The following is a 51,136-nucleotide window of genomic DNA, read 5'->3' on the forward strand; positions in this document are numbered from 1 at the left end:
ATCGGCTTCAACCAACGCTATTCGTTTTGTAGCTTTGGCTGAAGATGAAGAGGTTGAATTGCGTGTGGCCAATGGAAATCCAGGTACCTATTTCTTTGGAACCTCCAATACAGGAATCAAAGCAACGTATCAATCTTCGTTCAACGACATCGAATTGGCGTATGAAACAAAAATTATCAACGGCCCTGTAGCCAATATCGCTTCAGGGATCGTAGCAGGAGGGTCGGGGTACACCGCCAATTGTACAACTGTAGCAGGTGTAGTTACGTGTAGTGGATCCTATCCCACTACCGGAGGAAGTGGTAGCGGACTCACGGTTTCGATATCCACAAATGCGGCAGGAGCAATCACAGCAGCTCGCGTAGCCTCCCCCGGAAACGGATACAAAGCCGGTGATGTAATTACTGTGGTAGGCGGTAATGGACTTGGACGTGTTCGCGTCCTTAATGTAGAAGGAAGTAATGGTGAAATAAAAATTACGCAAAATAACGGAACCATCATTTCGGGAGAATTTAAATTTAATGCAGTACAAACTACTACCAACCCTTTAGGCGGTGACTTGGTGAATTTCCAATACGGGACCTTCTATCAAATCCCTATTTTCCCCGAACCGTAAGGGTCAAAATTTCATAAAATATAGAAAGCTGTCTTTAACGAGACAGCTTTTTTTGTTGATAACTATTCCTTGAATCTTCTCAGGCGAAAGTGTATTTTTGAAACGAAAGGCAAGGTGTTTTTAAGCCTTAAAAATCGACTATGTATTTAATTTTTGATACCGAAACTACAGGATTACCCCGCAATTGGGCCGCTCCAATTACCGATACCGATAACTGGCCAAGAGCAGTACAAATTGCTTGGCAGTTGCATGACGAATGGGGTAATCTTATAGACAACCAAGATTATTTAGTGATTCCCGAAGGCTATGATATTCCGTATGATGCCGAACGGGTTCATGGCATTTCAACTGAGTTGGCCCATAAGTACGGGGTAGATTTACGTGAAATGCTACTAAAATTCAATGCCGCACTAGCCCAAACAAAATTTATAGTAGGGCAAAATGTCGGTTTTGATGTCAATATCATGGGGTGTGAGTTTCATCGCGCGGGAATTCCTACTGCATTATCACAACTTCCCGTTTTAGACACGTGTACCGAGGTTACAGCCGGTTTATTGCAACTTCCGGGTGGTCGCGGGGGACGTTACAAACTGCCCACGCTAACCGAATTACATGAATACCTGTTTGGGGAACCTTTTGGGGAGGCGCACAATGCCACTGCCGACGTGGAGGCAACAACTCGCTGTTTCTTGGAGTTGATTCGACGAGAAATTTTCACCAAAACCGAACTCGGTGTTACGTCCGACTATTTCCAGCAATTTAAAGCGCGAAATCCTCAGCCTATACCTCCCGTTGGGTTGACCCATTTGAACTTGAAAAAGGAATCAGAGGAGCTTCGCAAAAAAGCCAATCCCACCCCAGCCACTCCGATTTCGCATCAAGATATCGCACAAGGACAGGCTGAAATGGCGACGGTTGATTTCGTGCATTTGCACAACCATACGCAATTCTCTGTACTACAGTCGACGATATCCGTAAAAGATTTGGTGCAAGCGGCCGTGCAACACAAAATGCCTGCCGTAGCCATGACCGATATCGGCAATATGATGGGGGCTTTTCACTTTGTGCGAGACGTTATGGCGCACAATAAAACGGCCAAACAAAAAAATGAACAAGCCCTTGAAGCAGGGGAAACACCCACAGAAACCATACTCAAACCTATAGTAGGGTGCGAATTTAATGTGTGTGATAACCACAAAGATCGAACCCGAAAGGACAACGGGTATCAAGTGGTTTTTTTGGCCAAAAATAAACGCGGGTATCACCATCTTGCCAAAATGGCTTCCATTGCTTACACGGCCGGTTTTTATTATGTGCCGCGTATTGACAAAGAAATTATCCAGCAGTATAAAGAAGATCTTATCGTGCTCACCGGAAGTTTGTATGGTGAAGTGCCGAGCAAAATTCTTAATGTCGGCTTGCACCAAGCAGAAGAAGCGCTGTTGTGGTGGAAAGCCCAGTTTGGAGATGATTTGTATATCGAACTCATGCGGCACCAACAAGAGGATGAAAATCGCGTAAACAGTGCATTAATTGATCTCTCTCGCAAGCATCATATTAAAACCGTGGCAACCAATAATGTTTTCTATGTAAAAAAAGAAGACGCCAATGCCCACGACATTCTCTTGTGTGTGCGGGACGGGGAAAAACAATCTACACCCATTGGACGCGGCCGTGGCTACCGATTTGGTTTACCCAATCAGGAGTACTATTTCAAATCGGGCGCCGAAATGAAGCAACTGTTTGCCGATTTTCCTGAAGCCATCACCAATATTGCAGAGGTCGTCGATAAAATTGAAATTTACGATCTAGCCCGTGAAGTGCTTTTGCCCAAATTTGAAATCCCTTCGGAGTTTGAAGACCCTTTAGACACAGACGATGGCGGGAAACGCGGAGAAAATAATTATTTACGTTTTCTAACCTACAAAGGGGCCGAAAAACGCTACCCTGAACTCACGGAAGAAATTCGCGAACGCCTCGATTTTGAGTTGGCTACTATTGAGCGAACCGGGTATCCGGGGTACTTTTTGATTGTGCAAGATTTTATCGCAGAAGCCCGTAGAATGGGAGTTTCTGTGGGGCCAGGGCGTGGTTCAGCCGCGGGAAGTGCTGTGGCCTATTGCTTGGGAATTACCAACATCGACCCGATTGCCTACGACCTACTTTTTGAGCGTTTCTTGAATCCTGATCGGGTGTCCATGCCTGATATTGATATTGATTTTGATGACGAAGGACGCAGTAAAGTTATGGATTATGTTATCCAAAAATACGGCTCCAATCAGGTAGCACAAATCATTACCTACGGGACCATGGCCGCCAAATCCTCAGTGCGCGATACCGCTCGGGTATTGGATTTGCCCTTGTTTGAAGCCGATAAAATAGCCAAACTGATTCCGAATAACCTGAATTTGGCCAAAATTTTCTCCTTGGAAAATGACAAACTCAAGGCCGCGTTACGGGCAGATGAATTTGATAAAGTCAAAGAGCTCATTGAATTGGCGAATGGGGGCGATTTAAGTTCCGAAACCATTCAACAGGCGAAAGTGTTAGAAGGAAATTTAAGAAATACGGGAATTCATGCCTGTGGAGTGATTATCACCCCGAGCGACATTACCGATTATGTTCCTGTGGCAACGGCCAAGGATTCTGAACTGTTTGTGACTCAATTTGACAACTCGGTCGTAGAAAGTGCAGGGTTATTGAAAATGGACTTTTTGGGGTTGAAAACGTTGACCCTTATCAAAGACACCTGTAAACTGGTGAAATACCGCACCGGAATCGAGTTAGATCCCGATGCTTTCCCCATTGATGATGTCAAAACTTATGAGTTGTTCCAGCGTGGGGAAACGGTAGGGATTTTCCAATATGAATCGCCGGGAATGCAAAAGTATATGAAGGAGTTGAAGCCTACGGTTTTTGGGGATTTGATTGCGATGAATGCCTTGTATCGTCCGGGACCCTTGGAGTATATTCCCTCGTTTATTCGTCGTAAAAACGGAGAAGAGCCCATCACCTACGACTTGGATGCTTGTGAAGAATATTTGAAAGAGACTTACGGAATTACGGTCTACCAAGAGCAGGTAATGTTGTTGTCGCAAAAGTTGGCCAATTTCTCCAAAGGGGATGCCGACGTTTTGCGGAAAGCAATGGGTAAAAAACAAAAAGATGTTTTGGATAAAATGAAATCCAAGTTCATCGACCAAGCGGTGGCCAACGGACATAATGCAGAAAAGCTGGATAAAATTTGGAAAGACTGGGAAGCTTTCGCGAGTTACGCTTTCAACAAATCCCACTCCACTTGTTATGCTTGGGTCGCCTATCAAACGGCCTATCTCAAAGCCCATTATCCTGCAGAGTATATGGCGGCCGTACTTTCCAATAATATGAATGACATTAAACAAGTTTCGTTCTTTATGGAAGAGTGTAAACGCATGGGATTGAAAGTGTTGGGTCCCGATGTAAACGAGTCGTTCTATAAATTTACCGTAAACGAAGACTATGCCGTTCGTTTTGGAATGGGAGCCATAAAAGGCGTGGGGCAAGGTGCAGTTGATACGATAGTAGCGCAACGAAAAGAAGGAAAATACCGCTCTATTTTTGATTTGGCGAAGCGAATTGACTTGCGTGCAGCCAATAAAAAAGCCTTTGAAAATCTAGCTTTGGCAGGCGGATTCGATGGCTTTGAAGCTACCCACCGTGCCCAATATTTTCACCATGATGGCGATGGAATTACTTTCTTGGAAAAAGCCATTCGGTATGGTGCCAAGTTTCAAGAAAACGAAAATTCGGCTCAAGTCAGTCTTTTTGGCGAAGCCAGTGAAATTCAAATTGCCGAACCCCAAATTCCCCCCTGTGAAGAGTGGACCACTATGGCCAAGTTAGCCCGGGAGAAAGAGGTGGTTGGGATTTATATTTCGGGACATCCCCTGGATGATTATCGTTTTGAAATGAAATATTTCTGTAATGTACGTTTGGAACATTTGAAGCAACTAGAGCCGTTGGTTAATAAAACACTAACTTTTGGCGGGATTGTGACCAATGTACAGTTCAAAACCGGGAAAAATGGAAAAGATTGGGCCATGTTCACCTTGGAAGGCTACGACGAAAACCATGAGTTCCGCATTTTTGATGAAGAATATTTAAAATTCCGTCATTTTTTGGTCAACAATCAATTTGTGTTTTTTAAAGTATTGGTGCGTGAAGGATGGGTAAATCGGGAAACGGGTAAAAAATCAGATCCTCGAATTACCTTTCAAGACGCCAAATTATTGGCCGATGTACTGCCTACGTTTGCCAAGAAGCTGGTCATACAAATGAATATCCAAGAGTTGCATCAAGCGATGATTGAACAATTGGCAGCCTTATTTCAAGCGCATAAAGGTGAACATCCGATTAGTTTTGAGGTGATGGAACTCGAACGGGTGAAAAAGAAAGCAGAAGCGGTCATTAAAGCGGTTGAAGTGCCTGCTGTAGAGGGCGATGAAACGTTGGAGGACAGTGAGGCCTTTGTAGACGAATTGCCCGCCGATACCGAAGAACTTCGCGTTGTTACACATTTGGCCATGCCTAGCCGTAAAGTGAAAATTAAAATTTCAAGGGATTTGTTGAGTGAATTAGAAAAAATGCAACTCAACTTTAAATTGAATTAGTATTGTTTTCACCAATTAAAAAATAACTAAAAGTAATCTTAATGTCGATGGCGGGCCCATAGATTTGGTTATCTTTGTGCTTTAAATAGGAAAACATAACTTAAATAAGAATAGCATGGCATTAGCAATTACCGATGCTACTTTTGAAGAAGTAGTATTGCAATCTGATAAACCAGTTTTGGTTGATTTTTGGGCAGCTTGGTGCGGTCCGTGTCGTATGGTAGGTCCAGTAATCGATGAAATTTCATCAGAATATGAGGGCAAAGCAGTGGTTGGAAAAGTCGATGTAGACGCCAATCAAGAGTTTGCCGCTAAATACGGAGTGCGTAACATTCCCACCGTTTTGGTGTTCCAAAATGGAGAGGTAGTAGGAAGACAAGTAGGAGTAGCTCCGAAAAAAACCTACACCGATGCAATCGATGCGTTATTATAACGGATATACGAAAGTGAATGAAAAAGCCCGATTTTTAAGTCGGGCTTTTTTTTATTTCCAACGTAAGGATATTGTTGTTCCTTTTCCTGGATTGGATTGAACTTCTATCGTGCATTGAATCAATTGTGCTAAGTCTCGAATAAGGTGCAATCCTAAACCCGACTTGGTTCCTACTGGAGCTGCGGCATCAAAAAGCGCTCGAAATTGTTCTTCGGTTGCCCCCGGGCCATTATCTTCTATACATAAACAAACGCCATGTTCATCTTGCCAAGCCGACCACGTAATTTGAGCATCTTCTGCTTGAACAAAGGCATTGATGGCATTACTGGTAAGGTTTCGAACGATTGTTTTTAAACAATTTTCATCCGTAAGCAGATGTAATTGCTCTGGGATAGTGTACTTAAATTGAATGTGTGAGTAGCCCGAAAAAACCTTACGCGTATCAGCGAAGAGTTCGGCAAGATTTACTTGTGAGGCTTGTGGTTTAAATTGCTCCATTTGTCCTTTACTCCACAACAAAATGTCTTCCATCGAGTGCAGGAGGTCTTCGGCACCCGTGATGGTTTTATTTTCCAAGCGTGTTTTGGTCGCTTCATCCATGAGTTCGGGATGTTCTTTTTGCAAATGCAAGAAATGAATGAGATTGGAAACGGGTGCCCGTAAATCGTGATTTAAGATGTTGAAAAATCGCGTTTTTACTTTGTTGGCTTGATCCAATTCCTGATTGAGCTGACGTAGTTTTTGATTAGTTTTTTTTCGTTGGTAATTTTGAAAAACCAGAAAGAATCCACCAAGGAACAAGACAATGATACCGCCATACAACAGTTGTTGCTCCTTTTTTTTATTTTCTAATTCCAACGCTTTTAGACGTAGCTCACGGGATTTTTGGGCAATGATATAGCGGTCTTCAAGATTTTTTAAAGTGGCTTTAGTTTTGGCATTAAAAATAGCATCATTAAACTGACTCCGCAATTGCGCATAGTCGTAGGCTTTTTGAAAATTGCCCAACTTTTCATAAACACGCGCGATTTTGGCACAGGTATCGACTGCGTCTATATTTCGCTTTTGATTTTTCATTTTTTCAAAAGCCTTTAGGTAAAATGACAGCGCCGTTTGTAGTGTTTTTGAAGAAGCATCTTGGGTATATTTTTGGAAATAGGCATCGCCTAAATGCTTTTCAATTAATGCCACAGTCGGGAGGTTGGGCGAAGTTTTTACCAAGGATAACGCTTCTTGTAACCGTTTCAGTGCCGCTGTGGTATTCTTTTGTTCTAAGTAAATTCTTCCTTGTTTTAAAAGGGCATCCGCTTTTTCGGGGTCATTTTTTGCAAGAGTAGCTTCTTTGATTTTTTGCGCATAAAAAAGAGTATCCCATTCTTTTTTTACTTTTTTGGATTCGTGTGCAATGACAGGTCCAGCGGTGAGGGGTATCAAGGTTTTGGGTACCTCTTTTTGCTGCGATTCCATCTGTGTTTTTACTTCTAAAGCTTTGTCTTTATAAGTTTTGTAGCGGGTGGCATCGCCCATTTGCAAATAGGTATTGGCTACGTTGTATAAGGTGATGTATTGCAATTGTAAATCGCCGATGGTTTCAAAGGCTTCTAAAGCTTTAAATTGATACTCCAGGCACTTGTCAAATGCTGAACTTTCCGAGTAGGTTCTTCCGATACTGCCGTAAATTTGACCTTGGATTTTTAGATTTTTGGTATAGGACAATGCTTTTTTAAAGTACGCATGAGCAGTTTCAAATTGGGATTGATTGGTAGCCACGATGCCTAAATTTCGATACGCAATTGCTTTTCCGTCGGGATATTTTTCTTTTTCAGCCCATACAATGGCTTTGTTTGAAAGCGATTCCGCGGTAGCAAAGTCTTTGGTTTTGTATTGTAACGCCACGGTATTGCATTCATCCACTTTTTGCGTGCCTGAAAACTTTTTTTCAATTGCCAAGGCGAGCGAGTCCGCCAGGGTTTGTTGTGCCGAAAGCCAAAATGGGAATACAATTCCAAACCATAAAACCAATCTAATTTTCATAACAATTGCATGGCGATTTCTTTATAACTTCTTCCAATCGGAATCGTGACTCCGTTTTCCAATTCAATTTCTTGCGGTTTTTTGTGTTTGACAACCGAACGCTGTACCGCATAACTTCGATGAATTCGAACAAACGATTGAAAATGGGATTCCTTCAACAAATTACCGATGGATGCCAGTACACAATGGCGTTTGTGGGGCGTGATGATGAGGGTGTAATCTTTCAATGCTTCCAAATAAAGGATTTCGTTGAGCTGTATTTTTGATTCGGTGTGGCCTTCTTTGATCACAATTTGATCGGTTCCCAAGGTTTTGTCTAAATAACTTGCTTTTTCACGAAGCGTTAAATACTGTTCAATGCGCACCATGGTTTGTTGAAACCGTTCAGCTTTCAAAGGTTTTACGATAAAATCTAAGGTCTCCAAGGCAAATGTTTCTGCCGCATATTCAGGGTGTGCGGAAATAAAAACACATACCGGAATTTCTTGCAGAAATTGGCGCAAATGCAAGCCACTCATTCCAGGCATATCAATATCTAAAAAAGCAATATCTAGCGTTGAAAAATCGATACCCTGGGATAAAATTTCTTGGGCGCTGCTATACATACCCACGATTTCAAGTGACTCCTGTTTTTGGGCATAGGACCAAACCGTTAATCGATCGATTTCATCATCGTCTACAATAATACATCGGTAACGTGGCATGGGTTAGGGTTTTACCCAAAATTACAAAAAAAACACCACCGATAAAGTAAAGGCTGCTGTCCTTGGTCTATTTAAAAAGTCGTTCGTCTATTTGTGTTTTTTTTTAGATCGTTTGCCCCTGAAATTTGACCAAAATTCAAGGGTTATGCGACTGTATTTTTTCATTTTATGTGTGATTTGCTTTGGAATGGGACATGCTCAAGTTGGCATAAACACGACCAATCCTCAGGCGCAGTTGGAAATTAGCTCTTCCAATCAAGCCGCACCTTCCCCAACCGATGGCGTGCTGATTCCCAAGATAGATGCCTTTCCAGCGACCAATCCCTCGGCCGCTCAACAAGGGATGCTCGTGTATTTAACGATCCCTTCAGGAAGTAATTCTCCAGGATTTTACTATTGGGATAACCCAACAACCACTTGGTTGCCTATCGGGAATGGCAGTAAAGACAGTTGGAAGTTGACAGGTAATGCAGGCACAAATCCTGCTGTAAATTTTATAGGAACGACAGATAATCAGCCACTTCGATTTCGATTAAATAATACTTGGGCTGGGCAGTGGAATCGAGTTGCAAGCAATTATTTCATTGGTGAAGATGCAGGGTTAGTCACCACGCCTTCTGGTTTATTTGCAGGTAGAAATAATATCGGCTTTGGAAATAGAGCGTTACAAAGTAATACTATAGGTTTTAGTAATATTGCGCTAGGTACGGAGTCACTATTAACCAATACAACTGGAAATTCTAATGTGGCCATTGGTAGTTTTTCATTAAACGCAAACACGACTGGCACTAGTAATATTGGAATCGGTCCACTCGCTTTAGGTGCTAATACAACGGGTAGTAATAACATTGCCCTAGGAAATTTAGCCCTAGTAAATAATACAACTGGATATGAAAATATTGGTATGGGTAACGCGGTTTTAAATGCAAATACCCAAGGAATTTATAATATTGGTATAGGAAACGAGGTGTTAAGAAATAACACTCTTGGAGGTACTAATTTAGGGTTGGGTTATCACGCATTGTTTTCGAACAACTCTGGTAATTCAAATATCGCTATTGGTGTAGAATCATTGGCATTCAACACTTCAGGAAATAGAAATATAGCTATTGGCGATTATACTCAAGTTCATTCAACAACCAATAGTGAGTCGATAGCTATTGGGCATAACGCACTAGAGTCAAATACTTTAGGCCTGTTCAATACAGCTCTTGGGAGTTATGCTTTAAATTTAAATACAACTGGTAGCTACAACACATCAATTGGAAATGATGTATTAAGAAATAATACAACGGCAAGTAATAACGTTGGAATTGGTTATAGAACTTTAAGTTCAAATACCACAGGTTCGCCTAATACAGCAGTAGGAACGGAAGCTTTATTTTATAATACTACTGGTGATAGTAATAATGCGTTTGGTTATAGAGCGCTGTATTCTAATACTTTAGGCGAATCAAATATTGCTATTGGTAATAGTGCTTTGATTTCTAACATAACCGGTGATTTTAATGTAGCTATTGGTGATGATGCTTTATGGAATAGCCGCCACTCTAGCAATAATATCGCTGTTGGGTGGCAAGCATTATTTAGTAATAATAATGGTTCAGAAAATATTGCTATTGGCCTTCGAAGCCTTCGTAGTAATAATGGTTCGGATAATATTGGTATTGGTTCTCGAAGTCTTGAAGCAAATAGCTCAGGACAAAGAAATATAGCATTTGGAAATCTTAGTTTGAACAGTAACACGACAGGCAGTAGGAATCTTGCTATTGGTCATCAGGCGCTTTCGTCAAGCAATGCAAGTTCAGACAATGTCGCTATCGGTGATAGCTCATTGATGGCTAATACTACTGGGAATTTTAATACAGCAGTTGGTGTTGAGTCTGCCAAAGCTAACACAACTGGCGCTGAAAATACTAGCCTTGGCTATCAAAGTTTATTTAAAAACGTGCATGGAAGTTTTAACACCGCTATTGGAAATTTTTCTTTATGGTCTAACTTATTAGGTGATAATAATACGGCAACAGGAAACCGATCACTTTATTCTAATAGTCACGGTGATTTCAATACTGCTTTTGGTGCATCTTCATTACGATTAAATACAATTGGAAACAATAATACTGCTTTAGGGTGTTTTAGTTTACAAAATAATACATGGGGTTCAAACAACACATCCATTGGCTATGAAGCTATACTAAATAATACAACAGGAAATGATAATACAGCCATAGGCGCAATAGCGTTAAGAAATAATACTACAGGAAATAAAAATAATGCTTTTGGACGTGAGGCACTATTTAAGAATATCAATGGATACGAAAATGTTGCAATTGGTAATTCCGCGCTTTACGAAAATACCAGTGGATATCGAAATGTTGCTATTGGCATATATTCTTTATATAAAAATACAACAGGTAACGCAAATGTAGCCGTTGGGACAGCGGTTCTTTCTGATAATGAAACTGGAAGAGCTAATACGGCAATTGGATACGAATCTTTACTAAGCAATACATCAGGAGAAGAAAATACAGCTACAGGTTTTCGGGCATTAGCAGGGAATACAACGGGGAGTCAAAATACTGCTGTAGGTGATTCTGCATTATTTTTGAATACTACTGCAAGTAACAACACGGCTGTGGGCCATCAAGCACTTAATAGAAATAGTATTGGGAATCAAAATACTGCATTAGGTGTAGGAACTCTTTATTTTAGTATTAGCTCAAATAATACGGCTTCAGGTTATAGAGCTGCTTATAATACTACAACTGGATTTAGAAATGTTGCTTTTGGAAGCAATGCGATGCTGAATGTTACCACTGGAAACTACAACACAGCCGTTGGAAGTTTTGCCTACAATATTAATTCATTTACCAACGCCACCGCTATTGGCGATGCTGCAGCTATTACGGCTTCCAATCAAATTCGATTAGGCGATGGTGGCGTGACTTCTATCGGTGGATTTGCCAATTGGACCAATGTGTCGGATGCTCGGTTTAAGGTCAATGTGCAACAAAATGTCCCGGGACTTTCGTTTGTTACCAAATTACGACCTGTTACCTATCAACTGGATTTAGAGGGGATTCATACCTATTTAAAAACACCTTCAGAAGTTAGAAAACCAGAAACAGAGACCGAGAAAAAACAAGAAATTCAAACGGGCTTTATCGCTCAAGAGGTAGAACAAGCCGCTCAAGAACTTGGATTTACCTTTTCGGGTATAGATAAACCAAAAAATGAAAAAGATTTTTATGGTCTGCGATATGCCGAATTTGTGGTGCCTCTAGTCAAAGCCGTTCAAGAGCAACAAGCTATCATCGAAAACCTTCAAGCGAAAGTTCGAGCGCTAGAGGAACAACTTCAGCGTCAAAACAAAAAGTAAGAACCCACACAATAAACACTATACCGATATGAAACCAATCCATTATTTTGCAGTGCTCTCTTTTTTATTCTTTTCAAAAGGGGTGGCACAATCCTATCCCGCGACAAAAGTGGGAAATGATGTCGATGTTCTTCACGGCGTTACGTATCCCGACCCTTTACGATGGTTGGAAGACATGAAGAATCCCGAAGTTGAGCAATGGTTCAAAAGCCAAGCCGATTACACTACGGCTGTTTTCAAGAATGTCAAAGGAATTCAGTCCTTGGCCCAAGAATGGTATCATTTAAGTACGATTCAAAATGAAAAATTTGCCGATATCTATTGCCGTGGCGGTATTTATTTTTATAAAAAAACCTTACCCAACGAGGTGGTAGGGAAGATTTATATGCGAAAAAGCCGCAATGCTCCCGAGGAACTCTTATTTGACCCGTACACATTTATCCCCGGAAAAATGCTTTCGGTCACGGCGATAAAACCCAGTTTTGATGGCAAATATATCGGCATTGCCTATTCAGAAATGGGAGCAGAAATTGGAAGTCTTATCATTATTGAGGTCGCTAATAAAAAGGTATTGCCTCAAAAGTTCGAACCCAATTACAACGGCATTAGCGAATGGTTGCCCGATAATTCTGGCTTTTTATGGCCCAAATTGGCTACCTCCGACAGCACCAGCCCCGAGTTGTTTATGAACCTCAAAACCATGTTTCAATCCGTTGATTGGACCACGCCAAGTGTAGATTTTTTCTCAAAAGCCAAAAATCCTGAACTTCCTATTGCGTCTTCCGATTTCCCCATTGCTTTTACTATAGAGGATATGCCCAATTACGTATTTGCAGGTTTATTCTCGGTACAAAATGAGTTACGCACCTTTTTTGCCCCTTATCAAAAAAATTCCAAGAAACCGTTGCAATGGAAAGTGCTTTCTCAGGTAAACGATAGCCTCGTGGGCACCATCGAAGTGCATCAAGGAAAAGTCTTCGCCTGCACTACAAAAAATGCACCCAACATGAAAGTAGTTTGTACCTCGCTTGATAACCCCAATTGGGATACGGCTGAGGTCATCATTCCTGAGAAAAAGGAAATCCTCCAAGAGTTTATCAAATGCAACGATTATCTCGTGGTCGTTTATAGTGACGGCATTAATTGTTCGTTATACAAATACGGATTTGCGTCCAAAAAATTGGAAAAAATTGAAGCCCCCTTGTCGGGTACGTTTACGCTGACCGTCATCGATACTAAAAAGAATGAAGTGTTGGTGAAAATAACGAGTTGGAATAAAGCGGCGACGGCCTATGATTTGGACTTGGATAAAAACACCTTTACCCAAAGTACTTTTTCTAAACCCGCCAATTACCCCAAAGCCTTTGATGAATTAGTGGTAGAAGAAGTAGAAGTGAAAGGACACGATGGCGTGATGATCCCTTTGTCGCTTATCTATAAAAAAGGACTCCAAAAAGACGGTAAAAATGTATGTGTAATGGAAGCCTACGGGGCCTATGGAATGAGTTCAAAACCTCTTTTTGATATTATGTACAATACGCTAGCGACCAAAGGCGTGATTCTTGCGATTCCGCATGTTCGTGGCGGTGGAGAAAAAGGATATGATTGGTATATGGCCGGGTATAAGACGACCAAACCCAATACGTGGAAAGACTTTATCAGTTGTGGTGAATGGTTGGTACAAAACGGCTATACTTCGCCTTCTAAGCTAGGAGGGATGGGAACTTCAGCCGGAGGAATACTCATCACGCGCGCTATTACCGAACGCCCCGATTTATTTGCGGCAGCGGTTTGTAATGTAGGGATTTCCAATGCCCTTCGCTTTGAATTTACACCCAATGGTAGTAATAATGTGAAAGAATTTGGGTCTGTAAGCAACCCCATCGAATGTAAAGCACTGTATGAAATGGATGGTTTGGCTCATATCCAAAAAGGAGGGAACTATCCGGCTGTTTTGTGTGTGGCGGGTTGGAACGATCCTCGTGTCATTCCGTGGCAACCGGGCAAATTTGCGGCCCTCATGCAATTGTATTCTTCCTCTGATAAGCCAGCGCTGTTGAAAGTAAACTACGATAACGGTCATTTTACAGAGGACAAAAAAGTGACCCAACTTGATTTTGCCCACCAATTTGGGTTTCTCTTATGGCAATGTGGCCATCCTGATTTTAATTAAAAGAAAAGGCGCTGTGAAGGCGTCTTTTTTTGTGCGATGGATTTTTTCAATTCCCAAGGAATACTAGTATCTTTGAACGTATGAAGATCGAACAAGAAAAAGAACTCATCTCGGGATTTAAGCACCTGGAACTATTGGCCAACCAAGTGGTGGAGGGTTTTATTTCGGGAATGCATAAATCGCCTTTCCATGGATTTTCTGCGGAGTTTGCCGAGCATAAGGTCTACAATAAAGGCGAAAGCACCAAACACATCGATTGGAAGTTGTATGCCAAAACCGATCGGTTGTATACCAAGCGATTTGAAGAGGAAACCAATTTGCGCTGTCATTTGATTTTGGATAATTCGTCGTCGATGCATTATCCGAAACTGACTTCGGGGCAGCCTTTTTATCAGCAAAAAATTGGATTTTCGGTTTTAGCTGCCGCCGTTTTGATGAACTTGTTAAAAAAACAACGCGATGCTGTGGGGTTAAGTGTGTTTTCGGATACCTACGAGTACTACGCTCCTGAAAAAGGGTCCGACCGACACCATCGGATGCTTTTGGCACAATTGGAAGGAATGTTAGAGGATCCTAAAGGGGCTAAACCGACGGACACTATTACGTTTTTGCATCAAATTGCCGAAAAGTTACACCGGCGCTCCATGGTGATTTTGTTTACCGATATGTTTCAAAACGAAGCCCAAGAAAAGTTGTTCAATGCGTTGCAACATTTGAAGCACAACAAGCACAAGGTGGTGGTGTTTCATGTGGTCGATGAAGCGACTGAATTGCACTTTGATTTTGACAATCATCCCCGAAAGTTTGTCGATGTTGAAACGGGTGAAGTCATCAATGTGTTTGCCGATTCGCTACAAAATGCTTACCAAAATCAGGCAGAAACCTACTTTAAGTCGTTGTCATTGGCCTGCGCACAGAATAAAATCAAGTACGTTCCAATCAATGTAGGTGCGGATTTTGAGAAAATTTTGACCACTTACTTGGTTGAAAAACAAATGTTTGGTTAGGCCTGTAGAAAATATTTTTAAATTTTAAAGCAAAACGTTTGCAAAACTCAAATTTGGACGTATATTTGCATCCGCAATAAAGCAAGGTTTGGTAGTTCAGTTGGTTAGAATACATGCCTGTCACGCATGGGGTCGCGGGTTCGAGTCCCGTCCAGACCGCTAAATTGGGAAAAGCGTTCCGTTACACGGAGCGCTTTTTTGCCCAAAAAAGCTTTGGAATGATGCTTCTTTTTGCAGGAAGCACATTTAAAATAGTTGTGTTGTTTCGTCTCGTGTAACAGCGAGACAGGTTTAGTAGTTAGACCAATGAAAAGCTTTTCCGATTCATTTCGGAATAGCTTTTTTGCTTTTAGAAAGGTTTATTTTTTCTAAATTCGTTTTTTACTCTATTAAATTTATTTATTCACCATGTACACCGTTTATATTTTATTCTCTCCAACATTAGATGTCTATTATAAAGGTTTTACTTCAAATATTGAATTAAGAATTGATTATCATTTAAATTCAAAAAGTCCTTACACTTCAAAAACTAATGATTGGATTTTAGTTTATGAAAGAAAATTTGAGATTAAACGAGAAGCATTGATTGAAGAAAAAAGGTTGAAAAAATTAAATCGAAAATCAATTTTAGATTTAATAGATAAATACAAGGTTTAGTAGTCTCGTCTTTGGGACGAGATGAAAAGCTTTTCCGATTCATTTCGGAATAGCTTTTTTGCTTTATAGCACCTGCTAAGATGAGGAGTGCAAGCGTTTTTTCCTTTGCCACGAAGGCATTAAGACACTAAGGTTATGGTTTTTAAGTTTGCGGCCTGTGGCCTGGGTTTTTAACCGCAAAGGGGCTAAGGTTACGCAGAGCACGCAATGGATTAAGTTTCCAAAGAATTGCGGCCGTTGGCCGGCTAAATGCTCTTAATCTATTCGGTTTAGTGGGTATACTTAATTCCTTAATGTTTAAATTTAGGAGCACAAGGTTACACGATGTTTGCACCAAGTTTCACCGTTTCTTTCTTCTATTTAACTGCCAAGGATACGCAGAGCACGCAGTGATTTAAGTTTGCAAAGAATCGCGGCCGTTGACCGGCTAAATGCTCTTAATCTATTCGGTTTGGTGGGTATACTTAATTCCTTAATGTTTAAATTTTGGAGCACAAGGTTACACGATGTTTGCACCAAGTTTCACCATTTTTTCTTGTTTTTTTTCGCCACGAAGGCATGAAGGTTATTAAGTTTGCGGCCTGTGGCCTGGGTTTTTAACCGCAAAGGCGCTAAGGTTACGCAGAGCACGCAATGGATTAAGTTTCCAAAGAATTGCGGCCGTTGGCCAGCTTAAGGCTCTTAATCTATACGGTTTGGTGGGTATACTTAATTCCTTAATGTTTAAATTTTGGAGCACAAGGTTGCACGATGTTTGCACCAAGTTTCACTGTTTCTTTCTTCTTTCTTCTTTTCTCTTTCTTCTATTTAACTGCCAAGGATACGCAGAGCACGCAGTGATTTAAGTTTGCAAAGAATCGCGGCCTTTGCTCAGCTACCTACTTGTGATTGCGTTTATTTTACTACTTTTGATTTCTTTGAAGCGGTGAACTATGCGTAAATGGATTTGGTTTTTTGTACTGTGGATTGGCTCAGGGGTAGTGGCGCCTTCTTTGTTGGCACAAGAGGCTTCCGATCCGGATTTAGCCCTCAAAAACACCTTGTATGCCCAATACCGAAAAGAAGTTTTGGCCTATGACAAGAAAACGTATGATGCGTTGTTTTTTTCGTTTTTTGAGAAACAAAACGACCCCAATATTACCTTGACCAAAGAAGAATATTATACGTACACTATAAAAATCGCAATCTATTCGGAGAAGTTGGGAATGCTCTACAAAGCGCAAAAAGAGGCAGCGGAACAAACCAAAAAAGAATGGTTTGACAAACGGTATGAAGCGTATTTACAATCGAAAAATTAAGGAAGTGAAAAAAGTGCTTTTCCTTTTGGCGTTGGCCCTAACCTCATGCAGTTATTTTGAAAAACAAGTTCCCAACGAACAGGAATTGTTGGAAAAAGAACTTCAAGCCATCAATTGGGATCAAGTCGATGAGTATCCTTCTATAGCTGAATGTGAAAAATTGACCGATGCCAACCAACGAAAACAATGCTTTTTTGAATTCCTTTCGGCCACCATTCAAGAAAAATTAACTTCCGATTCGTTGGCTGTACTTCCTCCAGCGGTCGACACTATTGAAGTGAAAGTAACGGTTAATCCCGATGCAACATTGGTGTTGGAACCCCAATTTCCGCAAGATTCAACCGCTTACGACAAGAAAAAGATAGATAGTATTTTGCGTACCCGCTTGACCGATTTGCCCAAAATTAATCCGGCCCTCAAACGCGGTATTCCTGTAAAGTCACAGTTTATTTTGCCGGTCATCCTTCGCAGTGAAAATTAACGCCGATACGCACGTCCTTTCCACCGAAATCCCCCGAACAATGCCCCAATTCCAGTTACACTACTAAACAACGGATACACCACACTACTCGCGACGGGTAAGAAGAATTGACCGTTTCGCAGCAAAACATTCGTACGGTACATGACCAAAAAGTCCACCGCATATTTTACCGCCCACATGCTCCAAACCATGGGCCATTGCAGTTGGTGGTTGAAGGCAAGAATGACGGCAGTTACCCAACATAGATTCATGCACAAAACGACAACGGCAAGTCCTTTTGCATAGGTATTGGAATAACCTGTTGACTTCGCCGCCCAGCGAATACGTTGTTGAAGTACTTCAAACAAATCGTCTATAGCGCGGGTTGCAACGGTTGCTGCGGCACTTTTCAAATAGCCCACTTTTTGCGGTTGTTGCTGCAAGGCTTTTTGTAACAATAACACATCATCACCCCCCGCGTATTGCTGGAGTCCGTCGAAGCCCCCTAGGTCAAGAAAAAAGGATTTCGTGTAAGCAAAGTTGGCGCCATTGCACATAAATCCTTGGCCGTTCCCAAAACTACCCATCGTGGTGCCTTGTAACGCAAGGTTTTCCAATTGTTGAAAATCGTGAAACCAGTTGATTTTAGTTTTTAAAATGACGGGTCCCGCGACCATCGCACAGTTCGTTTCCTGAATGTAATCGTGGTAGGTTTGCAGCCAATTTTCGGGTAAAATACAATCACCATCGGTGGTAATCACCCACGGATGTTTCAGGATAGGTAAGGCACGGGAAATGGCGTCTTTTTTAGGCGACCCCGTTCGTCGTACGTTTTCCAAAAAAGTAGTGTCAAACTGACTGTGGATCAACCGCCAATTCAGGTAAATCCGTTCACTTTGGTCTTCCGAGAAATCGTCGATGATGATGACTTCAAAAAGTTCAGGCGGATACTTGAGATTCGCAATGGAATGCAATAGTGCCGGTAGATTTTTCGCCTCATTTCGTATGGGGATAACGATTGAAAATCCGGTGGTTGGCGTTGTATGTTTGGGAGTGAATGTGCGGAGTTTTGCGATACCTGAAAAAATATGCAAAAGGAAACCCGCATACAGTATTGTTATGAGTCCGAAGCCGAGGAAGATGTCCATTGTGGTTTAAAGATTAAAATATAATAACTTCCTAAAAGTACAGGAACCACCACATTCATAAGCCACATGAGCGTACTTATGAAAACAACAGTCCAATCGTTAACGCCCAATTTTCCGAAGAAGAACAAGGCTACGCTCCCTTTTACGGCAAAATCCAAAAACTGAAAACTTGGTAAAGAGGAAGCCATGAAATAGACTGCTGCAATGGCGCCCATTAAAGTAGCGTAAGGTAAATGTACCTCAAATGCCTGAAATAAAAAATAGTATTGGTGCGAAAAGATGAGGTAACGGCCTAAGGCTAAGAGGTTGTTTTTTTGGTGAACCGACTTTGGCAGTGCTTGAATTTTGGTGAAAAGTAAATGAAATGAATACCCTTTGAGGGTGATTTTTTGGGTAAAATAAAAAAGCAATCCCAACGTGGTAGCCAACACGATAACACCCAATGCCCATTCGGTGTATCCTAAGATGAAAAGTCCGATAGTGCCAAAAACAATCGTGAGCACCATTTGAATACCATTGCAAATCAGATTTAAAAAGACGACTTGACCTGCCTCTTTTTTGGGGAAATAGAAGGCTTTTCCCGCGTATTCGCCAATGCCGTTGGGGGTGAAAATGCCCGCTGTTAAAGCCGCCAATACTTGTTTGGTCGATTCCCTAAGCGAAAGTGGGCGAAGGGTTGAACCCATATTTTGCCATTTGAGGATTTCCAAAAAACGGTTGCCAAAGGTCAGGACAAATAATAGCAGCAACATCCCCGGATGCGCAATTTTTTGAATGGCTTCGCGAAAGGCGGTCCAGGAGAGTTGGGGGTCTGAATTCAATCGGTCGTAGATCACATAAAAGGCTGCTGATACAATCAGAATTTTGAGGAGAACTGTAAGGAATTGTGTAGCTTTGTCTGACCGTGCCTTCATGGTACAAAGAAAACGCTTTTTTGGCGAAACCAACGAATGAATTGACCTTGGCAAACGAACGAATTATACTAGGCATAGACCCAGGAACCACGATTATGGGGTTTGGACTCATTCGTGTGGTCCATAAAAAAATGGAATTTATACAACTCAATGAATTGATGTTGAGTAAATACGATGATCATTATGTGAAGTTGAAAAAAATTTTCGAGCGCACCCTTGAGTTAATCGATACCTACCATCCCGATGAAATTGCGATTGAAGCCCCTTTTTTTGGTAAAAACGTCCAATCGATGCTGAAATTAGGTCGAGCCCAAGGAGTTGCTATGGCCGCAGGGTTGTCTCGTCAAATTCCGATTACCGAATACGAACCCAAGAAAATCAAAATGGCAATCACCGGTAACGGAAATGCCAGCAAAGAGCAAGTTGCTAAAATGTTGCAACAATTATTGGGATTAAAAGAATTACCCAAAAATCTCGATTCCACCGATGGTTTAGCCGCCGCCGTGTGTCATTTTTTCAACACCGGCAAAGTGGTAGCGGGGAAAAGTTATTCGGGTTGGGATGCCTTTGTGAAACAGAATCAAGATCGTGTAAAGTAAAGTTTACGCCATAAATTTTTTAGTATTTTAGAAATTTAATTTGTTGATTTTGAATGCTAAAAAAATAATGCATATTTGTACTTTCATCTATGTAACTTTTTAATTCTTTATAAACCATGAGAAAATTAAACATTTTTGCAACCTTTTTATTAACTTTTGTATTGTTTTCTTGTTCAAATTCAGAGAACTCCAACGGTTCAGGACAAAGTCAAAACGTAGTTACTTTTACTTCTAACTCAGTCGCCAAAACAGTAACTAATTTTCAAGCTCAAAAATCTGAAAACACCCTTGTTATTACTGCTATAACCAGCGATGGATACGGGTTGGAGATAAATTTTAATAAGTTTGGCGATTTAAATAAAGTTTCCGCTTACAGTTTGATGGGGACAGAGAGCCATACCACCTATATTAACTTCACATCAAATTATTTTACGTTCAACCTGACATCCATAGACGAGTCAAATAAAATTGTTAAAGGAAATTTTTCGGGTCGCCTTTATGAAGATGAAAACGATTTAACTTCGCCCTTTGTAACGGTAAGTGGAAATTTTGATGTGGTATACACAGAAGTGACGCCTGCGGTGCCTAACTTGGAATGTTATGCAAAAATAGCAGGGCAAGACTGGTATAGTACTAAAGGGTATCAAAACAATGGATTTAGCGCAAATGATTTTATAATGCAAAATCTATCCGATGATGATGTTTTAATTAGTATGGGTTTTAATTCTACAAATAATGGCCCCGGAGTCTATAATTTTACCCCTTCAAGTACCACAAATTTTGTGCGTTTCTCGAAGTTTAACACTACAACTTTAGAATACGACTTATACAATTGCACAGGATCAATGACAGTCGTATCAAAAACGCCTGCGCTTGTAGGTTATATCATTGATGTAAATTATAGTTTAACAGCAGTGAATCCGGCAAATCCAAGTCAGTCGATACAAATTACAAACGGACATTATAAAGCGTACTATAGTTGGTAATGTATCAGGTGAAATATAGAAGTCGGTTCAAGTAACCGACTTTTTTAGTTTATTTTTGGTTCAAGAATAAAAACCTGAAACCTGAAACCTGAAACTTTCACCATGAGTGGCATCTACCTCCATATTCCTTTTTGCAAACAAGCCTGTCATTATTGTGATTTCCATTTTTCGACATCTTTGAAAAAAAAAGAAGCGCTGGTGGCCATGATGGCGCGTGAAATGGTGTTGCGGAACCATTGGATGGGAGATCAAACCGTCATTGAAACCATCTATTTTGGAGGGGGAACGCCAAGTCTATTGACGATTCCTGAACTTCTTTTTCTTATCGAGACCATTTACCAGCATTTCGAGGTGGTTGACCAACCCGAAATCACCCTAGAAGCCAATCCCGATGATTTGACCCCGGACTATTTACATGCTTTGGCACAAACTCCGGTGAATCGTTTGTCCATTGGAGTACAGTCGTTTTTTGAAGAGGATTTGCAGTTGATGAATCGCGCGCACAATGCCCAAGAGGCCTTGGCTTGTTTACAATTGGCGACCACACTATTTGATAACATTACCTTGGACTTGATTTACGGGATTCCGGGACTTACGCATGAAAAATGGTTGGCCAATATCCAAACGGCTTTGGACTTGGGAGTACCGCACATTTCGAGTTATGCGTTGACGGTCGAACCCAAAACGGCCTTGCATTCGTTTGTGCAAAAAGGGATTATTCCCAATCCGGATGATGGTCAAGCCCAAGAACAATTTTTGTTGTTGATGGACCAACTCGAAGCTGCGGGTTTTGTGCATTATGAGTTGTCCAATTTTGGAAAAGAAGGTTTTTTTTCCAAAAATAATTCGGCCTATTGGTTGGGCAAACCGTATATAGGCATTGGGCCTGCCGCACATAGTTTTAACGGTACCCAACGCGGATGGAATATTTCCAATAACACCAAATACATCCAAGCCCTCGAAGCCCATGAACTGCCTATCGAATTGGAAACTTTATCCCTAACCGATCGTTATAACGAATATGTGATGACAGGATTGCGCACCATTTGGGGCGTTGATTTACATCGGTTGGAAACGGAATTCGGACCCCGATTCAAGACGTATTTTTTACAACAAGCCGAAGCGCACTTGGAAGATCATTTGCTCTTCATAGACGGTGATATCGTTCGCACAACTCGTAAAGGAAAGTTTCTAAGTGATGGGATTGCGAGTGATTTGTTTTTATTGAATTTGTAAATTTATACCTTAGCGTACTTTGCGGTTAATTCTCAGCTTATGATTCTACAATTTGACACCCATACCTTCGACACTTCGCAACCCATTGACATTTCGATTCCGTTGACTAATACCGATGCCAATCCGATTGCATGGTATTTGGAACAACCTGTGATCGAACCCGTTCGTTTTGGCGATTGGGTTGGAAAAGTGGCAGCTGGGAGTTCAACCAACTTCAACAACATCCATTTCAACCCGCATGGACATGGAACGCATACGGAATGTTTGGGACACATTACCCGTGATTTTTACAGTATAAATCAATGTTTGCAGACCTTTTTTTTTCGTGCCGAATTGATTTCGATAGCGCCAGAAAAGCATGCAGGTGACAGCATCATAACCCAAAATCAACTGGAAAAAGCCTTGGCAGGAAATACGCCTGAAGCTGTGGTGATTCGCACTTTACCCAATTTGGCATCAAAAAAGCACCAAAACTATTCCCATACCAATCCGCCGTATTTGGCAGCGGAAGCCGCACATTATTTGCGTGAAATTGGGGTAAAACACCTCTTGATTGATTTGCCCAGTGTCGATCGGGAAGAAGACGGAGGTGCCTTGGCGGCGCATAAAGCCTTTTGGAATGTCAATGATATTCAGCAGCTCAATGCCGATGCCCGTTTGGATTGTACGATTACGGAATTGATTTTTGTTCCCGATACGGTGCCCGACGGGAGCTATCTACTGAATTTACAAATCGCTTCCTTTGAAAATGATGCCTCGCCCAGTAAACCTGTTTTGTATGCTTTACAGCCTTAGCCATACTTTTAGCCTCAAAAGGGTAGGGATAGGTGTTTTGGTATAAAAATTAAAGTTATGGATATACAGCAACTATACGACTATTGTCTCTCTAAAAAAGGAGTGACCGAACATTTTCCATTTGATGAGGATACATTGGTCTTTAAAGTGATGGGGAAAATGTTTTGTTTGGCTTCCTTGCAAGAATGGGAAAAAGGAAATCCAGCGGTTAATGTAAAATGCGATCCCGATTATGCGGAGGAGTTGCGGGCCGAATTTGAAAGTGTGCAACCGGGCTACCACTCCAATAAAAAGCACTGGAATACCGTATATGTCAATCGCGAAATCCCCGACAAGAAAATCATTCATTTTATCCACCACTCCTATGAATTGGTTGTATCAAAATTGCCCAAAAAGGAACGCGAGGCGCTTCGAGAGTTGTGAATCGACGGTTTTGCCTACCAATTTTTCTTAAATTTACTTTTTGGAGAACCAGTAGATGAAGGAATTGTATTTAGAGCTGAAGATTATAAATACAGTAGTGCTTCAGATTATTCTGGAGAAAAAGGTTTGTGAAATGAAGTTTGTGTTTTCAGTATTTTAAATTGTAAAACCACGCGGAAGGATTGACTTCGTCGAATTTCATTTCGCGCTATAGCAGGGCCTACTACACTTATGGACAAAATAATAAAAGGAGGGAAAATTGTTAAAGATTGTCTATTCTTACCTGTAAATGGAACCATAAAATCTAAAAAATTACAAGTGAATGAATGATATTTTTAGAACAGAAAAAGAGTTTTATATTATTGTCTTTCTTTTTACAGTTACACTTTTACTAGTAATTTATTTAATTAGAAAAACATTTTTAAGACTAAGAAAGTTAGACAAAGATGAATTAATTAAAGAAAGAGATAAATCATTAAATAAATCTAGTAAATCTAATATAGTGAAAATGATATTAGATTTATTTTCTTAAATTATTTTCATAAAATGACAGATAATAAGCTTAAAAAACCTTGCATTTTGTCTGGTTTTTTAGCTTTATAATTACAAAATTTACTCTTTCCCCTGCTCCCACGCGAAATCCCGATAGCGCTGATTTTCAATGCGTGCCAGCATTAATAAAAAAGCAAAAACTACATTTTTAAGTGAAGTTTTTTTACTTTTGAGAAATACGTTACATGCCAATTTAAGAGTATTAGCAAGGATTGCCCCCGAAGCTTTAACCGAACAGACGAAGTAAATCCGCCCTGTCGGGTTTTTTTAAATTTGATGTTAATATCGTAAATGACACTTAGGTGGTTTTATAAAGGTTAGGCATAGTAAGAGTGGGCTTTACTGGAGTTCAAATTTTTTTAAATATAAATATAGATAGTGATTTGGGGATAGATGTGTCTTATTGGAAATCAATGAAAAAATAATTATGAAATTAAAAATTTACTTTGGCATAGTACTCATTTCTTTTTTTTCTTGTGTAAAAGAAAATAAATTTTCAAAAGTTGAGGAATCAATTCCATGTGTTGAGTGTTTTAAAAGGGAACTGGTTTTTGAAAAATTGAATTATTACACAAAAAACAATTTTATTTGTAACCAATACGGCACAAAAAATATTGATGAAAAAAGAAAGAAGAACGTCTATGTTTATTTTTCAGATAAAAACTTTGATTTTTATGCATATGAAAATAACACAAGAATAATTTTTGACAAAAAAATGAAAATTTGGATGGCAATAAGTTCAAATGGATACTCAGGTTTTGAATATAATAATAAGAAGAATAGGTATATAAGTTTTTATTTTCTTGATGAAAATTTAACGCCATTATGTCATATAAACCAAGCTTTTGACGTTTCAATTTTTATCGATGATAAAAAAAATAAAAAATTGAGAGAGTATGTTATCAAAATTGATGATATAGAAAAAATCAAATTAGAGAGTGTTTCATATGAACAAATATTGCTATTGCACTCCAAATTAATTAAGAAAGAATACAAAATTGTTAAAGAAAAAACCAACATGTATTTAGATACGTTTTATAAAGATCAACCTTTATGGACAGTTTTTTATCATTAAAGAACTTCAATGGCGAATTTGCAACATTGATGGTATGATTGCAGCCGATGCGTCACACGAAGCTATACATGCAGCCGACGAAACAAATATTATGCAATTTATGCATAATTAAAAATTAGGTACAAAATATGATACGGAAAAAGAACCTAAAGAAGTTGAAGATAAAGTTTTGAAACAACTTATTGAGAAACAAGAAATAAAGGAAGAAACGCCTAAAAATTAGAAATGATGAAATTTTTTACACTGTTTTTTTTATCTATTGTTTTTAGCTCTCAAATGAAAGCTCAATTACTAGATATTGAATTGGATAAATACAGTAATATTATTTGTGATTCTTTAAAAAAATTTAATGAAATTGATTCTTCTCGAACGTGTGTAGAAATTAAACAATTAATGTATTCTAGGAAAATTAAATTAAATGTAGGTACTGTAAGTTATTATGAAATTGGTTTAACCGTTAGTCACGGATATAAATACTTAGGAATTTTTGATGGTAAAATTTTTAAAATTTTAAAGAGTAAAGATTTTACCGAAGATTATTTAGAAATTATTAAACCTTTTTTAACAAAAAAAGATAAAACGGATTTAAATAGCTTTTATTTTTTTTGGACTGAAATAAAAGAACTATATGATTATAATATAAATCCCCCTTGGAAAAAATAGTTACAAGCCTTGCAGAGAGGCAGGGCTTGTTTTTATTTACCCCCGCTCCCGCGCGAAATGAAATTCGACGAACCCAGCTCCGCAAAGTGTTCATTTGACGCACAATGCTCTGCATCCCGATAGCTATCGGGACCCGACTTTGCGGAACAAATGAACCTAAAAATCCAATAGCGGATTTACAATCCGTGCCAGCATTAAGGCAGATGCCGACGGTTTTGCCTACCAATTTTTCTTAAATTTACCTTTTGGAGAAATCGAAGATTAATCGAACACCACAGAAAATAAGAGCAAAGTGAGATACACCATGGCCGAGCAACGCGGACAACACTACTACAACAGCCCCTATAAGTTTAACGGGAAAGAACTCGATGAAGAAACAGGGCTATACTATTACGGCGCTCGATACTATGACCCAAAAGTGAGTATTTGGTTGAGTGTGGATCCGTTGGCTGAGAAGTATATAGGTATATCTCCGTACGCTTTTTGTGCACAAAACCCTATTGTAAATAAAGAGATTGATGGGAGATATTTTATTTTTGTTCCAGGTTTAGGTTATAGTACACAATCAGGATATAATAATTCTCCATGCGTTTCGGCTTATGGAAGTATGGTCGATGATTTTGATAGAAATAGAGGAGGATTAGGTGGTGCAACAGTTAATGGTTCAAGAGGTGGTCAAAGTAGTTTAGGTAATAGATTTCATGATGGTCTTTATGTATCGTGGTGGGGTTCAAGTGTAAGAGGTAATATAAGAAATGATTACAGAGCAATGAATATTATAAACCATGTTGCAGATAATTATTCAAGAGTAAGAGAAGCTGGAGATAATTTTGATGTAATGGCAACTAGCCAAGGAACAGTATCAACTGCACAACCCATGGTTGCAATGTTAAGTAATCCTACAGATTTTGGACTTCCCGAAGATTTTCATTTAGATAATGTTTATATGGCAGGTAGTATGGTTGATCCAAATTCTGAATTAGGGCAAACACTACAATCGTTTGCCTATAATGGGAAAATTGGTAATTTACAGTATGTTTCAGCACCAGGAGATACAATTGAAGGGACAGGTAGCACGAGTCGTGATGGTGTTTTCGGAAACGCTAATAAGTTTATAAAAATGGTATCTGGAGAATTAAAAGCCTCATCTAGTGCTAAAAAGCAAGGTACAACATATACTCCAATTCATACTCATGTAAGAGCTGCCGAAAATTTACCAAATAATCCATCTAGTGGATGTTCAACATCAGCATGTGAAGTTAGGCAAGCCATACAATCAACATATAAAGAATAATAAGATGAATAAGTCAATTAGTTTGTTGTTGTTGTTGTTGTTAATTTTATTAAGTTCTTGTAAAAGTCAAAATTTTGTAAAAAAAATAAAAGACAATAAGAATAAATCAGAAATAGTTGCATTTAAAGATTATTTGCAAAGAATAAATATTATGAATGATTTTAAAGAATATAGTATTAATAATTATCCTAACAATGATACTATAATAAAAAAGTTTATCCAAAAATATAACATTCAAACTATATATGTTAAGCCATGTTTGAATAAAAACAAAACATCTCAACCATATGATCATTTTCAAAACTGTGGAAATATTATTGAGTTAAGGTATGGTATTCCTATAATTTCAACGGAACATTCAATAATTTTTGACTATTCAGAAGACGGCTTAAAATTAAAAGAGCATATCAATGAGAAAAAACATAAAATAGCAGATGGAGTATTTCTTTTTTAAAATAATAATGCCCCCGCTCCCGCGCGAAATGAAATTCGACGAACCCAGCTCCGCAAAGTATTCATTTGATGCACAATGCTCCGCATCCCGATAGCTATCGGGACCCGACTTTTCGGAACAAATGAACCTAAAATCCAATAGCGGATTTACAATCCGTGCCAGCATTAAGACTGATGCCGACGGTTTTGCCTACCAATTTTTCTTAAATTTACCTTTTGGAGAAATCGAAGATTAATCGAACACCACAGAAAATAAGAGCAAAGTGAGATACACCATGGCCGAGCAACGCGGACAACATTATTACAACAGCCTATACAAGTTTAACGGGAAAGAACTCGATGAAGAAACAGGATTGTATTATTATGGGGCAAGGTACTTTGATCCTCGTACTTCGATATGGTTATCCGTTGATCCAGAATTTGCTAGATATCCAAACGCTTCTCCATATAATTACTGTTTACAAAATCCAATAAATGCTATAGATCCTGATGGGAGAGCGGTCGCCAAACCACCTTTAAAAGGGACTAAAGAGTTTAATGATTTTGTTAATGATGTAGTTAAAAAAAATAGTTCTCCTGTGAAATTGGAGTGATAAAGATGGTACTTGGCGTTATGATGCTAAAAAACAATCTTGGATAGGAATTGATGAAAGTAAAGGGAATAATATTAGTTTTAATAAAAAAATTATTTCTGACGATGCAAATAAAACAGCTTCAGCTGTAAGTACGGGTTCTGGAGTAAAAGATTTATTAATAGAAGGAGCAGTTGCTCAAAGTAGTAATACAAAAATTTATAACGTTACTGATGATATTGTATCAGCAACTTCAGGAGTTGGGGTTGCTAAATATTTAAAATATTCTAAAGGAGCCGGAGTTCTTTTAGGAGCTGTAGGCACAGCGTATAGTACAAATGAAGCAATAAAACAGTATCAATCCGGTGGTATGAACGAAGTGATGGAACATAGAGATGGACTTGATGCAACTGTTGGAGCTGTAGGCTTAGGAGCAACTGCTTTAATAACTTTAGGTATAATAAGTAATCCTGTCGGTTGGAGTATTGGTATTGGATGTCTGGCTTATGGAGCAGGATGCTTAATATACGAAGCAGTAACTGAAGAAAAAAAGTAAGATTATGAAGTTCTATTATATTTTATTTTCGGATGCTATAAACAAAATTTTGACTGTTGAAAAGAGTAAAGATTTGTGGAAGTTTTACACACTTATCTTTATTTCATTTGCAATGGGATTAAATTTACTTATGCTAAAATTTATTTATTTTGAATTAAATTCATCTAAAGAATATACAATTTTAACCAATCTTAACATTACAGGTTTTCAAAAGATTGATGGTATTTTGACATATTTTACGTTTCATTTGTTTCCATTTTTGATATTAAATTATTTTTTGATTTTTTATAAAGACAAATACAAAGAGATTATAGTAAAATACAAACATTATAATGGAAAATTAATTGGTTGGTATTATGCTATTTCCTTTTTCTTTTTTCCTTTATTGTTTATTATGGGAGTTGTAAAGTATTATTTTTTTAGATGATACAAAATGTAAGCAACAATAATTGACCCCGATAGCGCGGATTTACTATCCGTGCCAACATTAATAAAAAGCAAAAACTACATTTTTTAAGTGTAGTTTTTTTATTTTTAGAATTAGGTTACGTGCCAACTTTCCCTAGTCGCCCAATAGATTGATAGTGGGGGAAATTGTCCGTTTCCAAGTTGCCCCGACCATTTGGGGACTAGCTCAGCCATTACTGATGCCGACGGTTTTGCCTACCAATTTTTCTTAAATTTACCTTTTGGAGAAATCGAAGATTAATCGAACACCACTGAAAATAAGAGCAAAGTGAGATACACCATGGCCGAGCAACGCGGACAACACTACTATAACAGCCCCTATAAGTTTAACGGGAAAGAACTCGATGAAGAAACAGGGCTGTACTATTATGGCGCTCGGTACTTTGACCCAAAAGTGAGTATTTGGTTGAGTGTTGACCCGTTGGCGGAGAAGTTTCCAAACGTGAGTCCTTATAATTATTGTTTGCAGAATCCAATCAGGTTTATTGACCCAGATGGGAAGGCTCCCAAACCGCCTAAGCTTTCAGGAGTTACTAATATTCCAAATGTAATGGCCGGAAATAATTGGATAGATTATAGAACAAAAGCAATAAAGATAGTAGATGGAAAATAGGTGTTTGGGGAGGTATATCATACCCATATAAAGAAACTTTTTATAGAAGAGGAGAATGTGCAGAATATAGTAGATTACAAGTGGAGCAAGGAAGTGGAAATTATACAGCGGTAGGAGCGAAAGATAGAATTGATATGTATGTTGATTCAAGAACCGCAGACCAGTCAAGGTATAATCTTCAAAAAGGTATAGATACAATTATTGAAAACTTGAATGAAGGTAAATCAGTAATGGCAGGTGTGATGTATGATTCAAAAAAAACAGTACAAGAGAAAGATTACGCCAATAAATCTACTAATCACTATGTTACTATAGTAGGTATGGGTAGAGATGACCAAGGTGTTTACTTTTCTTATTATGATAATTACAGCAATGGCAAAGGCGAAAGCGTAGGAACAGATTTGAAAAACAATAAATTTAGGTTACTGACTGATAGTAAAGGGAATTATTATTTTGCTGATGCTGATAACAACATTCCTTTAAATGGAAATCAAAATGTTGAATTAGGAAATAAAGAAAATAAACCTGCTAGATATATATTAACAGAGGTTCGAGATAATGAATAAATATATGAAAAGTTTATATAAAATAATTTCGTTGTCAGTTATGGCAATTATAACAAGTTGTTCTTCTAAAATTGATGAAAATCAGATAATAGGAAAGTATGAAATAGATAAAGTTGTTATAAGAGATACGTTAGTTAAAGTTGAAGAATATCGATTGTTAATATTAAATTCTGATAAAACATTTGAGTTAAAGAATTATGATAAAAAAGAAAATTCTAGAGGTACTTGGAATGCTAAAAACTCTAAAAATGATGATGAGATTGTTATAGAGTTTAATTTTTCAAACCGTAAAATAGAAGGTTTGTTAAATGGTACTATAATTACTTTTAGTTATCCGAATGATTTGTATCAAGGCAGATATAGCAATTTACTATATGTAAAACTAAATAATTAATCCGATAGCGCGGATTTACAACCCGTGCCAGCATTAAGGCAGATGCCGACGGTTTTGCCTACCAATTTTTCTTAAATTTACCTTTTGGAGAAATCGAAGATTAATCGAACACCACAGAAAATAAGAGCAAAGTGAGATACACCATGGCCGAGCAACGCGGACAACATTACTACAATAGCCCCTATAAGTTTAACGGGAAAGAACTCGATGAAGAAACAGGGCTGTACTATTACGGCGCGAGGTACTATAACCCAAAAGTGAGTATTTGGTTGAGTGTTGATCCGCACGCAGAACGTTACCCAAGTTGGTCGCCTTATAATTTTGTTTTCAATAATCCATTAATTTTTATAGACCCTGATGGAAGAGATCCAATATATGGAAAGAATTTTTGGGGAAATGTTAAGCTGATTGGTGATGATGGAAAAACAGATGGGAAATCATATCTTGTAAGAGGTGATGTTAAAAAGGATGTCAAAGCTGCTACAAAAGAAGGTCAAAATTATACTGGAGCATTAATCGAAGGAAAAAATGTAATGAACATTCCAACAGGTGGAGTAATGGATGATGTTGTAAATTCAGTAAATGATACTGAAAAGTCAGGAAAAGAGAATGGAGGTCATTCTTTTATAGGCGATGCTAATGCTACAAGATGGGATGAGGGACCAGCAGCACAACCCTACAAAGATCAAGAAGGTAATGAGGGTGCAAGAGCTCAACTAATAATGTTTAAAATTAATGGGAAGACACAAAAACCTAAAGACGCATCAAATATGGAGTTTTGGTGGCATGTCCATCCAAATGTTACAATAAACGGCGTATCGTTAGGGTCATCTAACCCCACTGATCCAGCAGACTTTAATGGTCAAAAGTCAGTACAGTCAATTGGTTTTAAAGGTAATTCTTTTGTAATTGGTGTTAGAACAGGGACAGTAACCTTTTTTACGGTTGATAGTAAAGGAAATAATAAAATCTTAATGACAGTAAAATATTCTGACTTCAAAAAAATGGGAGGGAAATAATAAACTTTGATACAAATGAGATATACATTTAAAATAGTGATAATTGGTTTTGTAACAATGTTTACATCTTGCTCAACAATGAAACAAGCAATATCGAAAAATCAAAAAAACACAAATAAATATATTACTAATCTGCTAAAAAATAACGATAATGTGTTCTATCTTTATTCTACATACTCAACATTTTCAACAGTTTGGACTTATAGAAGTGATTCGATTGAAATATACAGACTTGCGAAAGGCAAATTAATAAGTAAAGAGATATATAAAAACACAGGAATAAAATCATTTCAGATACCAACAATTAAAGATTTGAATTCAGATATTGATAAATGTGGTTTGGTATTAGATGGTGATATTATTGGATTTGAATTTGATAAAAATAAACCTGAAAAAAATCATAATCAGATAACTACAGATATAAAATGTTGCAAAGCTCAAAAATATAAATCTGATTTTCTAAACAAACTTGTTGAAGATATTACCATATACAAGATGTGGAATATTGAATAAATAAGAATAATTTAAATTTTATAAGCCAACAAAGCCCGAGCAATAGGGCTTTGTTATTTAGCGTAAGCCAGTTTAGTATTGGCAGAAGCCAATAAGTTATCCCCCGCTCCCGCGCGAAATTAAATTCGACGAAGTCAATCCCTTCGAGTGGTAGCATTCGTGTCTCCCCCGCACCCAATAGCGTATTTAACAACCCGATAGCGCGGATTTACAACCCGTGCCAACATTAAGACTGATGCCGACGGTTTTGCCTACCAATTTTTCTTAAATTTACCTTTTGGAGAAATCGAAGATTAATCGAACACCACAGAAAATAAGAGCAAAGTGAGATACACCATGGCCGAGCAACGCGGACAACACTACTACAACAGCCCCTATAAGTTTAGCGGGAAAGAACTCGATGAAGAAACAGGGCTGTACTATTACGGCGCTCGGTACTATGACCCAAAAGTGAGTATTTGGTTGAGTGTTGACCCGCTGGCGGAGAAGTTTCCAGAGTGGTCGCCATATAATTATTGTTTGAATAACCCTGTTGTTCTTCTTGATCCAGATGGAAGAAGTCCTATTGATCCTAAATTTGTTTTTAGTCAAACACAATTTGATAGTTATTTAAATTATATAATTAAAAACATGAATACTCCTCAAAGAATTATTAATGGTAAACCTCGTTATGGTTATACTGATTCAGATAAACATGATTGTGTTACTGCTGTCAATAGAAGTATTAGAACTTTAATGAATGATAATAAGATTAAGGCAAAAGCTAATATGGATGATCAAATGAAAGAGCATATTAAAACAAATTATGCTGAAAAACAGATTACTATCGATTTTAAAGACGCGAGTGGAAAAAAAACAGTGGGTGCAACAAATCCTTATGGATATCTAAATAAAACTCTATCAGAAACTATAAAAGATAATTTATCAGATACAGATAGTGGATATCAGTTTTTTGGTATGTCTATAATGGATGGTTATCATAGTGTTATGGTAGTGGTAAATAATACAGACCCCAAAAATCCTTCATTTAATATGTTTGACCAACATGGGTCTATGTTTGGTAGTGATGACGAAACAAATGCGAAATCTTGGTATAGTGCTACTGAATTAGACGATTTATTAATGAATTGGGTAGAGAATGGAAACCCAACAAAAAGTGGACTTCCAGGTATAACAACAACAACGATAACACCATTAAAACATAAAACAGACAATTCAACTAATCAACCTTAAAAAATAGAAAATGAAATATTTATATTTTTACTTGTTATATCTTATATTAATGTCTTGTAGTGTTAACAAGAATAATGGATATTGTGAATGTTTAATTATTAATGAAAAAGAAGTTTTATTAGAAGTTATATTGTCATCAAAAGAGAAATTTTACATTTCACATGTATATAGTGATAATTTTGAAGATGATGGAGTAAAACCATTAATTGAAGTAATTGATAAAAACACATTTGTTAAAATTGATGATGTGTCATATAAAGATAAAAGGCATAATTATAAATTAAAATTGATGCATGATACAGCAACTTTAAGTATAATTGATGTATCTTATAAAGATAATTAACATCATAATCATTAATCAATTTAACAATAACTAAACCCCGATAGCGCGGATTTACAATCCGTGCCAGCATTAATAAAAAGCAAAAACTACATTTTTTAAGTGTAGTTTTTTACTTTTGAGAAATACGTTACGTGCCAACTTTTCTGAGTTGCCCATTAGATTGATAGTTGGGGAAATTGTCCGTCTCGAAGATTCCCAAAAAGGAACGGGAGGCGCTTCATGCGATGGAGTAGTTCACGCGTATAAAAGAAAAAATACTTTCGTTGTTTTACAATTCAATTTAGGCATTACTTTTGTAGCCCATCGATTCGTTTAAAAAAGTAACTAAGACCATGTTAGATAATCTCAAAAAACTTCTCAACGAAGATCAAGATCCCAAAGCGATTGAAAAAATCTCGGCTAAACTAGAAAACCTATTAATGTCGCATGAGGAAGTGGGCTACATTGCGGTGCAAAAGAAACCTGCGATTACAGTATTTCCCGACAGCATTGTGGTGACCAACAAACGCATCATTTTATGCAAACCCAAAAACTTGGGCTTGTCCATGGAGTTTGTCGATTACGATTGGAATGATATTGCAGGGACTTTCGTCAAAGAAGGGATACTCGGTGCTGATTTTACCTTTACCACGCAATCAGATTTGACGCATACTGTAGATTATTTGCCAAAAAATCAAGCGCGAAAACTCTACACGTTTGCCAAAGAACAATTGGATGCCTTAAAAAATCCGGGAGTTGTGCCAACGGCAGCCCCTGTGGTCGAAACGCCTAAAGCCGAAACAACACCCGAAACCATCGAAGAACCCGAGGTGGAAGAAGTACAGGATTTTGCCGAAATCATTCCCGTAGCCCAATCCGGGTATCGCGATGAAAAGCAGTTTCCCGAAGCTGCGGCCGAGCAAAGTCTTGCCGAGCTTTCCCAAGATGCCTTGTTTGAAAAACTTCAAAACTACAAGAAACTCCTCGACAACGGTCTTATCCTACAAGGCGAATACGATCGGTTGAAAGCTGAAATTTTAAAGTATTTATAAAATCCAAAGTCATTGGTCGAAATGCACATCCTTTTCATCGATGTGCATTTTTTGTTTTTACCACTTTCGTCTACAGCTATTTTCGTTTAAACGACTTTTTTTTCGAATGCAAGTCCGTTTCGTTTTTAAAACAGATATTTGGGTAAAATTTCCACTAAAATGAAAGCCCTGACCCATTTGTTGTTGTTGGAAGATGACGCTATTGAAATTATGAAATTTGAACGCGTTATTCAAAAGTTAGCGACTTCTTTCACCCTCTCCATTGCCCATGATGGAGCGATAGCTTTAGAAGCTCTACAACAAGCCAAGGACCATTTGCCCGAATTGATTCTTTTAGATTTGAATATGCCCAATTTTAATGGGATCGAGTTTTTACGAAGTGTCAAAAAAGAACCCGCATGGTGTCATATTCCCTGTGTGGTTTTAACCACTTCCGATAATCGAATTGATTTGATGGATTGTTACCGAGAGGGTATCGCTGGGTATTTTTTGAAACCCTTGCGCTACGACGATTATGTGGCGCTAATTCAATCCATTTTAGCGTATTGGAACAATAGTCATTTAGTATAAAAGGCAGTATGTACGGTATTTTTATCAACGCAATTAAAGAGTACACGATCCAAAATGAAGGGTATTCGGTTTGGCAACAAGTCTGTGAATCGGCAGGATTGGAGGATGATTTTTTTATCAACTCCGAGTTTTATCCCGATCCTATTCTAGAAAACATTCTAAAAGCACTGGTGCACTTCTCCGGAAAGTCTACGGCCGATTTGTATTACCATATCGGATACTGGTGGGCCTTGCATTCGGTACCTCGATTGTATTTAGGGAAATTAGAAAAAGGAGTTCCTGCGTACCGTCAATTTATTCTGGATTTTCCCCTTTTTATCAATCGGTTGTCGTTGATTTATGAGAAGCTCACCCTCACTCAATTTCATTCGGTCAAAGTTTCTGAAGAGGCCATCGATTTTTTTCACACGCCGTATCGCTTAAAAGAACCTCGTTTTTCAGAGGGTGTTTTACGAGGTTTTGCCACGCTTTTTGCGGTGCCTGACCAAAGCTTCACATTGCATTTGTTAGACCGTTCGGGAGATTCCTTTCATTACCGTATCCAATTTATATGAGTGCGGCTATGTTTCATTTTGATCGGGATACGTTCTCAACCTTATTTCCATTTTATATGGTGGTAGACCGCCATGGGATGCTGCGTCATTTTGGTCCCAGTCTACATAAAATGCTGCCTGAATTGCAAGAGCATACGTTATTTGAAACCTATTTTCAATTCAAAAATCCGATTATTCCTCAAGGAAAAGCCATTGATTTCGAAAAGTTAACCGACGCTTTACTGGTGATTCATGTGATTACCCAAGCGCGAACCTTTTTGCGCGGGCAATTCCTAAAGCATCACGAAGAATACCTATTTGTGGGTTCCCCTTGGGTTTCTAATATTGAAGAATTGCACGAAAAGAAGTTGGACATCGCCGATTTTGCCTACCACGATTCGAGTGTCGATATGCTCAATATGTTGCGAAGTTTAGAAATCAGCAACAGCGATTTGAAGTATATGGTACATGCCATTTCGGGTCAGAAAAAAGAATTACAACGCGATAAAGAGGAGATTAAAAAATTGTCTTTGGTGGTAAGTACCAATGAAAACGGGGTTGTACTCTCCGATTTACACGGTGAGATCTTTTGGGTGAACCCTTCGTATTTGCAAATGACAGGGTATGTAGAGGAAGAGGTGCTGGGCAAAACGATGTATGATTTGGGGGTGATGGAACAAACCGATAAAAATACACTGCAACAAATGATGATCGCCTTTCGAAAGGCCGAATGGTTTGATTGTGAAGTGCAGCATAAACATCGGGATGGAGGCGCTTTTTGGGCCCGCATCAAGGGGCAACCCGTATTTGACCAGTTGGGTAAATTCATTGAATATTATACCATTATCGAAGATATCACACCCAAGAAGGAAATGGAAGATCGGTTGCGCGAATCGGAACAACGCCTTCGGACATTGATTCTTAACCTCCACGATGGCGTTTTATTGGAAGATGAAAACCGCCGGATTTTATTGGTCAACCAAAAGTTTTGCACCATGTTTGATATTCCGGTTGATCCTGAATATTTGATTGGCGCTGATTGTTCTAATTCTGCTCAAGAATCCAAATCACATTTTAAAGATTCAGAAGGATTTGTGCAACGAATTGAAGAAATTTTAGCGCAAAAAGAAACGGTTATCCATGAAGCCTTGGAGTTAAAGGACGGACGTTTTTTTGCCCGTTCGTATATTCCCATTGTTATTGACAAAGTACATAAAGGACACTTGTGGGCCTATCAAGACATTACCTTGGAACGCAATTTTCAGGAGAATTTAAATTATGAAAAGGAAAAGTACCGACGTATTATTGAAAATATGAATATCGGGTTGTTGGAGGTGGATAATGAAGACAATATTCTACTCACCAACCAACGCTTTTGCGCGATGAGTGGATATACTCCCGAAGATTTAATTGGGAAAAAAGGGGTTGATGTTTTTCTCAACGAAGAAACCCGACGTTTACTCACTGAAAAATCGGAGCTACGTAAAAGTAAGATAGCCGATTCGTATGAGTTGGAAGTAACCGATAGTAACGGCGAGGATCGCGTTTGGTTGGTTAGTGGAGGGCCAAATTACGATATCAAAGGCGCGGTTATTGGGTCGATCGGACTACATTTTGATATTACGGAAACCCGAAACTTGGAACGACTTCGCGAGGAATTGTTGGCCAAGTTAGAACAACAAAACCGACAGTTGAACGAGTATGCGCAAATCGTATCGCACGACTTAAAGTCGCCCCTGCGAAGCATTCACTCGCTAATCACGTTTATTAAAGAAGACAACGACCAAGCGTTTAATAGCGTTACAGCCCAGTATTTTCAATTGATTCAGGAAAAAGTAGAGAAAATGGAACGTCTCATTCAAGGCATCTTGTCCTATTCTCGCATCGATCATACCCAATACAAAACCGAACGCATCAATTTAAATCAATTGGTTCAAACGGTTATCTCTATTATTGAGGTTCCGCCCCATATCACTATTCGCGTGAAGCGAGAACTTCCTACACTAAAGGGCGATGCCTATCGTTTGCAGCAAGTTTTTCTCAACTTAATGACCAACGCCATTTTGTATAACGATAAAGCCGAAGGTTGGGTTGAAATTGATTTCCAAGAAGAACCACATCAGTATACCTTTAGTATTCGCGACAATGGAAAAGGTATACACGAAAAAGATGTAAAACGCATTTTCAAAATGTTTGAATCCTTAAATCCCAATGACCGTTCAACAGGAATCGGACTTACCATTGTAAAAAAGATTCTCGATGATATGCAAGAAAGTATTTATCTCGAAAGTGAGCCTGGTGTAGGCAGTGTTTTCTATTTTACCCTTCAAAAAAATGGCTGTAGAACAACCTAATTTAGACTATGTACATCGTTTGTCCGATGGCGATTCGTTGCTTGAAAAGCGTCTAATTGCCGTGATGATAAGCGAGTTTGAATCCGATTATAAGGACTATAAAATGGCAGTAGCCGACAAAGATTATAAGAAAATAATTACATTTGTACATCGACTCAAACATAAGATTGGGTTTTTGGGGATGGAGTATTCCTATCAAATTGCCCATAAATATGAAGAAGAGTTGCATAAAAATGAGGGTCGTCTCGCCCCAGAATTTGAACATATTATGACTCAAATTAGTGACTTTATTAATACCCTTGAAGAAAGATGAAATGTATCATTGTAGACGATGAGTTGTTAGCGCGTGAAGTGTTAAGTCATTTGGTTTTAAAAACACCTGATCTGATGATTGATGGTGTGTTTACCAATGCGATTGAAGTGATGAAGTACTTAAACACCAATCCGGGCTTGGATGTGATTTTTTTGGATATTCACATGCCCAACTTTTCAGGATTTGATTTCCTACAAACCATCAAGAATCCGCCCTTGGTTATTTTGGTCACCAATGATAAAAACTTAGCGCTGGAAGCGTTCAATTTTGATTGTATCGTTGATTACTTAGTAAAGCCTATCACGCAAAGCCGCTTTGAAAAAGCGATGCAACGGGTCCGTCAGAAAAAAGCAGTACCCGCCAGTCAAAAGTCTGTAACACCCAAAATCGCGCAAGAGATTTATGTAAACATTGATAAACGCCTCATAAAAATTGATCTCAACAGTATCGATTATATCAAAGCCAATGGCGATTACGTCATCATCAAAACCGAGACCCAAAATTATGTGGTGCATACCACCTTGTCAAAGTTACAAGCCAAACTTCCCCCGGAGGTTTTTGTAAAAACCCATCGTTCGTTCATCATTAATTGTGCGAAAATCATCGATATTAAGGATTCTACGGTGTTAATTGGGAAAGAAATTATCCCTGTTAGTAAGAATAATCGCATAAATCTTATCGAACGCATCAATCTTATCTAAGGCGCAAACAACATTTCGTCGACAGGTAAACGATTTCCACCGAAAGATACCCCATCGAAATCGAAAAAATAAATTTGGCAAATGCTTCCTTAGTAGTTTTGAAAAATGAAATTCCAAACCCAAAACTACTGTGGATAAAGTCATATATAACAATAACTTAGGTGTGCTCTCGGAATCCTTTTTTTGCCTCAGCGATCAAGGTGTCATTCGTACCTTTTCGTATGCCCAATTGCGAAAAGTACAATTGCATAAATTCCGAGACAACACCGCCAACGTGTTAATTGTTTTAATTGGAGCAGTGACTTTGTTGTGTTCCATCATGGTGCATGCAAAGCCCGTATTTGTGATAGGAATCGGCTTGTTTTTTGGGATGTTTTTTTTGTTTAATATGTTCTTAAACAAACGCTATGTGTACAAAATACAGTTGATTACGCAACAGTATCAACCCATTCATATCAAAGTACACCATGAAGTTCGTGAAGAGGCAAAACTATTGGTCAAAAAAATTAAAGCGCGGTTGCAACCCGAGGAATCGTATTTGAAAGCCGTATAATGGGTGCAAAACACCACATTATTGTGTATGATACGACAAAAGGTTTTTCCTCCTTTGTAAAAAAACATTTTGGAAAAACCTATCCAATTGCTACCTGTACGTCGAAAAAAAAGTTCAGTGCAGCCCAATTTAAAAGCTATACCATTTGCTTTTTTATTGTCAATGATATTAGCGACCTCCTTAACCTTGTCCGCTTAAATACCCTGGAGATTCCAGTAGTGGTAGGTGCGGCAAGTCAAATTTTGGACAGTAAAATTGATTATGTAAAAAATGAACGCATGTTCGCCTTGGATTTTAGTCAAAGTAAAGAAGCGTTACTGCTACAGTTACAACACTATCTCCAAGTTCTACCATAAGGGTTGAATTTCTTCTAGGAGTTTTAGAGTGTGCTCCTTTAAGATTTGGATACTAACCGGGTTCTGCAGTAGGCGGCAGATGTTTTTTAGGGTTATAAAATAAATCCCGGTTAGTTCTTCCCCATTTAGTTAGCTAAAAAAGTCCCGATTGGGACTTTTTTTATTTCAAGACTTTTTTCTGTTGGGCTACAAAACCATCGGCTTGCAGTTGCAACAGCTCCCGCGCACCTTTCCGCTTGTAGTCGTACAGCGCCTGGTCTTCCCGAAGGTCGGCATACACCCGATCGTAAATCGCGGCATCGGTTTGTTGTTGCAACGAACTCTGGTAACGGTTTTGCTCCAACACGGTTTTCAAGGCCATCTCTTGATCTTCGAGTTTAAAGTCATATTCTCCTTTGGGCGACAGCAGTTTGGCAATCACGGGTGCCGTTTCAATGGCCAAAAACAACAGCATGATAAAAAACGACGGTAAGAATGGCAATTTCCCCAACGCATTGATCCGAGCCATGAGTCCGTCAAACCCGTCAATAACCGGCTGTGTTTCGCTAACTTTTTTATCTACATCGGCTTGCAAGGATTTGGCTCGTGCTTCGCGCTCGGAAAGAGTGGCGGCCGATACTTTTTTTAACGAATCCAGCTCTACGGCAGCGCGGTCGTAAGCGGCGCGTTTTTCTTTGTAAATCGGACCCTTACCCATTTTCTTGGTACCCGCCGTGCCTTCCGCTTCGGTGATGTACGCTTGGTATAAGGCAGCGACTTCCTTTTCTTTCGTGGTGATCGATTGTTTTACGCTGTCCATGGCGGCTTGGTTTTGGTCTACATCCGATTTATACAAATTGGCGACTTGCGTTTTGTTGGCGAGGGCCATGTCGTTTTTTTCTTTGAGAATAACGGTATTGATTTCCTTTTCAAAAATTTTGATCTCCAAGGGTTTCGAAATCACGATGGCGATAATCAACGCCAGCGCAATACGCGGCGAGGCCTGAATGAATTCGTCCAAAAATGAGTCGCGCTTTTTTAACGTCGACACGATAAAGCGGTCCAAATTAAAAATCAGCAACCCCCATACGAGTCCGAAGGCCGTTGCGATATAATAATTATCAAATACGGTGAAGAGCGCATAACTCCCCGCCAAAAAAGCCATAAAAGCCGTGAAAAATACAGTCGCGCCAATGCCGGCATACTTGTTTTGCTCGCCGTTGCTACAGCCCGCAATCAAATCTTTGTCCACCCCCGAACAAAGCAAGAAGAAACGTTTTAACATGATGATTGATTTTTGATTGATGATGATATTACAAAAGTAACGCCAAAAATGGTCTCATGGTATTTTTAACACCCTATAATTCTGTTAAATCGTTGAAATACAGGTGTCTTATTTCTCTTTTTTAGGCAGCCGTTTGTTTTTTGTCCCGATGAAAGCGGGGTCCCGTTATCCGTTGCAATCTGCGCCACTGCGTTGTGCAGGATTTCCACTGCTACCGGGGCTGGGTTGAACGATTGTCGTACCGCAAGAAAGTTTTGGACTTGTATATCGATAGTTCATGGACTGCACTGTTGCGTGAGGGGTGGAAGTAGGGTGCCGCGCACCACGGACGACCCGACCCCGTGGTACGGGCTTCTTAGTACGTTGGGTTTGAATCACGGGGGCACGCCCACAAAAAAAAGCTGCCTCTTTCGAAACAGCTTTACTTTTTTAGCGACTCAATTCCACAAAATACTTGTAAAACAACGGTATCGTTTCAATGCCTTTGAGGTAGTTGAAGATGCCATAATGTTCGTTGGGCGAGTGGATGGCATCGCTATCGAGTCCGAAGCCCATTAAAATGGTTTTGGACTTTAATTCTTTTTCAAACAGCGCCACAATGGGAATACTTCCCCCAGAACGCACGGGAATTGCAGGCACGCCAAACGTTTCGGTATAGGCTTTGTTGGCGGCTTGGTACCCAATGCTGTCAATCGGTGTCACATAACCTTGTCCGCCGTGGTGGGGCGTCACTTTGACTTTAACCCCAGCGGGAGCGATGCTTTCGAAGTGTTGGGCAAAGAGTTCGGTGATTTCTTCCCAGTCTTGATGGGGCACCAAACGCATGGAGATTTTGGCATAGGCTTTACTAGCAATCACGGTTTTGGCACCTTCGCCGGTATAGCCGCCCCAGATGCCGTTGACATCCAGTGTAGGACGAATCGAATTGCGTTCGTTGGTAGCATAGCCCGCTTCGCCATAAACCTCGGCAATGTCGAGTGCTTTTTTGTAAGCGTCTTCGCTGTACGGACGTTTGGCCATTTCGGCACGCTCGGCCGCAGATAATTCTTCGACTTTATCGTAAAAACCGGGAATGGTAATGTGGTTGTTTTCATCGTGCAGCGAGGCAATCATTTTGGCCAAAACATTGATGGGATTGGCCACAGCACCTCCATACAAGCCCGAATGCAAGTCGCGATTGGGTCCGGTCACTTCCACTTCCACATAACTCAAACCGCGCAAACCCGTAGTGATTGAGGGTTGTTGGTTGGAAATCATGCCTGTATCGGAAATTAAAATCACGTCGTTGGCCAATTTGTCTTGGTTGCGTTCTACAAACCAGCTCAAGGATTTGGAACCTACTTCTTCTTCGCCTTCGATCATGAATTTGACATTACAGGGCAAGGTATTGGTTTGTATCATGTACTCAAACGCTTTGACATGCATGTACATTTGTCCTTTGTCATCGCAGGCTCCACGGGCGAAAATAGCGCCTTCAGGATGAATTTCGGTGGTTTTGATTACCGGTTCAAAAGGCGGCGAGTCCCACAATTCAATCGGGTCGGGCGGTTGCACATCGTAATGCCCATAGACCAACACGGTGGGCAAATTAGGGTCGATGATTTTCTCGCCAAACACAATAGGGTAGCCGGGCGTTTCACACAATTCGACGACATTACAGCCGGCGCGAAGCAAACTTTCTTTGACGGCATTGGCCATGTCAATCACATCTTGGGCGTAAGCGCTATCGGCACTGACGGAGGGTATTTTAAGGATGTCAATGAGTTCGTTGATAAAACGATCTTTATGGGTTTGAACGTATTGTTTAATCGTATCCATGTTTGATTTTTAATTACTACCTTCAAATATACAAATTCAATAGCCAATCTTTTTCATTTCTAAATCGCAATTTTCACTAGAAGTACTTTTTTTTCGAAATTGATTGTTGCGGTTTGGAAATTCAAAATAATGCCTATATTTGCACTCACCATTTTGCGGGTGTGGCGAAATTGGTAGACGTGCCAGACTTAGGATCTGGTGCCGCAAGGCGTGTAGGTTCGAGTCCTATCACCCGCACAAAATCCAGACGAGAGTCTGGATTTTTTTTTGCGTGTAGGCTCCCCCTAAGTGTAATTTAACTGAGAGGAACGATTCGGGGTAGTTTTATGAGGTGAAAAATTGCTTAAATCACTCGATTTTTTTTCGTCTACAGTTAATAACGCTTCGTCTTTCTGTTAAGAACTTCTCTTTATAAAGATTTACAGTATCAAAAGCTTACTTATTTTTGTACCATTCCGGTTAGGGTTTATGAAAAAGAGTACCGTTATGATTGCATTAGTAGTAGCATTTATAGGCATTGTCCTTGTGACAGGCGCCCTATTTTATTTATACAGTTCCAACGAAGTGGCCAAAACCAAGCAGGAAACTGGCGAATTGAAAGTGGATCGTGCCAACCGCGCCATAGAAGATATTCAAGAAGATATAGTCGAAACTAAAATGCAATTGGTCGAGAATGAGAGTAAATTGGAAGAAGCCAAGCCTAACCTTGAAGCACAAATTGCCTCCGATAACATTCCGATTGTTGAAATCACAGACACCGATTTGAGTGAATCGCGTGAAGTCAATGATGCTCGAAAAAAAGGGGAGCGCTTAACGTATATTCATCAACTTAAGTTCAATTTGGTGAATACGGGGAAGTTTTCATTGAAGGATGTTATTTTTTCTATCAAAGACATTTATACCGAAAACGGCGCTGGTCGCAAGAAAAAAGCAAAGGATTACACCTACATGGGGCGCACATTCAGCACTGAAGACGTGGGGGCGTACCAAAATGTGGAAATTCCTACGCTCAATTTAAAGTCCAAAAAGCAAGTGTATGTGTGTAATTTACCCTCCAGTTTTGGGGTGGGCGATTATTATTTTGATATTATTCTGGAGTGGAATGGCGGGTTTTACCAAATGCATGTGGATATTGAAGAGCTCAACGGGAAACTCAAATACCGCTATCAATTTTACGACATCGACGGTAAAGCCATTGATTTCAAAAAAGTAGAAGAAAAGATGAAGCCCTAAAAAAAGCCCCGTTATTGGGGCTTTTCGTTTATTTCGAAGTATCGATCCAGCGTTGTACTTTTTGTTCCAACAAGGCCAGAGGCATTACCCCTGATTCCAAAACGATTTGGTGGAATTTCTTGATGTCAAAGCGTTGCCCCATTTCCTTTTCGGCTTTTTTTCGTAGTTCCATAATTTTGAGCTGCCCAATTTTATAGGAAAGCGCTTGCCCGGGAATGGCCATGTAACGCTCAATTTCGGCAATAATGCTCGCTTCACTTTCGGCTTCGTTGGCCAAAGAATAGGCAATGGCTTGTTCCCGAGTCCATCCTTTGGTGTGAATTCCGGTGTCGACAACCAAGCGAATGGCGCGGTGCATTTCACTGCTCAACATGCCAAAATATTGGTAGGGATCGCGGTAGAGTCCCAATTCAAAGCCTAAACTCTCGGTATACAACGCCCAGCCTTCTCCATAGGCGCCAAACCAATTGAATTTACGGAAGTCAGGGAGACTTTTGTTTTCTTGTTGTAAGGATATTTGAAAGTGATGGCCAGGAATCGCTTCGTGCAAAAACAAATCTTCATCACCATAGTAATTGTATTTGGTCACATCGGGAATAGGGACGTAGAATGTACCGGGGCGCGATCCGTCGGTGGCGCCTTGTACATATTCGGCACTGGCTGTTTTTTCCCGAAAAGCTTCTGTCCTTTTTACGCGAAAAGGCGTTTTGGGTTGCAAGGCAAATAGCTTATCCACATTGGGTTTGATGGTGGTATGGATTTTTTCAAAATTGGCAATAACTTCTTCAGGCGACTTGAAGGGCATGAGTTCTTTTTTGTTGCGCACGTAATCAAAAAATTCAATGATACTTCCTTTGAAACCCACTTGATTTTTTACCTTTTCCATCTCACTTTTAATGCGAGCCACTTCTTGGAGTCCCAATTGGTGAATTTCATCAGGCGTTTTGGTCGTAGTAGTCCATTGCTTGGCTAGGGCGGCATACCAGGCTTTTCCTCCCTCCAAACTACCGATGCCACTGCTTTTTCGCGCTTGTGGCAGATACTCATTTTTCAAAAAGGCAACCATGCGTTGAAACGAGGGAACCAATTGGTTTTGAATCGTTTCACGGTAGGCTTTGGTCAGTTGCTCTTGTGTTGCCGCATCTATCGTTGAGGGTAATTTCGTAATTGCGGTGAAGTACAAATGGTTCTCTGGTTTTTCGGTGACCATGTCTTCAAACTGGGGAATCAATTTTTCGGTCAGTGCTTTGGGTAGCACGTATCCTTTTTTCATTCCTTTTTTCATGGCCACTTGAGCCGAATCCATCCACACGGCAAACAATTCCATTCGACGCAAAAAGTTGCGGTAATCTTTTTCATTTTTAAAAGGTTGCGCACTTTCTGCTCCCGCATATTGGCCCATGGTTAAATGCGTTCCCGAGAATTGATTAATAGGGAGATAATGCGTGGGGTGTTTTAAAAGTTCCTCTCCAACAGCAACTTCCCATTGTATGATATCGTAACTTATTTTTTCTTCAGCCGTCAGCGATTCATAGTCCACATCGGCCAACTGGGTTTTGGTTTGCGTGTAAAATTCTTGTTGGGCTTTTCGATAACCTTCGGTCATTTCAAACTGCAATTGGTCGTTGAATTTCGATTGACCATTTACCGTGGCATCTAGGGGATTAAGACGGTTTTTACCTTCAAAATAGGTTTGCGTTATTTTAGAAAAATCAACGGTTGTGGTCTTTTTTTGACAGCCTAGAGCACCCAAGAGGCTCAACAAACATAGGAGCGCTATTTTTTTCATGCGTTATGAATTTAAGGCTTCAACTACGATTTCGGGATCTTTAAGCATGTCTTTCAACATGTTTTCAATCCCATTTTTAAGCGTAAAAGTAGAGGAGGGGCAACCGTTGCAGGAGCCTTGCAATACCACTTTTACACGCTTCGATTGTTCGTCAAAAGAATCAAAAAGAATGTTGCCTCCATCGGCCGCTACAGCAGGTTTTACATATTCTTCCAAGATGTTGATGATTTGTTGTGAAGTGGTATCCAAATGATCAAAATTCTTGATTTGCTGCTTTTCCTGTTGAGGCGCTTGTTCCAAAAGATTTTCCTCCACAACAACGCCGCCATTTTCGATGTATTCTTTGATAAACGTACGCAATTCTAGGGTTACTTCATCCCAAGAAGCGATATCGTATTTGGTGATAGAGATGTAATTTTCGTCGAAAAACAATTCTTTGACAAATGGAAATTGGAACAAAGCTTGGGCTAGGGGCGATACTTTGGTCGCGTCTATATTTTTAAATTCGACGGCTTGAGGCGTGATTTTTCGGTTGACAACAAATTTCAAGGTAGCGGGATTCGGGGTGGTTTCGCCATAAACCGAAATTGGAATCTTTTTTGGAGCTGTATCCTCCAGAAGTACTTTTCCACCTTGTGCTAGGAAGTTTTCTATCTGTTCGGCGACTTCCTCTTGAACATCAGTCCATTCTACAATACTGAACCGTTCAATAGCCACAAAGTTCCCCGAAATATAAACCGTTTTCACAAAAGGGAGGTAGAACAATTTTTGCGCTAACGGCGAATTTTGGGCTTCGTCTATATTTTTAAATTCATAGTTTTTTCCGCGGGTTAAAAAATCAGGAAATTCAAATTTTATAATCGTAGGATTTTGGGTTTCTTTTATCGTAATTTTCATGTGTTTAAGGCTAATTTCTGCAAATTTAACAAAGTTATTTTTTGAGAATCTTTATATTTGAAGTTTTAAACAATTAATTAACAAAATTGCCGTTTCAGAAGAATCGTTTTTTTGTTACAAATAAGATTTCGAATGAGAGGAAAATTACTTCTTTTTTTATTGGGAATGCAACTTGGGTTCTCACAAGCAATTAATGTTGACTTAACTACCTATACTGTTCCTCAACTAGTTAGTCAAGTTCTGTTTTCAGGAGGTTCTGGTGGAGCTGCCTGTGTGGGAACAATAACGAATGTCACCTGGAGTACGGGAACAAACTTTGGATCTAATACCGCTGGACAGCCTGACAATGGAATCGGATATTTTACCAATGTGAATACTACATTTCCATTGGCCAATGGGGTGATATTGAGCACAGGTAGAGCAACAGCTGCCGCAGGTCCCAATGCCAATACGCAAAGTAATGGTGCTTTTACTTGGCCTGGGGATACTGAGCTTTTTGATTATATCACAGCTTTAGGGATTGACCCTCAGTTGAATAGTTATAATAATGCTACGATATTAGAATTTGACTTTGTTCCTTTTGCAAACAATATGAGTTTTGACTTTTTGTTTGCTTCGGAAGAATATGGAACCTTCCAATGTGATTATTCGGATGCCTTTGCGTTTTTTCTACAAAACACAACGCAGGGGACTCCTGTCACCAATTTGGCACTCGTCCCTAACACAACCGATCCTATATCAGTCACAACAATTCGCAGTGATGCGTACAATACCACTTGTGGGTCAGTAAATCAAAATTTCTTTGGAGTGTATAATGTTGTAGGGCCAGCGATTACTGCTACAAATTTCAACGGACATACCATTCGAATGACGGCTTCTTCAGCGGTTGTTCCAAACGAAACCTACCATATTAAATTAGTGATTGCCGATCGAAATGACCAAAGTTTTGATTCTGCTGTTTTTTTAGCAGGAGGAAGTTTTGATATCGGGGAGTTATCAATTGCATCAGATGCATCAACGGGTGGATTGCCAGGATTTACTGTGATTGAAGGAACTGCTTTGTGTGGCGGTGCTTCACAAGACATTGTTGTAGGAACTTTGATTCCTGGGGCTACTTACAACTGGTTCATTAATGGAACAACTTTAGTGCAATCGGGACCTTCCAATGTATTATCGGTGACTCAAGCAGGTACATATTCGGTTGAAGTCATTGCGCCTGGAGGATGTCAGATACCTGTTTCAAACTCATTCTTAGTAGAGGCATTTCCACTACCGCCGATTGGAACGCCATTAAATTTGTTAAATACTGGTCTGAACAACATTTTTAATCTTTCTTCGAATACACCAATAATTTTAAATGGATTACCAAATCCAGGAGATTACACGGTCACCTATTATACAAATCTTACCGATTTACAAAATCAACAAAATGAGATAACAAACACTAATGCCTATCCTGCATTATTTAATGGTCAAACTATTTATGCCTTAATTGTTGATCAATTAGGTGGATATCCTTGTCCAACGTCTCGTACATTTACCTTGAATTATGCTACGGTTTGCGAAACAATAACAAATCCATCGAGTAATGAAGTTTTGTGTGAAAGTACTGATCCTGCCGTATTTAGTGTAACAACTGATGCTACAGCCGCAAATTCCATCAAATTTGTTTATTTCAATGCTCCTCAAACAGGGGATGCTATGTATTCTGGAGGTACTGTGCTAGGTACGGTAACTCCTGCCGCAGGCGTGGCTACTTATGATGCGGGTGTGCTGGGCACAACGGGCTCTTTGCCGAATACACCAGGGACCTATTATGTGTATGCCGTTTTAAATCCTACTCCTTCTGATGCAACCTGTCGTCCTAATCAATTGATACAAGTTGTAGTTAATGATGGACCAAATGCAGGTACGGATGGCTCTGTTACCATTTGTGAAACCAATACGGCTACAATTAATTTAAATACGCTTATCTCGGGACAAGATCCGGGGGGCTCATGGGTTAGAACAACAGGTACTGGAGGTGTGTTCAATGCTGCGGCGGGTTCTTTTACTCCAACAGCAGGAAGTACTTCGAGTACCTTTACGTATACCGTTAATGGAATACCTCCTTGTCCTAATGATTCTAGTGTTGCTTCTGTAATCATTAATTCGCAACCAGACGCTGGCCTTGATGGACAAATTCAAATTTGTGAGACAAGTATGACTACCATCAATTTATTTTCTCTAATAACTGGAGAAGAAACAGGCGGAACATGGGTTCGAACCACAGGTACAGGCGGTGTTTTTAATGCCGCTGCTGGAACATTTACACCCGGAGCTGGAGTCACTACGAGCACATTTACCTATACTATTGTGGGTACGGCACCCTGTTTTGACGATAGTAGTGTGGCCACTGTTAATGTTGTTGCACAGCCCAATGCAGGGACTAATGGATCGGTTTCTATTTGTAGCAATGATCCCTCAACAATAAACTTAAATACTGTTATTTCAGGTCAGCAGGCCGGAGGAGTTTGGACAAGAACAACGGGTACTGGCGGTGTTTTCAATGCGGCTGCGGGTACTTTTACATTAACTGTAGGAGCAACCTCGAGTTCGTTTACCTACACGATTCCAGGAATCCTTCCTTGTGGGCCCTCTTCAAGTGTGGCTTCTGTGAATATCGTACCACAATCCAATGCAGGAGTTGATGGTGCCACTACCGTTTGTGAAACTAGTACAGCTGCTATCGATTTATTCTCCTTAATTACAGGAGAACAGACAGGAGGAACGTGGACAAGAACTTCAGGATCCGGCGGTGTTTTCAATGCTGCGGCTGGAACATTTACTCCAGCTATCGGCGCAACTTCAAGTGTGTTTACTTATACTCTTACAGGCACTACGCCTTGTGCAAATGACTCCAGTGAGGTTGTTGTTACTGTTCAACCCCAACCCCAAGCAGGTATCGATGGAGGGTTGACTATTTGCAACACTAGCACTTCGGTTATCGATTTGTTTACCCTAATCACCGGGGAGCAAACAGGAGGTACTTGGACAAGAACGTCGGGTTCAGGTGGAACGTTTAATGCCGCTTTAGGTACATTCACCCCTTCTTTAACTTCGACTTCAAGTACCTTTACCTATACCGTAAGTGGTGTAGCGCCATGTATTGCGGATAGTAGTATTGCTACGCTTACCGTTAATGTGCAACCCTCAGCGGGGAATGATGGATCAATTGCTGTTTGTGAAACTAGCACCACAGCTGTCAATCTAGCTTCTCTAATTACAGGGGAACAAACGGGAGGAATTTGGACACGTACTACCGGAACTGGGGGGACTTTTGATGCTTTGGCAGGTACCTATACTCCTGCTGTGGGTGCTACCACAAGTACATTCACCTACACAGTTAATGGTGTTGCTCCCTGTGGACCCGATTCCAGCATAGCAACCGTTTCTATTTCAGTCGCTCCCAATGCCGGAAATGACGGCTCGTTAACGGTTTGTCAATCTACCACCCCCATCAATTTAGCTGATATTATCACGGGTGAGCAATTGGGTGGTTCATGGATTCGAACGGGAGGTACAGGAGGAACATTTAATGCTGCTGCAGGAACGTTTATTCCCGGTTTTAATGCAACTCCGAGTACGTTTACGTACACGGTTTCTGGTGTTGCTCCATGTGTGTCCGATAGTAGTATTGCTACCGTGAATCCTATCACCGCCCCCACCGCCAACACGCCCACCCCATACGAAGTGTGTGATGACAACAACGATGGTGTGGCGTGTACTTTTGTGTTGGGCACAAAGACTCCGGAGATTACCACCAATCCCAACGTGCAGGTGAGTTACCACTTAACGCCCACCGATGCGCAAACTGGGTTTAATCCGATTGCGCCCAACCAGCCGTTTTGCAACAACGA

47 protein-coding genes and 2 tRNA genes (1 of these 49 only partly in view) are annotated in these 51,136 nt (G+C 39.6%); 41 read left to right on the forward strand and 8 right to left on the reverse strand.

The window, feature by feature from the left end; genetic code table 11:
- The 3 genes from BUC17_RS02075 to trxA form a co-directional block, all read left to right on the forward strand.
- On the forward strand, nucleotides 1-616 hold the 3' portion of the coding sequence (locus tag BUC17_RS02075; RefSeq protein WP_073361059.1) for a DUF6252 domain-containing protein. 137 nt of this gene lie to the left of the window's left edge; 616 of the gene's 753 nt are visible here — the last part of the coding sequence; its start codon lies off the left edge, out of view; it ends in the stop codon at nucleotides 614-616.
- Between the two features lie 140 nt (nucleotides 617-756).
- Entirely contained in the window at nucleotides 757-5,265 is a 4,509-nt protein-coding gene (gene dnaE / locus BUC17_RS02080) for a DNA polymerase III subunit alpha (protein WP_073361062.1), read from the forward strand.
- Nucleotides 5,266-5,350: 85 nt separating this feature from the next.
- Nucleotides 5,351-5,698, forward strand: coding sequence for a thioredoxin (gene trxA, locus BUC17_RS02085; protein ID WP_262489248.1), 348 nt, complete (start codon nucleotides 5,351-5,353; stop codon nucleotides 5,696-5,698).
- Between the two features lie 51 nt (nucleotides 5,699-5,749).
- Here the strand turns inward: trxA and BUC17_RS02090 are convergent, their stop codons facing one another.
- Nucleotides 5,750-7,732: an ATP-binding protein gene (locus BUC17_RS02090; RefSeq protein WP_073361068.1), complete on the reverse strand. Its 1,983-nt coding sequence runs from the start codon at nucleotides 7,730-7,732 to the stop codon at nucleotides 5,750-5,752.
- Nucleotides 7,729-8,436 (reverse strand): LytR/AlgR family response regulator transcription factor, encoded by a 708-nt coding sequence (locus tag BUC17_RS02095; protein WP_073361071.1) that lies wholly within the window; start codon nucleotides 8,434-8,436, stop codon nucleotides 7,729-7,731. Before BUC17_RS02095 ends, BUC17_RS02090 begins: the two co-directional genes overlap by 4 nt.
- A 145-nt stretch (nucleotides 8,437-8,581) precedes the next feature.
- Here BUC17_RS02095 and BUC17_RS02100 point away from each other — a divergent pair, with 145 nt between their 5' ends.
- The 7 genes from BUC17_RS02100 to BUC17_RS02130 all read left to right on the forward strand — a co-directional run bounded on the left by BUC17_RS02100 (nucleotide 8,582) and on the right by BUC17_RS02130 (nucleotide 17,431).
- Nucleotides 8,582-11,815 carry a tail fiber domain-containing protein gene (locus tag BUC17_RS02100; RefSeq protein WP_083544703.1) on the forward strand — a complete coding sequence of 1,078 codons (3,234 nt, stop codon included), beginning with the start codon at nucleotides 8,582-8,584 and terminating at the stop codon, nucleotides 11,813-11,815.
- Between the two features lie 28 nt (nucleotides 11,816-11,843).
- On the forward strand, nucleotides 11,844-13,988 hold the full coding sequence (locus BUC17_RS02105; protein WP_073361078.1) for a prolyl oligopeptidase family serine peptidase: 2,145 nt from the start codon (nucleotides 11,844-11,846) through the stop codon (nucleotides 13,986-13,988).
- 80 nt (nucleotides 13,989-14,068) lie between these two features.
- The gene (locus BUC17_RS02110) at nucleotides 14,069-14,995 is read left to right on the forward strand and encodes a DUF58 domain-containing protein (RefSeq protein WP_073361080.1); all 927 of its coding nucleotides are present in this window, start codon (nucleotides 14,069-14,071) and stop codon (nucleotides 14,993-14,995) included.
- A gap of 85 nt (nucleotides 14,996-15,080) precedes the next feature.
- Nucleotides 15,081-15,154, forward strand: a tRNA-Asp gene (locus BUC17_RS02115).
- Nucleotides 15,155-15,403: 249 nt separating this feature from the next.
- Nucleotides 15,404-15,652, forward strand: a complete 249-nt coding sequence (locus BUC17_RS02120) for a GIY-YIG nuclease family protein (RefSeq protein ID WP_073361082.1) — start codon at nucleotides 15,404-15,406, stop codon at nucleotides 15,650-15,652.
- Nucleotides 15,653-16,584: 932 nt separating this feature from the next.
- Entirely contained in the window at nucleotides 16,585-16,950 is a 366-nt protein-coding gene (locus tag BUC17_RS02125) for a hypothetical protein (protein WP_073361084.1), read from the forward strand.
- Complete coding sequence (locus BUC17_RS02130; protein WP_083544704.1) at nucleotides 16,922-17,431, forward strand: hypothetical protein; 510 nt, start codon at nucleotides 16,922-16,924, stop codon at nucleotides 17,429-17,431. The genes BUC17_RS02125 and BUC17_RS02130 overlap by 29 nt, the downstream gene beginning before the upstream one ends.
- Here the strand turns inward: BUC17_RS02130 and BUC17_RS02135 are convergent.
- Both BUC17_RS02135 and BUC17_RS02140 read right to left on the reverse strand, forming a co-directional pair.
- On the reverse strand, nucleotides 17,428-18,558 hold the full coding sequence (locus BUC17_RS02135; protein ID WP_073361086.1) for a glycosyltransferase: 1,131 nt from the start codon (nucleotides 18,556-18,558) through the stop codon (nucleotides 17,428-17,430). The two genes, BUC17_RS02130 and BUC17_RS02135, sit on opposite strands and share 4 nt — an antisense overlap.
- Nucleotides 18,528-19,472: a lysylphosphatidylglycerol synthase transmembrane domain-containing protein gene (locus tag BUC17_RS02140; RefSeq protein WP_073361088.1), complete on the reverse strand. Its 945-nt coding sequence runs from the start codon at nucleotides 19,470-19,472 to the stop codon at nucleotides 18,528-18,530. The genes BUC17_RS02135 and BUC17_RS02140 overlap by 31 nt, the downstream gene beginning before the upstream one ends.
- A gap of 47 nt (nucleotides 19,473-19,519) precedes the next feature.
- On the opposite strand from BUC17_RS02140, the gene ruvC reads away from it, so the two are divergent.
- From ruvC to BUC17_RS02275, 28 genes are all read left to right on the forward strand, one after another.
- On the forward strand, nucleotides 19,520-20,071 hold the full coding sequence (gene ruvC, locus BUC17_RS02145) for a crossover junction endodeoxyribonuclease RuvC (RefSeq protein WP_073361206.1): 552 nt from the start codon (nucleotides 19,520-19,522) through the stop codon (nucleotides 20,069-20,071).
- Between the two features lie 116 nt (nucleotides 20,072-20,187).
- Entirely contained in the window at nucleotides 20,188-21,057 is an 870-nt protein-coding gene (locus BUC17_RS02150; protein ID WP_073361090.1) for a hypothetical protein, read from the forward strand.
- Nucleotides 21,058-21,159: 102 nt separating this feature from the next.
- Nucleotides 21,160-22,293 (forward strand): radical SAM family heme chaperone HemW, encoded by a 1,134-nt coding sequence (gene hemW / locus BUC17_RS02155; protein WP_073361093.1) that lies wholly within the window; start codon nucleotides 21,160-21,162, stop codon nucleotides 22,291-22,293.
- A gap of 39 nt (nucleotides 22,294-22,332) precedes the next feature.
- The gene (locus BUC17_RS02160) at nucleotides 22,333-23,088 is read left to right on the forward strand and encodes a cyclase family protein (protein WP_073361096.1); all 756 of its coding nucleotides are present in this window, start codon (nucleotides 22,333-22,335) and stop codon (nucleotides 23,086-23,088) included.
- A gap of 57 nt (nucleotides 23,089-23,145) precedes the next feature.
- Entirely contained in the window at nucleotides 23,146-23,511 is a 366-nt protein-coding gene (locus BUC17_RS02165) for an MmcQ/YjbR family DNA-binding protein (RefSeq protein ID WP_073361099.1), read from the forward strand.
- Nucleotides 23,512-23,833: 322 nt separating this feature from the next.
- Nucleotides 23,834-24,043 carry a hypothetical protein gene (locus BUC17_RS13950; RefSeq protein WP_143161678.1) on the forward strand — a complete coding sequence of 70 codons (210 nt, stop codon included), beginning with the start codon at nucleotides 23,834-23,836 and terminating at the stop codon, nucleotides 24,041-24,043.
- Between the two features lie 447 nt (nucleotides 24,044-24,490).
- A complete protein-coding gene (locus BUC17_RS02170) occupies nucleotides 24,491-25,138 on the forward strand; it encodes a hypothetical protein (RefSeq protein WP_143161679.1) in 648 nt (215 codons plus the stop codon).
- A gap of 225 nt (nucleotides 25,139-25,363) precedes the next feature.
- The gene (locus BUC17_RS02175) at nucleotides 25,364-25,801 is read left to right on the forward strand and encodes a hypothetical protein (RefSeq protein ID WP_143161680.1); all 438 of its coding nucleotides are present in this window, start codon (nucleotides 25,364-25,366) and stop codon (nucleotides 25,799-25,801) included.
- A gap of 304 nt (nucleotides 25,802-26,105) precedes the next feature.
- Nucleotides 26,106-27,095: an RHS repeat-associated core domain-containing protein gene (locus BUC17_RS02180; RefSeq protein ID WP_073361108.1), complete on the forward strand. Its 990-nt coding sequence runs from the start codon at nucleotides 26,106-26,108 to the stop codon at nucleotides 27,093-27,095.
- Nucleotides 27,096-27,099: 4 nt separating this feature from the next.
- Nucleotides 27,100-27,549 (forward strand): hypothetical protein, encoded by a 450-nt coding sequence (locus BUC17_RS02185; RefSeq protein WP_143161681.1) that lies wholly within the window; start codon nucleotides 27,100-27,102, stop codon nucleotides 27,547-27,549.
- Nucleotides 27,550-27,823: 274 nt separating this feature from the next.
- Entirely contained in the window at nucleotides 27,824-28,141 is a 318-nt protein-coding gene (locus tag BUC17_RS02190) for an RHS repeat-associated core domain-containing protein (protein ID WP_073361113.1), read from the forward strand.
- 349 nt (nucleotides 28,142-28,490) lie between these two features.
- A complete protein-coding gene (locus tag BUC17_RS13955) occupies nucleotides 28,491-28,676 on the forward strand; it encodes a hypothetical protein (RefSeq protein WP_143161682.1) in 186 nt (61 codons plus the stop codon).
- A 4-nt stretch (nucleotides 28,677-28,680) separates the two neighbouring features.
- A complete protein-coding gene (locus tag BUC17_RS02195) occupies nucleotides 28,681-29,103 on the forward strand; it encodes a hypothetical protein (RefSeq protein WP_143161683.1) in 423 nt (140 codons plus the stop codon).
- 309 nt (nucleotides 29,104-29,412) lie between these two features.
- Nucleotides 29,413-29,757, forward strand: coding sequence for an RHS repeat domain-containing protein (locus BUC17_RS02200; protein ID WP_234977670.1), 345 nt, complete (start codon nucleotides 29,413-29,415; stop codon nucleotides 29,755-29,757).
- An 80-nt stretch (nucleotides 29,758-29,837) separates the two neighbouring features.
- On the forward strand, nucleotides 29,838-30,323 hold the full coding sequence (locus tag BUC17_RS02205) for a hypothetical protein (protein ID WP_073361117.1): 486 nt from the start codon (nucleotides 29,838-29,840) through the stop codon (nucleotides 30,321-30,323).
- Nucleotides 30,324-30,327: 4 nt separating this feature from the next.
- Complete coding sequence (locus BUC17_RS02210; protein WP_143161684.1) at nucleotides 30,328-30,717, forward strand: glycoside hydrolase family 43 C-terminal domain-containing protein; 390 nt, start codon at nucleotides 30,328-30,330, stop codon at nucleotides 30,715-30,717.
- A 143-nt stretch (nucleotides 30,718-30,860) separates the two neighbouring features.
- Nucleotides 30,861-31,736 carry an RHS repeat-associated core domain-containing protein gene (locus BUC17_RS13870; RefSeq protein WP_083544706.1) on the forward strand — a complete coding sequence of 292 codons (876 nt, stop codon included), beginning with the start codon at nucleotides 30,861-30,863 and terminating at the stop codon, nucleotides 31,734-31,736.
- Nucleotides 31,737-31,751: 15 nt separating this feature from the next.
- Complete coding sequence (locus BUC17_RS02220) at nucleotides 31,752-32,249, forward strand: hypothetical protein (protein ID WP_143161685.1); 498 nt, start codon at nucleotides 31,752-31,754, stop codon at nucleotides 32,247-32,249.
- Between the two features lie 336 nt (nucleotides 32,250-32,585).
- Nucleotides 32,586-33,482: an RHS repeat-associated core domain-containing protein gene (locus BUC17_RS02225; protein WP_073361124.1), complete on the forward strand. Its 897-nt coding sequence runs from the start codon at nucleotides 32,586-32,588 to the stop codon at nucleotides 33,480-33,482.
- 10 nt (nucleotides 33,483-33,492) lie between these two features.
- The gene (locus tag BUC17_RS02230) at nucleotides 33,493-33,825 is read left to right on the forward strand and encodes an exonuclease V subunit gamma (protein WP_143161686.1); all 333 of its coding nucleotides are present in this window, start codon (nucleotides 33,493-33,495) and stop codon (nucleotides 33,823-33,825) included.
- 332 nt (nucleotides 33,826-34,157) lie between these two features.
- Nucleotides 34,158-34,856: a PH domain-containing protein gene (locus tag BUC17_RS02240; RefSeq protein WP_073361132.1), complete on the forward strand. Its 699-nt coding sequence runs from the start codon at nucleotides 34,158-34,160 to the stop codon at nucleotides 34,854-34,856.
- A 159-nt stretch (nucleotides 34,857-35,015) separates the two neighbouring features.
- Nucleotides 35,016-35,426, forward strand: coding sequence for a response regulator (locus tag BUC17_RS02245; RefSeq protein ID WP_073361134.1), 411 nt, complete (start codon nucleotides 35,016-35,018; stop codon nucleotides 35,424-35,426).
- An 8-nt stretch (nucleotides 35,427-35,434) separates the two neighbouring features.
- Nucleotides 35,435-35,980 carry a heme NO-binding domain-containing protein gene (locus BUC17_RS02250; RefSeq protein WP_073361136.1) on the forward strand — a complete coding sequence of 182 codons (546 nt, stop codon included), beginning with the start codon at nucleotides 35,435-35,437 and terminating at the stop codon, nucleotides 35,978-35,980.
- Nucleotides 35,977-38,313 carry a PAS domain S-box protein gene (locus BUC17_RS02255; protein WP_073361138.1) on the forward strand — a complete coding sequence of 779 codons (2,337 nt, stop codon included), beginning with the start codon at nucleotides 35,977-35,979 and terminating at the stop codon, nucleotides 38,311-38,313. Before BUC17_RS02250 ends, BUC17_RS02255 begins: the two co-directional genes overlap by 4 nt.
- Nucleotides 38,294-38,626: a hypothetical protein gene (locus tag BUC17_RS02260; protein WP_073361140.1), complete on the forward strand. Its 333-nt coding sequence runs from the start codon at nucleotides 38,294-38,296 to the stop codon at nucleotides 38,624-38,626. Before BUC17_RS02255 ends, BUC17_RS02260 begins: the two co-directional genes overlap by 20 nt.
- Nucleotides 38,623-39,327, forward strand: a complete 705-nt coding sequence (locus BUC17_RS02265; RefSeq protein WP_073361142.1) for a LytR/AlgR family response regulator transcription factor — start codon at nucleotides 38,623-38,625, stop codon at nucleotides 39,325-39,327. Before BUC17_RS02260 ends, BUC17_RS02265 begins: the two co-directional genes overlap by 4 nt.
- 130 nt (nucleotides 39,328-39,457) lie before the next feature.
- Complete coding sequence (locus tag BUC17_RS02270; protein WP_073361144.1) at nucleotides 39,458-39,880, forward strand: hypothetical protein; 423 nt, start codon at nucleotides 39,458-39,460, stop codon at nucleotides 39,878-39,880.
- Nucleotides 39,880-40,236, forward strand: coding sequence for a hypothetical protein (locus BUC17_RS02275; RefSeq protein ID WP_073361146.1), 357 nt, complete (start codon nucleotides 39,880-39,882; stop codon nucleotides 40,234-40,236). The genes BUC17_RS02270 and BUC17_RS02275 overlap by 1 nt, the downstream gene beginning before the upstream one ends.
- A gap of 160 nt (nucleotides 40,237-40,396) precedes the next feature.
- On the opposite strand, the gene BUC17_RS02280 is transcribed toward BUC17_RS02275, so the two are convergent.
- Both BUC17_RS02280 and BUC17_RS02285 read right to left on the reverse strand, forming a co-directional pair.
- On the reverse strand, nucleotides 40,397-41,500 hold the full coding sequence (locus tag BUC17_RS02280; RefSeq protein ID WP_073361148.1) for a DUF4407 domain-containing protein: 1,104 nt from the start codon (nucleotides 41,498-41,500) through the stop codon (nucleotides 40,397-40,399).
- 429 nt (nucleotides 41,501-41,929) lie between these two features.
- The gene (locus BUC17_RS02285; RefSeq protein WP_073361150.1) at nucleotides 41,930-43,318 is read right to left on the reverse strand and encodes a dipeptidase; all 1,389 of its coding nucleotides are present in this window, start codon (nucleotides 43,316-43,318) and stop codon (nucleotides 41,930-41,932) included.
- A gap of 155 nt (nucleotides 43,319-43,473) precedes the next feature.
- On the opposite strand from BUC17_RS02285, the gene BUC17_RS02290 reads away from it, so the two are divergent.
- Together BUC17_RS02290 and BUC17_RS02295 are read left to right on the forward strand one after the other, a co-directional pair.
- Nucleotides 43,474-43,555, forward strand: a tRNA-Leu gene (locus BUC17_RS02290).
- A gap of 249 nt (nucleotides 43,556-43,804) precedes the next feature.
- Nucleotides 43,805-44,551 (forward strand): hypothetical protein, encoded by a 747-nt coding sequence (locus BUC17_RS02295; protein WP_143161687.1) that lies wholly within the window; start codon nucleotides 43,805-43,807, stop codon nucleotides 44,549-44,551.
- A 28-nt stretch (nucleotides 44,552-44,579) separates the two neighbouring features.
- Here BUC17_RS02295 and BUC17_RS02300 read toward each other — a convergent pair whose 3' ends face one another.
- On the reverse strand, nucleotides 44,580-46,340 hold the full coding sequence (locus tag BUC17_RS02300) for a DUF885 domain-containing protein (protein ID WP_073361153.1): 1,761 nt from the start codon (nucleotides 46,338-46,340) through the stop codon (nucleotides 44,580-44,582).
- 3 nt (nucleotides 46,341-46,343) lie between these two features.
- A complete protein-coding gene (locus BUC17_RS02305) occupies nucleotides 46,344-47,237 on the reverse strand; it encodes a NifU family protein (RefSeq protein WP_073361155.1) in 894 nt (297 codons plus the stop codon).
- 132 nt (nucleotides 47,238-47,369) lie between these two features.
- Between BUC17_RS02305 and BUC17_RS02310 the strand changes: the two genes are divergently transcribed.
- Nucleotides 47,370-51,136: choice-of-anchor L domain-containing protein (locus BUC17_RS02310; RefSeq protein WP_200798311.1), on the forward strand; the 3,767-nt coding region annotated here is incomplete at its 3' end.

The sequence above is a fragment of the Flavobacterium fontis genome (genome assembly GCF_900129405.1).
GTDB lineage: Bacteria > Bacteroidota > Bacteroidia > Flavobacteriales > Flavobacteriaceae > Flavobacterium > Flavobacterium fontis.

What these genes read in the sequence shown, in the direction of transcription:
- dnaE (WP_073361062.1), top strand. Translation starts at nt 757, where the DNA reads ATGTATTTAATTTTTGATACCGAAACTACAGGATTACCCCGCAATTGG.
- BUC17_RS02090 (WP_073361068.1), bottom strand. Translation starts at nt 7,732, where the DNA reads ATGAAAATTAGATTGGTTTTATGGTTTGGAATTGTATTCCCATTTTGG.
- BUC17_RS02095 (WP_073361071.1), bottom strand. Translation starts at nt 8,436, where the DNA reads ATGCCACGTTACCGATGTATTATTGTAGACGATGATGAAATCGATCGA.
- BUC17_RS02100 (WP_083544703.1), top strand. Translation starts at nt 8,582, where the DNA reads ATGCGACTGTATTTTTTCATTTTATGTGTGATTTGCTTTGGAATGGGA.
- BUC17_RS02105 (WP_073361078.1), top strand. Translation starts at nt 11,844, where the DNA reads ATGAAACCAATCCATTATTTTGCAGTGCTCTCTTTTTTATTCTTTTCA.
- BUC17_RS02110 (WP_073361080.1), top strand. Translation starts at nt 14,069, where the DNA reads ATGAAGATCGAACAAGAAAAAGAACTCATCTCGGGATTTAAGCACCTG.
- BUC17_RS02120 (WP_073361082.1), top strand. Translation starts at nt 15,404, where the DNA reads ATGTACACCGTTTATATTTTATTCTCTCCAACATTAGATGTCTATTAT.
- BUC17_RS02125 (WP_073361084.1), top strand. Translation starts at nt 16,585, where the DNA reads ATGCGTAAATGGATTTGGTTTTTTGTACTGTGGATTGGCTCAGGGGTA.
- BUC17_RS02130 (WP_083544704.1), top strand. Translation starts at nt 16,922, where the DNA reads ATGAAGCGTATTTACAATCGAAAAATTAAGGAAGTGAAAAAAGTGCTT.
- BUC17_RS02135 (WP_073361086.1), bottom strand. Translation starts at nt 18,558, where the DNA reads ATGGACATCTTCCTCGGCTTCGGACTCATAACAATACTGTATGCGGGT.
- BUC17_RS02140 (WP_073361088.1), bottom strand. Translation starts at nt 19,472, where the DNA reads ATGAAGGCACGGTCAGACAAAGCTACACAATTCCTTACAGTTCTCCTC.
- BUC17_RS02150 (WP_073361090.1), top strand. Translation starts at nt 20,188, where the DNA reads ATGAGAAAATTAAACATTTTTGCAACCTTTTTATTAACTTTTGTATTG.
- hemW (WP_073361093.1), top strand. Translation starts at nt 21,160, where the DNA reads ATGAGTGGCATCTACCTCCATATTCCTTTTTGCAAACAAGCCTGTCAT.
- BUC17_RS02160 (WP_073361096.1), top strand. Translation starts at nt 22,333, where the DNA reads ATGATTCTACAATTTGACACCCATACCTTCGACACTTCGCAACCCATT.
- BUC17_RS02165 (WP_073361099.1), top strand. Translation starts at nt 23,146, where the DNA reads ATGGATATACAGCAACTATACGACTATTGTCTCTCTAAAAAAGGAGTG.
- BUC17_RS13950 (WP_143161678.1), top strand. Translation starts at nt 23,834, where the DNA reads ATGAATGATATTTTTAGAACAGAAAAAGAGTTTTATATTATTGTCTTT.
- BUC17_RS02170 (WP_143161679.1), top strand. Translation starts at nt 24,491, where the DNA reads ATGAAATTAAAAATTTACTTTGGCATAGTACTCATTTCTTTTTTTTCT.
- BUC17_RS02175 (WP_143161680.1), top strand. Translation starts at nt 25,364, where the DNA reads ATGATGAAATTTTTTACACTGTTTTTTTTATCTATTGTTTTTAGCTCT.
- BUC17_RS02180 (WP_073361108.1), top strand. Translation starts at nt 26,106, where the DNA reads ATGGCCGAGCAACGCGGACAACACTACTACAACAGCCCCTATAAGTTT.
- BUC17_RS02185 (WP_143161681.1), top strand. Translation starts at nt 27,100, where the DNA reads ATGAATAAGTCAATTAGTTTGTTGTTGTTGTTGTTGTTAATTTTATTA.
- BUC17_RS02190 (WP_073361113.1), top strand. Translation starts at nt 27,824, where the DNA reads ATGGCCGAGCAACGCGGACAACATTATTACAACAGCCTATACAAGTTT.
- BUC17_RS13955 (WP_143161682.1), top strand. Translation starts at nt 28,491, where the DNA reads ATGAACGAAGTGATGGAACATAGAGATGGACTTGATGCAACTGTTGGA.
- BUC17_RS02195 (WP_143161683.1), top strand. Translation starts at nt 28,681, where the DNA reads ATGAAGTTCTATTATATTTTATTTTCGGATGCTATAAACAAAATTTTG.
- BUC17_RS02210 (WP_143161684.1), top strand. Translation starts at nt 30,328, where the DNA reads ATGAAAAGTTTATATAAAATAATTTCGTTGTCAGTTATGGCAATTATA.
- BUC17_RS13870 (WP_083544706.1), top strand. Translation starts at nt 30,861, where the DNA reads ATGGCCGAGCAACGCGGACAACATTACTACAATAGCCCCTATAAGTTT.
- BUC17_RS02220 (WP_143161685.1), top strand. Translation starts at nt 31,752, where the DNA reads ATGAGATATACATTTAAAATAGTGATAATTGGTTTTGTAACAATGTTT.
- BUC17_RS02225 (WP_073361124.1), top strand. Translation starts at nt 32,586, where the DNA reads ATGGCCGAGCAACGCGGACAACACTACTACAACAGCCCCTATAAGTTT.
- BUC17_RS02230 (WP_143161686.1), top strand. Translation starts at nt 33,493, where the DNA reads ATGAAATATTTATATTTTTACTTGTTATATCTTATATTAATGTCTTGT.
- BUC17_RS02240 (WP_073361132.1), top strand. Translation starts at nt 34,158, where the DNA reads ATGTTAGATAATCTCAAAAAACTTCTCAACGAAGATCAAGATCCCAAA.
- BUC17_RS02245 (WP_073361134.1), top strand. Translation starts at nt 35,016, where the DNA reads ATGAAAGCCCTGACCCATTTGTTGTTGTTGGAAGATGACGCTATTGAA.
- BUC17_RS02250 (WP_073361136.1), top strand. Translation starts at nt 35,435, where the DNA reads ATGTACGGTATTTTTATCAACGCAATTAAAGAGTACACGATCCAAAAT.
- BUC17_RS02255 (WP_073361138.1), top strand. Translation starts at nt 35,977, where the DNA reads ATGAGTGCGGCTATGTTTCATTTTGATCGGGATACGTTCTCAACCTTA.
- BUC17_RS02260 (WP_073361140.1), top strand. Translation starts at nt 38,294, where the DNA reads ATGGCTGTAGAACAACCTAATTTAGACTATGTACATCGTTTGTCCGAT.
- BUC17_RS02265 (WP_073361142.1), top strand. Translation starts at nt 38,623, where the DNA reads ATGAAATGTATCATTGTAGACGATGAGTTGTTAGCGCGTGAAGTGTTA.
- BUC17_RS02275 (WP_073361146.1), top strand. Translation starts at nt 39,880, where the DNA reads ATGGGTGCAAAACACCACATTATTGTGTATGATACGACAAAAGGTTTT.
- BUC17_RS02280 (WP_073361148.1), bottom strand. Translation starts at nt 41,500, where the DNA reads ATGTTAAAACGTTTCTTCTTGCTTTGTTCGGGGGTGGACAAAGATTTG.
- BUC17_RS02285 (WP_073361150.1), bottom strand. Translation starts at nt 43,318, where the DNA reads ATGGATACGATTAAACAATACGTTCAAACCCATAAAGATCGTTTTATC.
- BUC17_RS02295 (WP_143161687.1), top strand. Translation starts at nt 43,805, where the DNA reads ATGATTGCATTAGTAGTAGCATTTATAGGCATTGTCCTTGTGACAGGC.
- BUC17_RS02300 (WP_073361153.1), bottom strand. Translation starts at nt 46,340, where the DNA reads ATGAAAAAAATAGCGCTCCTATGTTTGTTGAGCCTCTTGGGTGCTCTA.
- BUC17_RS02305 (WP_073361155.1), bottom strand. Translation starts at nt 47,237, where the DNA reads ATGAAAATTACGATAAAAGAAACCCAAAATCCTACGATTATAAAATTT.